This is a genomic window from Streptomyces sp. cf386, assembly GCF_900103585.1.
In the GTDB taxonomy this organism is placed as follows: domain Bacteria; phylum Actinomycetota; class Actinomycetes; order Streptomycetales; family Streptomycetaceae; genus Streptomyces.
The window spans coordinates 1-57,671 of sequence record NZ_FNHV01000036.1; the positions used below are offsets into that span (position 1 = coordinate 1).

The 57,671-nt window shown below is 71.4% G+C and carries 47 protein-coding genes (1 of these 47 running past the window's edge); 28 read left to right on the forward strand and 19 right to left on the reverse strand.

Annotated features, from left to right (window positions below):
• Nucleotides 1–351 precede the first annotated feature (351 nt).
• The 9 genes from BLU79_RS45115 to BLU79_RS45155 are packed head-to-tail and all read left to right on the forward strand — an operon-like array spanning nt 352 to nt 9,226.
• Nucleotides 352–1,212 (forward strand): class I SAM-dependent methyltransferase, encoded by an 861-nt coding sequence (locus BLU79_RS45115; protein ID WP_093911876.1) that lies wholly within the window; start codon nt 352–354, stop codon nt 1,210–1,212.
• Nucleotides 1,209–2,762 carry an FAD-dependent oxidoreductase gene (locus tag BLU79_RS45120; protein ID WP_093911877.1) on the forward strand — a complete coding sequence of 518 codons (1,554 nt, stop codon included), beginning with the start codon at nt 1,209–1,211 and terminating at the stop codon, nt 2,760–2,762. Before BLU79_RS45115 ends, BLU79_RS45120 begins: the two co-directional genes overlap by 4 nt.
• The gene (locus BLU79_RS45125; RefSeq protein WP_093911878.1) at nt 2,759–3,958 is read left to right on the forward strand and encodes a hypothetical protein; all 1,200 of its coding nucleotides are present in this window, start codon (nt 2,759–2,761) and stop codon (nt 3,956–3,958) included. The genes BLU79_RS45120 and BLU79_RS45125 overlap by 4 nt, the downstream gene beginning before the upstream one ends.
• Nucleotides 3,955–4,731, forward strand: coding sequence for a DUF6182 family protein (locus tag BLU79_RS45130; protein ID WP_256333739.1), 777 nt, complete (start codon nt 3,955–3,957; stop codon nt 4,729–4,731). Before BLU79_RS45125 ends, BLU79_RS45130 begins: the two co-directional genes overlap by 4 nt.
• Before the next feature lies 1 nt (nt 4,732).
• A complete protein-coding gene (locus tag BLU79_RS45135; RefSeq protein ID WP_093911879.1) occupies nt 4,733–5,425 on the forward strand; it encodes a LysR family transcriptional regulator substrate-binding protein in 693 nt (230 codons plus the stop codon).
• Complete coding sequence (locus BLU79_RS45140) at nt 5,422–6,207, forward strand: alpha/beta fold hydrolase (protein ID WP_093911880.1); 786 nt, start codon at nt 5,422–5,424, stop codon at nt 6,205–6,207. Before BLU79_RS45135 ends, BLU79_RS45140 begins: the two co-directional genes overlap by 4 nt.
• Nucleotides 6,201–7,040, forward strand: coding sequence for a class I SAM-dependent methyltransferase (locus tag BLU79_RS45145; protein ID WP_093911881.1), 840 nt, complete (start codon nt 6,201–6,203; stop codon nt 7,038–7,040). The genes BLU79_RS45140 and BLU79_RS45145 overlap by 7 nt, the downstream gene beginning before the upstream one ends.
• Nucleotides 7,041–7,088: 48 nt before the next feature.
• Nucleotides 7,089–7,997 carry a carboxymuconolactone decarboxylase family protein gene (locus tag BLU79_RS45150; protein WP_093911882.1) on the forward strand — a complete coding sequence of 303 codons (909 nt, stop codon included), beginning with the start codon at nt 7,089–7,091 and terminating at the stop codon, nt 7,995–7,997.
• Between the two features lie 2 nt (nt 7,998–7,999).
• Entirely contained in the window at nt 8,000–9,226 is a 1,227-nt protein-coding gene (locus BLU79_RS45155; protein WP_177001445.1) for a cytochrome P450 family protein, read from the forward strand.
• A 33-nt stretch (nt 9,227–9,259) separates the two neighbouring features.
• Here the strand turns inward: BLU79_RS45155 and BLU79_RS45160 are convergent, their stop codons facing one another.
• The 8 genes from BLU79_RS45160 to BLU79_RS45195 all read right to left on the reverse strand — a co-directional run bounded on the left by BLU79_RS45160 (nt 9,260) and on the right by BLU79_RS45195 (nt 23,455).
• Complete coding sequence (locus tag BLU79_RS45160; protein ID WP_093911883.1) at nt 9,260–9,775, reverse strand: DUF1990 domain-containing protein; 516 nt, start codon at nt 9,773–9,775, stop codon at nt 9,260–9,262.
• A gap of 82 nt (nt 9,776–9,857) precedes the next feature.
• On the reverse strand, nt 9,858–11,525 hold the full coding sequence (locus BLU79_RS45165) for a M4 family metallopeptidase (RefSeq protein WP_093911884.1): 1,668 nt from the start codon (nt 11,523–11,525) through the stop codon (nt 9,858–9,860).
• Between the two features lie 210 nt (nt 11,526–11,735).
• On the reverse strand, nt 11,736–13,799 hold the full coding sequence (locus BLU79_RS45170) for a M4 family metallopeptidase (protein ID WP_093911885.1): 2,064 nt from the start codon (nt 13,797–13,799) through the stop codon (nt 11,736–11,738).
• Between the two features lie 273 nt (nt 13,800–14,072).
• Nucleotides 14,073–16,103, reverse strand: coding sequence for an NAD(+) synthase (locus BLU79_RS45175; RefSeq protein ID WP_093911886.1), 2,031 nt, complete (start codon nt 16,101–16,103; stop codon nt 14,073–14,075).
• 88 nt (nt 16,104–16,191) lie between these two features.
• Complete coding sequence (locus BLU79_RS45180) at nt 16,192–17,946, reverse strand: ABC transporter ATP-binding protein (protein ID WP_093911887.1); 1,755 nt, start codon at nt 17,944–17,946, stop codon at nt 16,192–16,194.
• A 110-nt stretch (nt 17,947–18,056) separates the two neighbouring features.
• Nucleotides 18,057–19,769, reverse strand: coding sequence for an ABC transporter transmembrane domain-containing protein (locus tag BLU79_RS45185; protein ID WP_093911888.1), 1,713 nt, complete (start codon nt 19,767–19,769; stop codon nt 18,057–18,059).
• A 30-nt stretch (nt 19,770–19,799) separates the two neighbouring features.
• Entirely contained in the window at nt 19,800–21,656 is a 1,857-nt protein-coding gene (locus tag BLU79_RS45190; RefSeq protein ID WP_093911889.1) for an ABC transporter ATP-binding protein, read from the reverse strand.
• Nucleotides 21,653–23,455 carry an ABC transporter ATP-binding protein gene (locus tag BLU79_RS45195; RefSeq protein WP_093911890.1) on the reverse strand — a complete coding sequence of 601 codons (1,803 nt, stop codon included), beginning with the start codon at nt 23,453–23,455 and terminating at the stop codon, nt 21,653–21,655. The genes BLU79_RS45190 and BLU79_RS45195 overlap by 4 nt, the downstream gene beginning before the upstream one ends.
• A 183-nt stretch (nt 23,456–23,638) precedes the next feature.
• On the opposite strand from BLU79_RS45195, the gene BLU79_RS45200 reads away from it, so the two are divergent.
• The 4 genes from BLU79_RS45200 to BLU79_RS45215 are packed head-to-tail and all read left to right on the forward strand — an operon-like array spanning nt 23,639 to nt 27,191.
• Nucleotides 23,639–24,544: an ABC transporter ATP-binding protein gene (locus BLU79_RS45200; RefSeq protein ID WP_093911891.1), complete on the forward strand. Its 906-nt coding sequence runs from the start codon at nt 23,639–23,641 to the stop codon at nt 24,542–24,544.
• Complete coding sequence (locus tag BLU79_RS45205) at nt 24,541–25,275, forward strand: ABC transporter permease (RefSeq protein ID WP_093911892.1); 735 nt, start codon at nt 24,541–24,543, stop codon at nt 25,273–25,275. The genes BLU79_RS45200 and BLU79_RS45205 overlap by 4 nt, the downstream gene beginning before the upstream one ends.
• A gap of 25 nt (nt 25,276–25,300) precedes the next feature.
• On the forward strand, nt 25,301–26,554 hold the full coding sequence (locus tag BLU79_RS45210; protein ID WP_093911893.1) for a sensor histidine kinase: 1,254 nt from the start codon (nt 25,301–25,303) through the stop codon (nt 26,552–26,554).
• Nucleotides 26,547–27,191, forward strand: a complete 645-nt coding sequence (locus tag BLU79_RS45215) for a response regulator (protein ID WP_093911894.1) — start codon at nt 26,547–26,549, stop codon at nt 27,189–27,191. Before BLU79_RS45210 ends, BLU79_RS45215 begins: the two co-directional genes overlap by 8 nt.
• 70 nt (nt 27,192–27,261) lie before the next feature.
• Here BLU79_RS45215 and glgX read toward each other — a convergent pair whose 3' ends face one another.
• The gene (glgX, locus tag BLU79_RS45220) at nt 27,262–29,517 is read right to left on the reverse strand and encodes a glycogen debranching protein GlgX (protein ID WP_093911895.1); all 2,256 of its coding nucleotides are present in this window, start codon (nt 29,515–29,517) and stop codon (nt 27,262–27,264) included.
• Between the two features lie 235 nt (nt 29,518–29,752).
• Between glgX and BLU79_RS45225 the strand changes: the two genes are divergently transcribed.
• The 4 genes from BLU79_RS45225 to BLU79_RS45240 all read left to right on the forward strand — a co-directional run bounded on the left by BLU79_RS45225 (nt 29,753) and on the right by BLU79_RS45240 (nt 34,070).
• The gene (locus tag BLU79_RS45225; protein WP_093911896.1) at nt 29,753–30,985 is read left to right on the forward strand and encodes a L,D-transpeptidase; all 1,233 of its coding nucleotides are present in this window, start codon (nt 29,753–29,755) and stop codon (nt 30,983–30,985) included.
• A gap of 184 nt (nt 30,986–31,169) precedes the next feature.
• Nucleotides 31,170–32,417, forward strand: a complete 1,248-nt coding sequence (locus BLU79_RS45230; RefSeq protein WP_177001447.1) for a L,D-transpeptidase — start codon at nt 31,170–31,172, stop codon at nt 32,415–32,417.
• 93 nt (nt 32,418–32,510) lie between these two features.
• A complete protein-coding gene (locus BLU79_RS45235) occupies nt 32,511–33,278 on the forward strand; it encodes an enoyl-CoA hydratase/isomerase family protein (protein WP_093911898.1) in 768 nt (255 codons plus the stop codon).
• Nucleotides 33,279–33,566: 288 nt separating this feature from the next.
• Complete coding sequence (locus BLU79_RS45240; protein WP_093911899.1) at nt 33,567–34,070, forward strand: ATP-binding protein; 504 nt, start codon at nt 33,567–33,569, stop codon at nt 34,068–34,070.
• 22 nt (nt 34,071–34,092) lie between these two features.
• Here BLU79_RS45240 and BLU79_RS45245 read toward each other — a convergent pair whose 3' ends face one another.
• The gene (locus BLU79_RS45245) at nt 34,093–34,506 is read right to left on the reverse strand and encodes a cytidine deaminase family protein (RefSeq protein WP_093911900.1); all 414 of its coding nucleotides are present in this window, start codon (nt 34,504–34,506) and stop codon (nt 34,093–34,095) included.
• 368 nt (nt 34,507–34,874) lie between these two features.
• On the opposite strand from BLU79_RS45245, the gene BLU79_RS45250 reads away from it, so the two are divergent.
• Together BLU79_RS45250 and BLU79_RS45255 are read left to right on the forward strand one after the other, a co-directional pair.
• A complete protein-coding gene (locus BLU79_RS45250) occupies nt 34,875–36,056 on the forward strand; it encodes a YncE family protein (RefSeq protein ID WP_093911901.1) in 1,182 nt (393 codons plus the stop codon).
• Nucleotides 36,057–36,146: 90 nt separating this feature from the next.
• A complete protein-coding gene (locus BLU79_RS45255) occupies nt 36,147–36,821 on the forward strand; it encodes an ADP-ribosyltransferase (RefSeq protein WP_093911902.1) in 675 nt (224 codons plus the stop codon).
• Nucleotides 36,822–36,852: 31 nt separating this feature from the next.
• Here the strand turns inward: BLU79_RS45255 and BLU79_RS45260 are convergent, their stop codons facing one another.
• Nucleotides 36,853–37,488: a GNAT family N-acetyltransferase gene (locus BLU79_RS45260; RefSeq protein ID WP_093911922.1), complete on the reverse strand. Its 636-nt coding sequence runs from the start codon at nt 37,486–37,488 to the stop codon at nt 36,853–36,855.
• A gap of 139 nt (nt 37,489–37,627) precedes the next feature.
• Between BLU79_RS45260 and BLU79_RS45265 the strand changes: the two genes are divergently transcribed.
• On the forward strand, nt 37,628–37,846 hold the full coding sequence (locus tag BLU79_RS45265) for an EF-hand domain-containing protein (protein ID WP_093911903.1): 219 nt from the start codon (nt 37,628–37,630) through the stop codon (nt 37,844–37,846).
• 89 nt (nt 37,847–37,935) lie between these two features.
• Here BLU79_RS45265 and BLU79_RS45270 read toward each other — a convergent pair whose 3' ends face one another.
• Nucleotides 37,936–38,859: an AraC family transcriptional regulator gene (locus tag BLU79_RS45270; RefSeq protein WP_093911923.1), complete on the reverse strand. Its 924-nt coding sequence runs from the start codon at nt 38,857–38,859 to the stop codon at nt 37,936–37,938.
• 101 nt (nt 38,860–38,960) lie between these two features.
• On the opposite strand from BLU79_RS45270, the gene BLU79_RS45275 reads away from it, so the two are divergent.
• A complete protein-coding gene (locus BLU79_RS45275) occupies nt 38,961–39,971 on the forward strand; it encodes a zinc-dependent alcohol dehydrogenase family protein (RefSeq protein WP_093911904.1) in 1,011 nt (336 codons plus the stop codon).
• A gap of 19 nt (nt 39,972–39,990) precedes the next feature.
• Here the strand turns inward: BLU79_RS45275 and BLU79_RS45280 are convergent, their stop codons facing one another.
• Nucleotides 39,991–40,548: a glycoside hydrolase family 25 protein gene (locus BLU79_RS45280; protein ID WP_093911905.1), complete on the reverse strand. Its 558-nt coding sequence runs from the start codon at nt 40,546–40,548 to the stop codon at nt 39,991–39,993.
• Nucleotides 40,549–40,688: 140 nt separating this feature from the next.
• On the opposite strand from BLU79_RS45280, the gene BLU79_RS45285 reads away from it, so the two are divergent.
• A complete protein-coding gene (locus BLU79_RS45285; protein WP_093911924.1) occupies nt 40,689–41,771 on the forward strand; it encodes a serine hydrolase domain-containing protein in 1,083 nt (360 codons plus the stop codon).
• A 3-nt stretch (nt 41,772–41,774) separates the two neighbouring features.
• Here the strand turns inward: BLU79_RS45285 and BLU79_RS45290 are convergent, their stop codons facing one another.
• Nucleotides 41,775–42,245, reverse strand: coding sequence for a hypothetical protein (locus BLU79_RS45290; protein ID WP_093911906.1), 471 nt, complete (start codon nt 42,243–42,245; stop codon nt 41,775–41,777).
• Complete coding sequence (locus tag BLU79_RS45295; RefSeq protein ID WP_177001448.1) at nt 42,238–44,340, reverse strand: CHAT domain-containing WD40 repeat protein; 2,103 nt, start codon at nt 44,338–44,340, stop codon at nt 42,238–42,240. Before BLU79_RS45295 ends, BLU79_RS45290 begins: the two co-directional genes overlap by 8 nt.
• A gap of 102 nt (nt 44,341–44,442) precedes the next feature.
• On the opposite strand from BLU79_RS45295, the gene BLU79_RS45300 reads away from it, so the two are divergent.
• From BLU79_RS45300 to BLU79_RS45320, 6 genes are all read left to right on the forward strand, one after another.
• Entirely contained in the window at nt 44,443–45,717 is a 1,275-nt protein-coding gene (locus BLU79_RS45300) for a TRAFAC clade GTPase domain-containing protein (protein WP_177001449.1), read from the forward strand.
• A 47-nt stretch (nt 45,718–45,764) separates the two neighbouring features.
• Nucleotides 45,765–46,643 carry a hypothetical protein gene (locus BLU79_RS45305; RefSeq protein WP_093911909.1) on the forward strand — a complete coding sequence of 293 codons (879 nt, stop codon included), beginning with the start codon at nt 45,765–45,767 and terminating at the stop codon, nt 46,641–46,643.
• A 107-nt stretch (nt 46,644–46,750) separates the two neighbouring features.
• Nucleotides 46,751–47,242 carry a hypothetical protein gene (locus BLU79_RS48535; protein ID WP_177001450.1) on the forward strand — a complete coding sequence of 164 codons (492 nt, stop codon included), beginning with the start codon at nt 46,751–46,753 and terminating at the stop codon, nt 47,240–47,242.
• On the forward strand, nt 47,239–48,243 hold the full coding sequence (locus BLU79_RS45310; protein ID WP_177001451.1) for a M48 family metallopeptidase: 1,005 nt from the start codon (nt 47,239–47,241) through the stop codon (nt 48,241–48,243). Before BLU79_RS48535 ends, BLU79_RS45310 begins: the two co-directional genes overlap by 4 nt.
• Nucleotides 48,244–48,292: 49 nt before the next feature.
• Nucleotides 48,293–49,132 carry a vWA domain-containing protein gene (locus BLU79_RS45315; RefSeq protein WP_093911911.1) on the forward strand — a complete coding sequence of 280 codons (840 nt, stop codon included), beginning with the start codon at nt 48,293–48,295 and terminating at the stop codon, nt 49,130–49,132.
• Nucleotides 49,129–49,998, forward strand: coding sequence for a hypothetical protein (locus tag BLU79_RS45320; RefSeq protein ID WP_143052595.1), 870 nt, complete (start codon nt 49,129–49,131; stop codon nt 49,996–49,998). The genes BLU79_RS45315 and BLU79_RS45320 overlap by 4 nt, the downstream gene beginning before the upstream one ends.
• Here BLU79_RS45320 and BLU79_RS45325 read toward each other — a convergent pair.
• From BLU79_RS45325 to BLU79_RS45340, 4 genes are all read right to left on the reverse strand, one after another.
• A complete protein-coding gene (locus tag BLU79_RS45325) occupies nt 49,993–50,946 on the reverse strand; it encodes a protein kinase family protein (RefSeq protein ID WP_093911913.1) in 954 nt (317 codons plus the stop codon). The two genes, BLU79_RS45320 and BLU79_RS45325, sit on opposite strands and share 6 nt — an antisense overlap.
• Nucleotides 50,943–51,635, reverse strand: a complete 693-nt coding sequence (locus BLU79_RS45330; protein WP_143052596.1) for a hypothetical protein — start codon at nt 51,633–51,635, stop codon at nt 50,943–50,945. The genes BLU79_RS45325 and BLU79_RS45330 overlap by 4 nt, the downstream gene beginning before the upstream one ends.
• A gap of 1,004 nt (nt 51,636–52,639) precedes the next feature.
• Nucleotides 52,640–56,071: an acetate and sugar kinases/Hsc70/actin family protein gene (locus BLU79_RS45335; RefSeq protein WP_093911915.1), complete on the reverse strand. Its 3,432-nt coding sequence runs from the start codon at nt 56,069–56,071 to the stop codon at nt 52,640–52,642.
• Nucleotides 56,068–57,671: the 3' portion of a dynamin family protein gene (locus tag BLU79_RS45340; RefSeq protein WP_143052597.1), read on the reverse strand. It continues 994 nt past the right edge of the window; only the last 1,604 of its 2,598 coding nucleotides appear in the window; its start codon lies beyond the right edge, outside the window — the gene reads right to left on this strand; the stop codon is at nt 56,068–56,070. The genes BLU79_RS45335 and BLU79_RS45340 overlap by 4 nt, the downstream gene beginning before the upstream one ends.

Below are 57,671 nucleotides of genomic sequence, written 5' to 3' on the forward strand. Positions count from 1 at the left end.
CCCCCGCCGCCTACTGGCTGGCCGCCCCGGCTTGCCGCCTCTTGGCCGTCCCTGACTTTCCCCCCGCCGCCTACCGGCTTGGCTGCCCCTGGCTTCCCCTGCCGCCTACTGGCTGACCGCTCCTGGCCCCCGCCTACCGGCTTGACCGCCGCTGACTTCCCCCGCCGCCTACTGGCTGGCCGCCCCGGCTTGCCGCCTCTTGGCCGTCCCTGACTCTCCCCCCGCCGCCTACTGGTGCTGACCGCCCCTGGCCTCGCCGCCCACCGGCTGGCCACCCCCGGCTCCCCCGCCGCCGGGCCACCCCACCCCCTTGACCGTCCCAAATAACCCCCCGCGTCGAGGAGTTCCGCCATGCCCGTTCTCAACCCCGTAGAACGCACCGCCCTGCTCACCGCCGCCCTGCGCGCCGCCGAGACCCGCCGCGCGGACCGGCTGTACGAGGATCCGTACGCCGCCGGGCTGGTCGGGGACGCCGGAGCCGAGCTGCTCGCCGAGGTCCGCGCCGCGACCTTTCCGCCCGACCGGCCGCGGACCCTGCCCAGCACCCCCGACTACAACGCCATCCGCACCCGGTTCTTCGACGACCTGCTCCAGGAGGCGGCCCGGGAGCCGGAGACCACCCAGATCGTGCTGGCCCCGGCGGGCATGGACTCACGTGCCTACCGGCTCCCCTGGCCCGCGCACCTCCGCTACTTCGAGGTGGACCGGCCCGCGGTGCTGGAGTTCAAGGCCGAGCGGCTGCGCGGTGTCGAGCCGCGTGCCGACCACCGTACGGTCGCCGTCGATCTCACCGCCGACGACTGGGAGGACCGGCTCGTCGAGGCCGGCTACGACCCCACGGTCCCCTCGACCTGGCTGCTGGAAGGGCTGCTGTACTACATCCCCGAGGCCGACGCGCACCGGATGCTCCAACGGGTCGCCGCCCTCTGCGCCCCCGGCAGCCGGATCGCCGCCGACATCGTCAACCGGGCCGCTCTGACCCTCCCTCACATGCGCGGCCTGCTCGATGTCTTCGCGGGCTGGGGGTGCCCCTGGGTGTTCGGCACCGACGAGCCGGAGGACCTGTTCACGCGGTACGGCTTCGACGTCCGCGCCGTCCAGCCCGGCGAACCGGGCGCCGACTACGGGCGCTGGCCCGACCCGGTGCCGCCGCGCGAGGTGACGGACGTACGGCGGGTGTTCTTCGTCCACGGCACGCGGCGCCCGCGATGACGACCGCAGTGATCGCCGGAGGCGGCATCGCCGGCCTCGCGCTCGCCCTGGCGCTCGGCACGCGCGGCCACCGGGTGCGGGTCCTGGAGCGCAGCGAGCCGCCGCCGGACGGGCCGGTCGTCAAGAGCGCGGAACTGTGGCACCGGCCGATGGTTCCCCAGGCCGGCCACGACCACGTCCTGAACTCGCTCGGCGTACGGCTGCTGCGCCGCCACGCCCCGGCCGTCCTCGACGCGGCGCTGGAGGAGGGCGCCCGGCTCTTCGACCTCACCTCCGTGGCGCCGCCCGGACCCGGGGCCACCGGCACCGCCCGCCGACCGGGTGACGACGACCTGGTCACGCTGGCCGTCCGGCGCTCCGTACTGGAGGTCGTCCTGCACCGGGCCGTCCAGGAGCTGCCCACGGTGACCGTCCGCCACGGCACCAGGGCCACCGGACTTCTGACGGCCGCCGGGTCCGCCCGGCACCGGGCGACGGGAGTCGTCACCGAGGACGGCGAGCGCGTCACCGCCGACTTGGTCGTGGATGCCTCCGGCCGCCGGTCCGCCTCCCGGTCCTGGCTCACCGCGGCGGGCGTCCCCGTCGCGGACGACGTGACCAGCCCGACCGGGCTGCGCGCCTTCTGCCGCTTCTACCGGCTGCGGGACCCTGACGGCCCACCGCCGGGCCCGCTCAACCGAGGTAACGCGGCCGGCGGTCTGTGGGGCCACTACGCCGCCGTACTGCACCCCGCCGACAACGACGTCTTCGCCGTCGGCCTCGCCACCCTGTCCGACGACCGTGCCCTGACGGCCCTGCGGGAACCCGGCGCCTTCACCGCCGCCTCCCGCCTCTCGCCGTACCTGGAGCGCTGGGTCGACGAGGACGTCGCCCGCCCGTTCGGCCCCCTGCACGTCATGGGTCTGCCGCCGAACATCCTGCGCGGCACCGCGACCGACCGGCAGCCCCCGGTCCTCGGACTCCTCCAGGTCGGCGACGCCGCCTGCGTCACCGACCCGATGCTCGGCCGCGGCATGTCCCTGGCCCTCGCGCACGCCTTCGGGCTCGCGGACCTGATCGAGGAGCACGGTCCGGGCCTTCGCGCGGCGGCGGACGAACGCCTGGCCGAGGCGGCCGCGGCCCTCGCTGAGACGATGCTGCGCCCCTGGTACGAGCAGGCGGCGTACGACTCCTGGCTGCGCGTCGAACGGTGGCGGACCGAGGTCGGACCGCCGACGGACCTCACCGTGGACCGGCCCGCACCACCCGTGTCCGCACCGCCCATGCCCGCACCGCCCGTGCCCCCGGGCCTCTGGGCCGCCACGGCGCGGGCGGCGGCCGGCGACCCCACCGTGTGGCGGGCGTTCACCCGCGTGCAGATGAGCTTGAGCACACCCGCCGAGGCCTTCGGCGACGCGGACTTCCGGGCTCGCGTACGGGCCGCGGCCGACGCGCCTGGGCCGCCACCCGTCCCCTCCGCACTGTCCGCCCCGCCCGCCCCCCGGCCCCCGACCCACGCCGAACTGCGGCACGCCGTCCGACACTCCGCCGCCGTCCAGGAAGGAGGATGAAGGTGCCGCCCCGCAAGAACGTCCTGCTGGCGCCGGTCACGGTCACCCCCACCAAACCGCTGACCCCCAGCCACCTCAAGGGCCTGCTGTGGACCGACGTGATGTTCCGGGCCACCGCGCCGCTCGCCGAGGTGACCTACCGCTACAGCCACACCACGTACCACGTCACCGAACAGACGGTCGGCTTCTGGGAGTACCTCGACCGCACGCACGGCGAGACCGACTACACCCGGCTCTCCGAGGAGGACATCGGCGAACTCTACGTCCGCTACCGCGGCGCGGAGCGGAGCCAGGACGCCGACGTCCTGCGGCCCTACCGGGACGCCGTCGAGCACAGCGACTGGGTCCATCCCGCCAGCGAGCGGCTGCTGCGGCTGTGGGCCGGGCACTACGAACGGCTGGGCATGCACGACCCCGGCCTGCGGGAGCACCAGCCGCCCGGCCTCGGCCTGGAGGAGATGATCGAGCGGCTCGGCACCGCGCACCTGGTCCTCGACCAGCGGCACTGCGGAGGCCCCGTCTACCTCGACCTCACCCGGTACGGAATGCCGCTGCGCCGCATCGTCACGTCCGACGGCCGCCCCAACTACCTCGCCTGCGCCCTGCGCGAACTGCTGCCGCTGGTCCCCTGGTACGACGAGGTCGTCCTGCTGTACGACCGTGAACTCGACGCGGACTACCGGCTGTTGGGCCGTGTGCTGACCGGTCTGGGGCCGACCGTGCGCCGGGTGCCGATCGGCCGGGTTCCCATCGACGGCAGGATCGCCTCGGCCCGGCACGGCGGCTGGCACGGCCACACGGCGGGCGCGTTGCTCAAGGCCGCGAGCGAGGCCGTGACCGAGGCCTCGACCATGGCCGGGGCAGGCTCCGGGAGCGACGACCGCGCGCTCCGGCTCGGTATGCGCCTGTACTTCGTCGCGACCCTCGGCCCCGGGCAGCGCGAGTCCTTCCGCCACGACCTGCTGCGGCACTGCATGACCGTGGCCGCCAAGCTCCTGGACCGCTCCCGGGCCGCCGCCGCGACCGGCGCGGGCGATCTGCGCGACACCGGTCTGCGCGACACCGATCTGCTCGACACCCTCGACCGGCACCGGCGGGGCCACACCTATGTCGACCCCTACCGACTGACCTGCTCCCTGCTGGGCAGGGGCAGACCCGCTCCCGATCCCGGACTCCTGTCGGCGGTGTTCCTGTGACCAGTTCCCTCGACCCCGGCGTGGCCGCGACCACGCCCTTCCCCTTGTCCTCGGCGGCCCTGCTGCGTTCGGCCGTGGACCGGGTACGCACCGCCCGCCCCGAACTGGCGGACCGGTTCGACCTGTCCAGCCCGCAGTCCCTGCGCGCCGCACGGGCCGGAATCCACGGCACGGGCGCGGTCGGCACCGACGAGACCCTGGCCGTGGTGGTCGTCGGCCGGCTCGATCTGCCCCGGTGGGTGCGCGAGACCTGCGCCTTCGCCCTCACCGCGGCACCGGAGAAACGGCACGCCTGGCGGCGCTCCTTCACCCGCACCGTGTATCTCGCCGGCAGCCCGGTCAATCTCCGCGAGCGGTTCACCTTCGACCACGTCGCCGCCGACGGCTCGATGGCGTGGGCCGGTCCGGCGCCCGGCGTGGCCACCGCCACCTTGCGCCGCCTGCTGAAGGCCTTCGAGGCCTCGCACGAGCTGACCGCCCGGCCGTCGGCCACCGTCACCGTGCCCGGACGCCCGCGCTCCGGCCCCCCGGCCCACCGCGACCTGTACATCGCCACCGCGAAGGTGACCCTCACGGACGCGCTCGTGCACATCAACCACCTGCTCGCCGAGGCCGTCATGGACGGGCTGATCGGTCCCGGGGACCGTCTGACGCTGCGGTTCGTGCCACGCCTGACCGGCCTGGACGCGCGGTTCGTCAGGTTGCGCGTCGACACCGACGTCCACCGCCCGGACGAACTCCAGGCGTACGCCGGACTCACCACGGAGGTCTGAATTGCCCGCCCACCCGCCCTCGCCCACGGCCCGCACGGGTGTCGCCGCCGCCCGGCCGCGCCCCGTCCGCTTCGGCTTCCACGGCTCCACACGGCTCGCGGTCCGCATCGCGACCGCCGTCGGCCACCCGTCGTCGTCCGTGCAGTACGTCCCCTACGAGGTCACCGATCCGTTCGGCCCGCTGCGGGCCGGAGCCATGGACGTCATGATCGCCAAGTACGACCCGATGGAGCCGGACATAGAACTGAGCGAACCCGTCTTCTTCGACGGCCGGGCCCTGCTCGTCGGAGACGGGCACCCCCTGGCCGGCCGGGACGAGGTGTCGATCGAGGAGGTCGCCGAGTACGAGGGTTTCCGCTGCCCCGGTGACTTCCCGCCGCACGTCTGGGACCTGGTCGTGCCACCCCGGACCCCTAAGGGCCGTACGATCCGCCGGGTCCACGCCATGACGACCATGGCCGCGCTGGCGGACCGGCTCAGGAGCGGCTCCGCGGTCCATGTGTCGTTCCAGTCCCTGGAAGGGATCATGCCGCTGGACATCCGGGTGGTCCCGATCCACGACCTGCCGCCTTCCCCGGTCACCCTGGCCTGGCTACGGGGTGCCGAACTGCCGGACCACGTACGGCGATTCGTCGCCGACGCGGAGGATGCGGGACGGGCCGTCACCGACGCGGAACCGGCGGTGGCGCGGTGAGCGCGGTCACCGGGCGCCTCCCGGTCGTCCTGCTGCACGCCCTGCCCCTCGACTCGTCCATGTGGGACGCGGTGGCACCGCGCCTGCGCGACCGTGGCCACCAGGTCATCGCCTTCGATCAGTGCGGTTTCGGCGCCGCGCCGCTTGCGGACAGCCCGCCCTCGCTCGATCTCGTCGCCGACGACCTGGCCCGCACACTCGACCGGCGCGGCATCGGCGAACTCGCCCTCGTGGGCTGCTCGATGGGCGGCTACGTCGCGATGTCCTTCCTGCGCCGCCATCCGCACCGGGTACGCGCCCTGGCCCTGCTGGCCACCCGGGACACGGCGGACAGCCCGCAGACGGCCGCACGGCGCCTGCGGTTCGCCGACCTGGTCCTGGACGACTCCGCGCGCGGCCCGCTCGTCACCGAGACCGCCGCGTCCCTGCTGGGCGCCACCACCCGCGCACGACAGCCCCGCCTCACGGAGCAGGTCACGGCCCTGGCACGGGCGGCCGGGCCGCGAGCCGTCGCCTGGGCGCAGCGGGCCGTCGCGGCACGAGCGGACTCCACGGCCCTCCTGCGGGCCGCCGACCTGCCCGCCGTCGTCGTCATCGGCGACGAGGACGAACTCGTCTCCCTCGACGAGGCCCGCGAGACGGCCGGGCACCTGCCACGGGGACGCCTCGTCACCCTCCCCGGAGTCGGCCATCTCGCACCCCTGGAAGCACCCGAGGCGACCCTGGAAACCCTCACGGAACTACTGGCCCAGGCGAAGACGGTGGAGGCGACGGCATGCTGACGACGCATCACGATGCCTGGGGATACGAGACGTCCACCGGACTGGCGTTCACCCACGAGGACATCGTGGACCCGCACTTCCAGGCCTGCGCCCCGTACTACCTGGAGGCCCTCGACCGCGTCGGTATCCGGCCCGGCTGGCACGTGCTGGACGCCGGCTGCGGCAGCGGCGCGTTCCTGCCCCGGATCGCGGACCTCGTCGGAGCCTGGGGCCAGGTCTCGGCCGTCGACCTGGCCGAGGAGAACGTGGCACTCGCCGCCGAGCGGATGCGGGCCCACCCCGCCGGGGCCCGGCTCTCGGTGCGGCGGGGCAGCCTCCTCGAACTGCCCTACCCGGACGACACGTTCGACGCGGTCTGGTGTGCGAACACGACGCAGTACCTCGACGACGAGCAACTGATCGGCGCGCTCGCGGAGTTGCGCCGGGTCACCCGGCCCGGCGGGGTCGTCGCCGTCAAGGACGTGGACGGCACCCTGAGCACCGTGCGCCCGGCGGATCCCTTCCTGATCACCGACTTCTTCCGCACGTCCGCCGAGACCCCCGGCTACGCCCGCCGGCTACTGCGTGGCCGCGACCTGTACCGCTGGCTGCGGGCGGCCGGTCTGACCTCCGTACGGCAGCACACGATGCTCATGGAGTTCCACGCCCCGCTGTCCCCGGCCGCCCTGCGGTTCTACGGCAACGCGTGCGCGCGCTTCGCCCGACAGGCGATACGGGCCGGTACCGAGGGGGACTGGACCCCCTTCCTGGACCCCGACGATCCGTTCAGCCCGCTGCGCAGCCCGGACGGATACATCAGCGAGGGAAACGTCATCGCGATCGGCACGGCGTGAATCCAGTAATTGCTTCGTGTGTACTCCAACCAAGTAAATTGAGGCGGCATGACCGAATCACCGAAAAACCCGGAAACGACCCGTCGCGCCACGCTCGCCGGAGGCGCCCTCGCCGGAATCGGAATCTCCGAAGCCTTATTCACCTCGAAACCGGCCGCCGCGGCCTCCGCGACCCCCGCGACGGAGAGTGACCGCTATCGGCGCGGCTGGGCCCTGCTGCGAGAGGTGTCGGGGGAGAGCGGGGCGGCCATCGTCGAGTCGCTCCATGACATCGCCCCCGACCTCGGCCGATTCGTCGTCGAGTTCGCCTACGGCGACGTGCTGTCCCGGGCCCGACTCGACCTGCGCGAGAGGGAGTTGGTGACCATCGCCGCACTGACCGCCCAGGGCGACACCGCCGGGCAGGTCGGCTTCCACATCGACGCGGCGCTCAACGTCGGCGTACGCCCCGCGGAGATCATCGAGGCCCTGATCCACATCGTCCCGTTCATGGGATTCCCCCGCGCGCTGAACGCGGTCTCCGTCGCCAGGACGGTCTTCGAGGACCGCGGCATCACCTTCGAGCCGCCGGTCATGGACGACCCGCGCGACCGCTACCAGCGCGGCAAGGAGAAGCTGGTCGAGATCGACGGCCAACACGGCCTGGATGTCATCGAGTCCCTCAACGACATCGCCCCCGACCTGGGCCGTTACATCGTCGAGTTCACCTTCGGCGACGTCTACCACCGCCCGTGGCTGACCCCGCGCCGACGTCAGCTCGTCACCGTGGGCGCGCTCACGGCCTTCGGCGACACGGCCCCCCAGCTGCGCGTGCACATCGGCGCCGCGCTCAACGTCGGCCTCAGCCCGGCGCAGGTCGTGGAAACCCTGATCCAGGTCGTTCCGTACGCCGGATTTCCCAGGGTGCTCAATGCCGTCAAGGTGGCCAGGACCGTATTCGAGGAACGGAAGAAATAGGCATGGGGACGAATTCCGTGACAGCGGATGTCACGGTGGACTTCGGGGCGCTCGGCGAGGAATTCCTCAGGAATCCCCACCCGGTCTACGCCGCACTCCGCGCCCGGGGCCCGGTGCACCGCGTCCGGGTGCCCGAGGGAGCCGAAGCCTGGCTCGTGGTCGGCCATGAGGCATGCCGGTCCGCGCTCACCGACCCCACCCTGTCCAAGTCCTGGAAGGACGCCTCCCCCGAGCTGCCGCTGGCCCGGCTCTCCGCCGGCGACAACCTGCTCAGCTCGAACCCGCCGGACCACACCCGGCTGCGCAGGCTCGTGGCGAAGGAGTTCACGCCCCGTCGTATCGAAGCCCTGGCACCCAGGGTGCGGGCCCTGACCGGTGAACTCCTCGACGCCATGCTCGCCCGGCCCGGGGGACGGGCGGACCTCGTCGAGGCCCTCTCCTTCCCTCTGGCCATGGGCATCATCTGTGAACTCCTCGGTGTGCCCTCGCTGGACCGCGCCGCCTTCCGCGACTGGGCCGAGCAGGCCCTGAGCAGCCCGGACCGGGACACCAGGACGGCCGCCACGGCCGCGATGACGCGGTACCTCGTCGGCATGGTGGACGAGATGCGTGCCCGGCCCGGCGACGACCTGATGAGCGCCCTCATCCGCACCACCGACGAGGACGGCGACCGGCTCTCGCCGGACGAACTCATCGGCATGGCCTGGCTGCTGCTCGTCACCGGCTTCGAGACCACCGTCAACCTCATCGCCGGCGGCGTCCTCGCACTGCTCCGGCACCCCGGCCAGCTCGCCGCCCTGCGTGCCGACCCCTCGCTCATCGACAACGCCGTCGAGGAGATGCTGCGCTACGAGGGCCCGGTGGAGACCACCACGTACCGCTTCACCACCGCGCCCCTCGACATCGCCGGCAGCTCCGTCCCCGGAGGCGGTGAACTCGTCCTCATCGCGCTCGCCGACGCCGATCGCGACCCGGCCCGCTTCCCCGACCCCGACCGCTTCGACATCCGCCGCCCGACCGGCGGCCACCTCGCCTTCGGCCACGGCATCCACTACTGCCTGGGCGCACCCCTGGCCCGCCTGCAGGCCCGTACCGCGATCAACGCCCTGCTGGACCGCTGCCCGGCCCTCTTCCTCGACACCCACCCCGCGGACCTGACCTGGCGCACGGGCCTGCTCATCCGCGGCCCTCGCCGTCTCCCGATCCGCTGGCTGCCCGGACCCGCCTGATCACCGCGGGCCGCAGGCCTCGCCCGCGACCGCCTACTCGTCCTCGTCCCCGCACAACTTCCGCAGCACCACACCGCACCGGCGTGCATAGGCATGCTGCAAGCCGCGCGTGGCCGCCCCGCCGGCCCGCGCGTACCACTTCGCCCCCCGGCTGAAGGCACGCACGGTCAGCCACACCGTGCCGTCCCCCGTGCGCTCCACCATGAACACCTCCTCGCCGCACTCCGGATGGCCGGAAAGCGTGCCGTACGCCCAGCCGATGCGCCGGTACTCCTCCACCGTCCACACCACCCGGCACGGCGCCTTTATGACGCCGGCGAGGGTGACCGTGACGTCGACGTCGGTGGCCGCTCGGTCGGCCGACGCCTCGATGCCGACGCCCATCGCGCGGTGCATCTCCCAGGTCATGACGGCTTCCGCGGCTCGGCGGAAGACCTCCTCGCCCTCGCCGATGCGGGTGCGCACATGCAGGGGGTGGAAGCCGGGCGGGCAGAAGCCGCTCTCCCGGGTCGCGCCTACGTCGTCGTACGTGAAAGGCCCCAAAGACATGGGTCCCAAGCGTACGGCGGCACCCGGGGATGCCTTCGTCCCGGGTGCCGCCTGGGTCAAGCTGCCGTCAACCGGCCTGTGGTCAGCTGACGTTGACCGCCGACCACGCGGCCGCGACCGCCTTGTACTCCGTGCTGCTGGTGCCGCCGTACAGGGCGGACGCCGCGCTCAGGGTCGCCGTACGGGCGGCCTTGTAGTTCGTCGTCGACGTCATGTACTCGGTCAGCGCCTTGTACCAGATGGCGGCGGCCTTGGCGCGGCCGATGCCGGTGACCGTCGAGCCGTTGGACGTCGGGGAGTTGTAGCTCACCCCGTTGATCGTCTTCGAACCGCTGCCCTCGGAGAGGATGTAGAAGAAGTGGTTCGCCGGGCCGGAGGAGTAGTGCACGTCCAGGCCGCCCAGGCTCGACGACCAGTAGTCGGCCGACGAGCCGTCCTTGCTCGGCTTGTCCATGTAGCGCAGCGGGCTGCCGTCGCCGTTGATGTCGATCTCCTCGCCGATGAGGTAGTCACCGACGTCGGAGGAGTTCGCCGCGTAGAACTCCACGGCCGTGCCGAAGATGTCGGAGGTCGCCTCGTTGAGACCGCCCGACTCGCCCGAGTAGTTCAGGCCCGCCGTGTTCGACGTGACGCCGTGGGTCATCTCGTGGCCCGCCACGTCCAGCGAGGTGAGCGGCTTGACGTTGCCCTCGCCGTCGCCGTACGTCATGCAGAAGCAGCTGTCGTCCCAGAAGGCGTTGACGTAGGCGTTGCCGTAGTGGACGCGGGAGTAGGCGGCCTTGCCGTCGTTCTTGATGCCGCTGCGGCCGAAGGTGTTCTTGTAGTAGTCCCAGGTCGTCTGGGCGCCGTAGGCCGCGTCGACGGCCGCGCTCTGGTCGCTGGAGGAGCTGGATGCCGCGCCGGTGCCCCAGGTGTCGTCCGCGTCGGTGAACAGCGTGCCCGCCGAACTGCTGCTGCTGCGCGCCTTGTTGTACGTCTTGTGGCCGCCGCGCGAGGTGTCGTACAGCTGGTACGTCGACCCGGAGAGGGTCGTGCCGAGGGTCACCGTGCCGGAGTACACGCTCTTACCGGTGCCGGTCTCGATGCCCTGGTACTCGTAGAGCTTCTTGCCGGTGGCCGCGTCGGTGATGACGTGCAGCTCGTTCGGGGTGCCGTCCTCCTGGAGGCCGCCGACGATCGTCTCGTAGGCGAGGGTCGGCTTGCCGTTCGCGGCCCAGATCACCTTGCGGGGCGCGTTGTCCGCCTCGGTCTTCTCCGAGCCGGCCGCCTTCGCCAGCTTCACGGCCTGGCCCTCGGCCTTGGCCGCGGTGATGGCCGGCTTGAGCGTGGCGACCTTGATGGTGGCCTTCGTCGCCTTGGTGACGCCCTGGGTCTTGCCGGCCGCCGACTCGTGGACGACCAGGTCGCCGCCGAGGACGGGCAGGCCCGCGTAGGTGCGCTCATAGCGGGTGTGGACGGTGCCGTCGGCGTCCTTGACGACGTCCTTGACGACCAGCTTCTCCTGGGCGCCGAGGCCTATCGCGTCGGCGGTCTCGGCGGCCTCGGCCTGCTGGTCCTTGATGAGCGCGGTGCGCGCGGCGGGGGCCAGCGCGACCGGGACGGCGAGCGGGGCGGCCGTTCTGCCGCTCTGCGCCTGGTCCTCGGCGGCGGAACTTCCGGCGGTCAGGCCGGTGGTGAGGAGGGCTCCGGCCGCCACGGCGGTGGCGATGGCCAGAGTGGTGCGCTTGCGACGCGCGTAGAGGGGGGTCACACGAGCTCCTTTGTGGGGGAAAAGCGTTGGTGCTGGTGCGGCGGGTGAGGGAAGCGTGACACCTGGGGCGCGTACATGTCAGGAGTGGGCGGTGATGTTGGCCAAAATTTGACTGTTGGGTGAACGTTTCAGAAATGTAAACGGGCGCCGTCCCGGCGGGAGTTGAACCCACCGAGACGACGCCCTGTCCTGGTCGGACCGTCAACGGGCCTACGGGAAGGTGAGCTTCCAGCTGTTGATGTAGCCGGTGTCGATGGCCGCGTTGTCCTGGACCCGCAGCTGCCAGACGCCGTTGGCGACCTCGGAGGACGCGTTCACCGTGTAGGTGGTGTTGAGGTTGTCCGAACTGCCGCCGGTGCCGTACGCCTTCAGCGTGTACGCCGTGCCGTCGGGAGCGACCAACTGCACCTGGAGGTCACCGACGTAGGTGTGGACGATGTCCACGGCGACCTGGAGGTTGGACGGCGCGTTGCCGGTCCGGCCGGAGACCGTGATCGGAGACGTCACCGCCGCCCCGTTGTCCGGGATCGACACGTCGGTTCCGCTCTCGAAGGACGTGCCGCCACCGCCGCCCCCGTCGGAGCGCGTGCCCACGTTGACGCCCGCCCAGGCGTCCTGCACCGCCTTGTACTCGGTGCTCGTGGTGCCGTACAGCTCGCCGGCCGCCGCGAGGGTGCCGGTGCGGGCGCCCGAGTAGTTGGTGGTGGAGGTGAACTTGGTGGTCAGCGCGCGGAACCAGATCTTCTCCGCCTTGTCCCGGCCGATGCCGGTGACCGGAAGGCCGTCCGAGGTGGGCGAGTTGTAGGTGACACCATTGATGGTCTTGGTGCCGCTGCCCTCGCTCAGCAGGTAGAAGAAGTGGTTCGCGGGGCCCGACGAGTAGTGCACGTCGATCGAGCCGATGCCCGAGTACCAGGCGTCCTTCGAGGCGCCGTCCTGGCTCGGCCGGTCCATGTAGCGCAACGGCGTGCCGTCGCCGTTGATGTTGATCTCCTCGCCGATGAGGTAGTCACCGACGTCGGAGGAGTTGTTCGCGAAGAACTCGACGGTCGAGCCGAAGATGTCGGAGGTGGCTTCGTTCAGACCGCCGGACTCGCCGGAGTAGTTGAGGCCCGCGGTGTTGGAGGTGAGCCCGTGGGTCATCTCGTGCGCGGCCACGTCGATCGACGTCAGCGGGTTGGCGTTGCCCGAGCCGTCGCCGTACGTCATGCAGAAGCAGCTGTCGGACCAGAACGCGTTGACGTACGCGTTGCCGTAGTGGACCCGGGAGTAGGCACCGACGCCGTCACCGCGGATACCCGAACGCCCGTGCACGTTCTTGTAGTAGTCCCAGGTCAGCGCGGCACCGTAGTGCGCGTCCGCACCCGCGGACTCCAGGTTGGACGGGCTGCCGTTGCCCCAGACGTCGTCCGAGCCGGAGAAGAGGGTGCCGGTGCCGGAGGTGCCGCGGTTGAGGTTGTACGTCTTGTGCCCGCCGCGCGCGCCGTCGGTGAGGTTGTACGTCGAACCCGACTGCGTGGTGGTGAGGTTGACCGTGCCGGAGTACACCGTGTTGCCGGTACCGGTCTCGATCGCCTCCCACTCGTACAGCTTCTCGCCGGTGGTGGCGTCGGTGATGACGTGCAGCTCCTGCGGGGTGCCGTCGTGCTGGAAGCCGCCGACGACCGTCTCGTACGCCACGGTCGGCTTGCCGTTCGCGGCCCAGATCACCTTGCGGGGCGCCTTGTTGACGTCCGGGCTCTTGGCCTTCTCCGCCTTCGCGGCGGCCAGCGCCTGCTTTTCCGCCTTGGCGGTGGACACGGCGGCCTTCGTCGTCGCCGGCTTGATGGCGGTGCGGGTCGCCTTGACGACGGCCTCGGTCGCACCGGCCTTCGTGGTCTCGACGACCAGATCGCCGCCGAGGACGGGCAGACCGTCGTAGGTCCGCTCGTAGCGGGTGTGGACCGTGCCGTCGCCGTCCTTGAGGACGTCACGGACGACCAGCTTCTCCTTGGCGCCGAGGCCCAGGTCCTTCGCGGTGTCCGCCTTGGTGGCGTTGGCCTCGCGTATCAGCGCGGCGCGCTGGGCGGGGGACAGCTTGACGGACTCGGCGCCCGGTATGACCTTGCCCGCGGCCGACGGTGCCTTCTCCGGGGCTGCGGTGGCGGCGCCCGACTGGACGGCCGCGGCGATCAGGGCGGAGACACCGACGAGGGCCACGGCGGCGGCCCGGCGGTGCGTGGTGTGACGGCGCGTGGTGTGGGGGGTGCGTCTGTGGGAGGAACTGTCTCTCAACACTGACTCCTTCTGCGCGGCCGCGGATCACGCGGCCAGGGGAGACCGGCCGGCGGGTGGGCCGTCCGGGCGACACGGGGTGGTACGCAGAACGACGTGCGCGTGCGGGAGCTCGGCCGCGGGCACCGCCATGTGACGGTGTTGTGGGGTTGCTGTGACGCGGCCGTGGGAAGAGTGGCAGGTGACTGCGGTTTCTGTCAGGACCGCGTCAGGAAGTTGGCCGGAAATCGTTCGTTGTCCGGGAGTTCACGTTCGATAAACGGACCAGTCGCCTCAAACGTCGATACGGCCGAGATCGCGCAGCCACGCGGTCGCGTTGCCGTCGGACGGCGCCCGCCAGTCACCGCGCGGAGAGAGCGAACCGCCCGCCGAGACCTTCGGACCGTTCGGCATCGCCGAGCGCTTGAACTGTGCGAACGCGAAGAAGCGACGGCAGAAGACCTCCAGCCAGCGCCGGATCTCGGCCAGGTCGTACGCCACCCGCTTGGCCTCCGGAAAGCCCGGCGGCCAGGCGCCGGCGTGCGGGTCGTGCCAGGCGTGCCAGGCCAGGAAGGCGATCTTCGACGGCCGGAAGCCGTACCGCAGGACATGGAAGAGCGTGAAGTCGTGCAGCGCGTACGGCCCGATCTTCGACTCGGTCGACTGCATCTCCTCGCCCGGCACCAGCTCCGGGCTGATCTCCGTGTCGAGGATCGCGGCCAGCGTCCGGCCGGTCTCCTTGTCGAACTGCTCGCTGCCGATGACCCAGCGGATCAGATGCTGGATCAGCGTCTTCGGCACCCCGCCGTTGACGTTGTAGTGGCTCATCTGGTCGCCCACGCCGTACGTGGACCAGCCGAGCGCCAGCTCCGACAGGTCGCCGGTGCCGAGCACGATGCCGCCGCGTTGGTTGGCGAGGCGGAACAGGTAGTCGGTGCGCAGGCCCGCCTGGACGTTCTCGAAGGTGACGTCGTAGACCGGCTCACCGGACGCGAACGGGTGGCCCATCTCCTGGAGCATCAGCCGCGCGGTCGGCGTGATGTCCAGCTCGGCCGCCGTGACGCCGAGCGAGTTCATCAGCTTGTGGGCGTTGTCCTTGGTGTGGTCGCTGGTCGCGAAGCCGGGCAGGGTGAAGGCCAGGATGTCGCTGCGCGGACGCCCGGCGCGGTCCATCGCCCGGGCCGCGACGATCAGCGCGTGCGTGGAGTCCAGCCCGCCGGACACCCCGATGACCACCTTCGGGCCGCCGATCGAGGCCAGCCGCTGCTGAAGGCCCGCGACCTGGATGTTGTACGCCTCGTAGCAGTCCAGGGCCAGACGCTCGGCGTCGGCCGGCACGAACGGGAAGCGCTCGACCCGGCGCTTGAGGCCGAGGTCGGTGACGGGCGGGTCGAGCTCGAACCCGATTCTCCGGAAGTCCCCGGTCCGCCCGGCGTGCGCGCGCCGGTTGTCGTCGAACGTGCCCGTCCGGGCCCGCTCCTGCCGCAGCAGGTCGAGGTCGACATCGGCCACCGCGTACTGGTCGCCGAGCGGGAAGCGCTCCGACTCGGCGAGCAGGGCGCCGTTCTCGTAGATCATGGTCTGCCCGTCCCAGGACAGGTCGGTGGTCGACTCGCCCAGACCGGCCGCCGAGTAGACGTACGCCGCGAGGCAGCGCGAGGACGCCGCCCGGCACAGCAGCCGACGGTCCTCGGCCCGGCCGACCGTGATGGGGCTGCCCGAGAGGTTGGCGAGCACGGTCGCACCGGCCAGCGCCGCCTCCGCGCTCGGGGGCACCGGCACCCACATGTCCTCGCAGATCTCCGCGTGCAGCACGAGACCTGGGACGTCCGCCGCCTCGAACAGCAGGTCGACGCCGAACGGCACCTCCGCGCCGCCGACGCGGATCGTCCCGCCCCGCTCGTCCTCGCCGGAGGCGATCTGACGCCGCTCGTAGAACTCCCGGTAGTTCGGCGGGTACGACTTCGGGGCCACGCCCAGGATCCGGCCCCGGTGCACGATCACCGCGCAGTTGTAGATGCGGTGGCGGTGCCGCAGCGGAGCACCGACGACCAGCGCCGGAAGCAGGTCCGCCGACCCGGCCACCACCGCCCTCAGCGCCTCCTCGACGTCGTCGAGCACCGCGTCCTGGAGCAGCAGGTCCTCGATGGAGTACCCGGTCAGGCCCAGCTCGGGGAAGACGGCGACGGCGACGCCCTCCTGCGCACACGCGCGCGCCTGCCGCAGGACCGCCTCGGCGTTGGCGTGCGGGTCGGCGATGACGGTGTGGCCGGTGCACGCGGCGACGCGCGCGAAGCCGTGCTGGTAGATCGACCAGAAGTTCAACGGACTTCCCCAGGAGAAGCGGACAGTGCTGGGACCGAGCATAGATCGCCTGATCAGGCCCACGCCGTTCCGGACCGGGCGCCAGGGCCTAGACGGGCCGCTCCCCGTGCCAGGACCGCCACAGCGCCGCGTACGCCCCGTCCGCCGCGACCAGCTCGTCGTGGGTGCCCAGCTCGGTGAGGAGGCCGTTCTCCATCACGGCCACGCGGTCGGCGTCGTGCGCGGTGTGCAGGCGGTGGGCGATGGCGATGACCGTACGGCCCTGAAGTACGGCGGCCAGGGCGCGCTCGGTGTGGCGGGCGGTCGTCGGGTCGAGCAGCGCCGTCGCCTCGTCGAGGATCAGGGTGTGCGGGTCGGCCAGCACGACCCGGGCGAGGGCGAGCTGCTGGGCCTGGGAGCCGTCCGTGGCGTGGCCGCCGTCGCCCAGCGCCGTGTCGAGGCCGTCGGGCAGCCGTCGTACCCAGGTGTCGGCGCCCACCGCGGTGAGCGCGGCCCACAACGCCTCGTCCGTGGCGGACGGTTCGGCGATCCGGAGGTTGTCGCGGACCGTGCCGAGGAAGACGTGGTGCTCCTGCGTGACCAGGACGACCTGACGGCGCAGCTCCTCCGGGCCGAGGGCGACCACCGGCACCCCGCCGACCGTCACCGACCCGGCACTCGGCGCGTCCATGCCCGCCAGCAGCCTGCTCAGCGTCGTCTTGCCGGCGCCGGACGGGCCGACCACCGCGAGCCGTTCCCCCGGCCGCACGGTCAGGTCGACGCCGCCCAGGACCTCGCCGCCGCGGTCGTAGGCGTAGCGCACGCCGGTCACGTCGATCCGGTCGTCGGCGGGGGTCGGCGAGTCGGAGTCCGTCGCCTGCGGGGCTCGGGCCAGCCCTTCCACGCGGGCGAACGAGGCGCCGCTGCTCTGGAGTTGCTCGACGCGCATCAGGATCTCGTCGAGCGGACCGACCATCTGCTGCAGATACAGCGCCGCCGCGACCACGGTGCCCAGGCTGATCGTGCCCCGTGCGTGCAGGGCGCCGCCGACGAGCAGGACCGTCGCCACGGGGACGAGATAGGCGATCTCCACCGACGGGAAGAACACCGAGCGCAGGAAGAGGGTGTGCAGCCGGGTCCGGCGGGACTCCTCCAGCGCGTCCCGGCTCGCCGTCACCTGCCGCCGCTCCAGCCGCAGCGCCTCGACCGTGCGGGCGCCCGACGCCGTCGCCGCGAGGATCTCCGCGACGTCCGAGGTGGCCGCACCCTCGGCGAGGTAGCCGGCCCGGGCGCGGCGCAGATACCAGCGCAGCACCGGCCAGAGCCCGGCCAGGCCGAGCAGACCGCAGGCGCCGAGCAGGGGGTCCAGCGCGACGACCGCGACCAGCAGGAACAGGACCTGGACGGCATTGATGAGCAGCTCGGGCCCGGCGTCGCGCAGGGTGGTGCCGACGGCGGCCACGTCGGCGGTGCCGCGCGCCGTCAGGTCACCGGTGCCGGCCCGTTCCACGACCGACGAGGGCAGGGCGAGCGTGCGGTTCACGAACTCCTCGCGGACGCGGGCGAGGGTGCGTTCGCCGAAGCGGTGGCCTACGTAGCGGGCCCAGCGGGCCAGCAACAGCTGGGCTGTAGCCGCTATCAGGATGGTGAGGGCGAGTTTGTCCACGGACGTTACGCCGTGCCCGGCGCGGACCTCGTCGATGATGCGGCCTACCAGCCAGGGGCTGGCCAAGCCGGCGATTGCGGCGAGGGAGTTCAGGGCGAGTACGGCGGTGAAGGATTTGGCGTCGGCCCGGATCAGGCGGAAGGTGGCTCGGCGGACGTCTTGGGGCTCGGCGACGGGGAGGGCTGTGCGGCTACTCACTCGGGACTCGCGGTTGTTTGCCGGGTGTGGGTGCTTAGTGGCTTGTCGCGCCCCGCGGCGGAGCCGCTTATTGACACTGCCCCGCGCCCCTGAGGTGGGCTGAGCATCCGTCACCTGACGATCTCCTCGGCGTCTTCGTCCCGTGCCACCAGGGCTCGGTATCCCGGCTCCCCGTCCAGCAGCTCTCGGTGGGTGCCGGTGGCTGCCACCTTGCCGTCCAGCAGGTAGTGCACGAGGTCCGCCTGGTCCAGGACCAACGGGGACGTCGTCGTCACCAGCGTCGTCCGGCCCTGTCTCGTCGTGTGCAGGCGTTCCGCGACCCTTGCCTCCGTGTGGGCGTCCAGGGCCGACGTGGGCTCCACGGCCAAGAGCACCTCCGGGTCCGCCAGCAGTGCGCGGGTCAGGCGGACGCGTTGGCGTTGGCCGCCGGAGAGGTTGCGGCCCTGGGCGTCGATCGGGGTGTCGAGGGCGTCGGGGAGGCCGCGGACGATGTCCTCGGCGACCGCCGTGTGCACCGCTTGGGTGATCGCTGACTCGTCCCGGTCCGCGTGGCCGGCCACCAGGTCGCGCAGTGTGCCCGCGAAGAGGTCGGCCTCGTGGTCGGCGACCAGGATGCGTGCCCGGACCTGCGTCAACGCGATCTCGCTCAGGGGGACTTCGCCCCACGTGGCCCCGGACGGGACGTAGCGGCCGAGGCGGTCGACGACGGTCGTGGCGTCGGCCGGCAGTGCGGCGGCCAGTGCGGTGAGCCGGCCCGGCGGCACCCGCACCCCGGACTCGGGGTCGTGCAGTGCCGCAGGCTCCGCGGGCGCGTCCCGGGTGCCGGTGTCCGCCATCGGCTCCAGCCGGAGGAACCGTACGACCCGTCGCGCCGCCACCACCCCACGGCTGACCTGGTAGCCGCACTCGATGAAGAACGCCACCGGCCCCACCAGCACCGCGACATAGCCGTACACCGACACCAACTCGCCCACGGTGATGGCCCCCTGGGCGGCGAGCCGCGCCGCCAGCCAGGTCACCACGGCCAGGAACAGCGTGGGCAGTCCCACGCCGAGCGCCTGCACCCAGCTGGTCACCGCCCCGACCCGGTATCCCTGCGCCCGCAGCCGCTGCGAGTCGCGCTGGAAGGCGTCGGCGACCAGACCCTTGCCGCCGAGGCCGTTGAGGACGCGCAGGCCGCCCGCGAGGTCGGCGATCCGTGCGGTCAGGACGCCCTGCCGCTCGCGGTACTCCGTCTCCGTGCCCTGCAACCGACCCAGCAGCGGGCCGACGAGCACCCCGACCAGCGGCATTCCGAGCAGCACCACGACGGCGATCGGGACCGACACCGACACCAGCAGACCGGCGACCACCAGATAGGCGACGACGGCACCGACGCCCGGGCCGACGACCGTCAGGGACTGGCTGATGGTCTGGACGTCGCCCACGCCGATCGTGACGACCTCCCCGGCCCCGATCCGGCGTGGCAGCGTGGCACCCAGGCGTACCGCGTGCCCGATCAGCACCTTGACCGTGCGGAAGTTGCTGTCCATCCGCACCCGCGTCATCGTGCGGTGCCGCATGATGCTCAGCCAGGCGTTGAACGCCCCCACCGCGAACAGCGCGGCCGTCCACCCCGCCAACGCGCCGTAGTCACCGGCCGCCAGCCCGTCGTCGACGGCACGGGACATCAGGTACGGGGTCGCCGCCAGCAGCACCATCCACACGCTGGAGATCAGCGCTCCCATGACGGACCGCGTGCGCTGACGCATGACGAGCCACCACAGATACCTCCATCCGCCACGACGGTCGGGCTCGCCCGGATCCTCGTACGCGTCGATCATCGTTCCCCGTTCCGCCGCTCTCCCGTGCCGCTACGCCAGACTGTCCCGCCACGCCCGGTGCAGATCCGCGAACCTGCCCGTCCCGGCGATGAGTTCGGCCGGTGTGCCGTCCTCGACGATCCGGCCGTGCTCCATGACCAGTACCCGGTCCGCGATCTCCACCGTGGAGAGGCGATGGGCGATCACGACGGCCGTACGACCGTGCAGGACCGTCGACATCGCGCGCTGCACCGCCCGTTCGCCGGGGATGTCGAGGGAACTGGTCGCCTCGTCGAGGATCAGCACCGCCGGGTCGGCGAGCAACGCCCGGGCGAACGCGACCAGTTGGCGCTGACCGGCGGAGATGCGGCCGCCGCGCTTGCGTACGTCGGTGTCGTAGCCGTCGGGCAGTGAGCCGATGAAGTCGTGCGCGCCGATGGCCTTCGCCGCCTGCTCGATCTCCTCGCGGGTGGCGTCCGGCCGGCCGATGGCGATGTTCTCGGCGACCGTGCCGGAGAACAGGAACGCCTCCTGCGTCACCATCACCACCCCGCGCCGCAGTTCGGGCACGGGCAGTTCGCGCAGGTCGACGCCGTCGAGGAGGACCCGGCCGTCGGAGGCGTCGTAGAAGCGGGCGAGCAGCTTGGCCAGCGTCGACTTGCCCGCGCCGGTCGACCCGACGACCGCGACGGTCTGGCCGGCCGGGATCGTCAGGTCGAAGCGGGGCAGCACCTCGCCGCCGGTGCGGTAGCCGAACCGGACGCCGTCGAAGACGACCTCGCGGCCGGGGTGCTCCGACTCCGGTTCGGGGAGCTGCCGGGGCGTCTGCGGCTCGGGTACGGTCGGCGTCTGGGCCAGCAGCCCGGCGATCTTCTCCAGGGAGGCCGCCGCCGACTGGTACGAGTTGAGGAACATGCCGAGCCGGTCGATCGGGTCGTACAGGCGGCGCAGGTAGAGCACGGCGGCCGCCAGCACACCGAGGGCCAGCGTCCCGCCCGCGACCCGGTAGGCGCCCCACAGCACGATCCCCGCCACGGCCGTGTTGGCGACGAGCCGCGAACCGACGACGTAACGGGCCATCTCCAGCAGCGCGTCGCCGTTCGTCCGCTCGTGCCGGGTGTTGAGGACCCGGAAGTCGGCGTCGTTGGCGGCCTCACGACGGAAGGCGCGCACCGGGCGGATGCCGTTCATCGTCTCGACGAACTTGACGATCACGGCGGCGATCGCGGTGGAGCGCACGGTGTACACCCGTCCCGCGCGCCGCCGGTACAGCCGCACGAGGAGATACAGCGGCACGAGCGAGGCCACGGCGACCGCACCGAGCCCGAGGTCCAGCCACAGCAGCATCGCCGAGATGTAGACGAAGGACAGGATGACGGTGACGAGTTCCTGCAGGCCCTCGTCGAGCAGTTCGCGCAGGGACTCCACGTCCGTGGTGGAGCGGGAGATGAGCCGTCCCGAGGTGTAGCGCTCGTGGAAGTCGACGCTCAGGGCCTGGGCATGGCGGAAGATACGGCCGCGCAGGTCGAGCAGCACGTCCTGGTTGACGCGGGCGGAGACCAGGATGAACGCGTACTGCAGCGTGCCGGAGACGAGCGCGCACAGCAGATAGCCGACGGCGACGGCGACCAGCGGCCCGAGGTCGTCGCGCCGGAACGCCGGTACGGCCGTGTCGATGGCGTACGCCACCAGCAGCGGTCCCGCCTGCACGGCCGCCTGCTGGAGCAGCAGCAGGAGGGTGGTGAGGGCCACGCGGGCCTTCATCGGGGTGAGCAGCGAGCGCAGGAGGGCGGCGGTGGCGCCCGGGGGAGTGGGCAGGACGTCGCTGTCGAAGGGGTCGTCCGGCCTGGCGGATTCGGGTTCCTCCGCCGGTTGTTCCTTGCCCGGTGCGGTGGTGGTCGCCGTCATCGGTCGGCCTCCTCGGTCCCGGCCATCAGGTGGGCGTACTCGGCGTTCGTGCGCAGCAGTTCGTGATGCGTGCCGACCGCGGTGATACGGCCGCCGGAGAGCAGGGCGACACGGTCCGCGAGCAGCACGGTGGACGGGCGGTGGGCGACGATCAGGGCGGTGGTCTCCGCCAGCACGTCCCGCAGGGCGGCCTCGACCGCGGCCTCGGTGTGCACGTCGAGGGCGGACAGGGGGTCGTCCAGCACGAGGAACCGGGGCCGGCCGACCACGGCGCGCGCGAGCGCCAGCCGCTGTCGCTGCCCGCCGGAGAGGCTGAGGCCCTGCTCGCCGACCTGTGTCCCGGTGCCGTGGGGCAGGGCGTGCGCGAAGTCCGCCTGCGCGACGCCGAGCGCCCGCTCCAACTCCAGCTCTCCGGCGCCGTCTTCGGCCCCCATGAGAACGTTGTCCGCGACGCTGGCCGAGAAGAGGGTGGGCTCCTCGAAGGCGACCGAGACCAGGGAGCGCAGCTGTTCCCGGGACATGGCGGTGATGTCGTCGCCGTCCAGCGTTATCCGGCCGGACGTCACCTCGTGGAGACGGGGGACCAGGGCGGTGAGGGTCGTCTTGCCGCTGCCCGTCGCGCCGACGAGGGCCATCGATTCGCCGGGTTGTATGTGGAGGTCTATGCGGTCGAGGACGGGAGAGGAGTCGGCGGGGGCGTCGGGATAGCGGAACCGCACGTCGTGGAACCGGAGTCCGAGATCCGTACGATCCTCCTTCGCCGTCGAGATCTCCTGCCTTTCCGACTCGGCGTCCATGACCTCGAAGTACCGCTCCGTGGCCGTCGCCGCCTCCTGGCTCATCGCCAGCAGGAAGCCGATCGAGTCCACGGGCCAGCGCAGCGCCAGCGCCGTCGACAGGAACGCCACCAGCGTGCCCGCCGACAGCTCCCCGTCCGCCACCTGCACCGCACCCAGCACCAGTGCCGCCCCGATGGCCAGCTCCGGCAGCGTCACGATGACGCCCCAGATCGTCGCCAGCAGGCGGGCCTTGCGCAGTTCCGTGCCACGCAGTGTCCCGGACAGCTCCTTGAACGCCCGGGCCTGGCTGCGGTGCCGTCCGAACCCCTTGATGATCCGGATCCCGAGCACGCTCTCCTCGACGACCGTCGTCAGGTCGCCCACCTGGTCCTGCGCCCGGCGCGCCACGGCGGCGTACCGCTTCTCGAAGATCACGCAGGTGACCAGCACGGGCACGGCCGGGATGAGGATCACCAGCCCCAGCGTCCAGTCCTGGAGCAGCATGATGATCACGCCGACGAGGATGGTCACGCCGTTGACCAGCAGAAACGTCAGCGGAAAGGCGAGGAACATACGTAGCAGCATCAGATCGGTCGTGCCCCGCGACAGCAACTGCCCCGACGCCCACCGGTCGTGGAACGCCACCGGCAGCCGCTGCAGATGCCGGTACAGATCCGCCCGCATCGCCGCCTCGACCCCCGCCAGCGGGCGTGCCACCAGCCACCGCCGCAGCCCGAACAGCAACGCCTCCGCGAAGCCGAGCAGCAGCAGATACAGCGCCCCGAGCCACACCCCGGCCGGATCCCGGTCGGCGACGGGCCCGTCCACCATCCATTTCAGGACGAGCGGGATGACCAGCGACAGACAGGAGGCGACGATCGCCACGCACGCGGCGCTGAACAACCGCACGCGCACGGGCCGCACATACGGCCACAGCCGCAGCAGCGCACGTACGGCGGAGCGGTCGCGTCGGTCGGTTCGGTCGGGACTGTCCTCGGCGGTTGCACGTGTCGTCACCATCAGCAGCGAGCCTACGGATTGCCACTGACACTGCCCACCGAGTTTTGGCCGGTCCGCGATCGGCCGCTGGTCCTACGACCTGCGTGTTCGAGGGGTCGTACGGTGCCATCAACCGATCGGTCGATGTGCCTTCGAGCGCGACGGCCGATGTGCCGGACCCGGCCCCGCCGCGACCCTGATGCCATGTCCGTCATAGAAGTCACCGACCTGTGCAAGTCCTACGGCGGCCGGACCGTCGTCGACGGCGTCTCCTTCACCGTCGCGGAGGGCGAGATCTTCGGCATCCTCGGCCCGAACGGCGCCGGCAAGACCACCACCGTCGAGTGCGTCGAGGGCCTGCGCGTCCCCGACGCGGGCCGCGTCCGTGTCACCGGCCTCGATCCCGTCACCGACCACGCGCGCGTGGCCCGCGTCCTCGGCGCCCAGCTCCAGGAGAGCGAGCTCCAGGACAAGCTCACCGTCCGCGAGGCCCTGGAGCTGTACGCCGCCTTCTACGAGAAGCCCGCCGACTGGCGGCCCCTGGCCGAGCGCCTCGGCCTGACCGCCAAGCTGACCACCCGGTTCGGCAAGCTGTCCGGCGGCCAGAAGCAGCGCCTGTTCATCGCGCTCGCCCTGATCGGCAACCCCAGGATCGTGGTCCTGGACGAGCTGACCACCGGCCTGGACCCGCGCGCCCGCCGCGACACCTGGGAACTGGTGGAGGACGTCCGGGCGAACGGCGTCACCGTCCTGCTCGTCACGCACTTCATGGAGGAGGCGCAGCGCCTGTGCGACCGGATCGCAGTGATCGACAAGGGGCGGATGGCCGCCCTGGACACCCCGGCCGGGCTGATCCGCCGATCGGCGGGCGGCACCGTCATCAGCTTCACACCGTCCGCCCCGCTGGACGACCGTGACCTGAACGCGCTGCCCGCGCTCGCCTCCGTGGAGCACAGGGACGGCCGTATCACCCTGTCCGGCACCGACGAGACGGTCAACGCGGTCATCACCCTCCTCGCCCGCAGCCACGTCACCGCCCACCAGCTCCGCGTCAGCGACGCCACCCTCGACGACGCGTTCCTCGACCTGACCAAGGAGGAGGCGGCATGAACACCGCCGTACTGAGGACCGAGACCCGCCTGTTCGGCCGCGAACCCGGCAGTCTCTTCTGGATCCTGCTGTTCCCGACCCTGCTGCTGGTGATCCTCGGCTCGATCCCGGCCTTCCACGAGCACGAGAGCGGCCTCGGCGGGCTGCGGACGATCGACGTGTACGTCCCGGTGGCGGTGCTGCTCGGTCTGATCGTCAGCGGCCTCCAGGCGATGCCGCAGACCCTCACCGGCTACCGCGAACGCGGCATCCTGCGCCGGATGTCCACCACTCCGGTCCGCCCGTCCGCCCTGCTGACCGCCCAGATGACGGTCTACGGTGCCGCCGCCCTGACGTCCGCGCTGCTCGCCCTCGCGGTGGGCCGGCTCGCCTTCGACGTACGGCTGCCCGAGCAGCCCTTCGGCTACCTTCTCGCCCTCCTCCTGACCGTCCTGGCCGCGCTCTCGCTCGGCGCGCTGGTCTCCGCGCTGTCCCGCACCACGAAGATCGCCGGTGCCATCGGGTCCGCGGTGTTCTTCCCGGCGATGTTCTGCGCGGGCGTGTGGATGCCGGTGCAGACCATGCCGGACGTGCTGGCCGAGGCCGTCGGCTACACGCCTTTTGGGGCGGCCTCGGAGGCGCTGAACCAGGCCGCCGTCGGCGACTGGCCGGGCTGGGCCCACCTGGGCGTCGTCGCCGCCTGGGTCGTGCTGCTGACGGCCGGTGCCGCGCGCTGGTTCCGCTGGGAGTAGGCGGCCGGCCATGCAGACTGGTGGCATGACCGCGGTGGACACCGACATCGAGCGGCGCTGGCAGCTGATCCGCAGCAAGGGGCCGTACGGACTGCTCGCGGTCGCCACGCTGCTGGCGGTCGCCACCGCCGAACTGACGCCGGGTACGGCGGAGCGGAACGCGGTCGCGGCGCTGGTCGTCGCGGGGTTCGGACTCCAGCTGTGGTGGGGCCGGACGAGCCGCACCCGCCCGGGCCCGTCCACCGCGGGCACGGTGTACTACGGCGGGCGCTGGGCGCTCGGCTTCGCGCTGACCTGGCTGAACCCGTTCTTCGCGTTCTACGTGGCGGCCGGGTACTTCGACGCCGAGGAGCTGATGCCCCGCCGGAGCCTTCGGTGGATCGGTCCCTTCGCCTGCGCGATCGCCGTCTCGGGTGCGCAGGCCGGGGGACTGCCGTTCCACGCGCCGGTGCAGTGGGCGGTGTTCGCCGGGCTTGTGGTGGTGAACAGCGTCATGCTGACGGTCGTCGGCCACCTCACCTCGCAGCAGGAGGAACGCTCCCGCGCCCGCGCCGAGACCATCGCCGAACTCGAAAGCACCAACACCGCGCTGCAGCAGGCGCTCGACGAGAACGCCGCCCTCCACGCCCAACTCCTCGTCCAGGCCCGGGAAGCGGGCGTCGCCGACGAGCGGCGCCGCCTCGCCGCCGAGATCCACGACACCCTCGCCCAGGGCCTGACCGGCATCATCGCCCAGCTCCAGGTCGTCGCGAACGCACCCGACCTGCCCACCGCCCGCATCCACCTCGACCGCGCGGCGTCCCTGGCCCGGCACAGCCTCGGCGAGGCCCGCCGCTCGGTGCACAACCTCGCTCCCGTGGCCCTGGAGCACGACGGGCTGCCCCAAGCCCTGAAGAGCACGGTCGCCGAGTGGGCCGAACGGACCGGCGTACGCGCCGAGTTCACGGTCACCGGCACCGCGGAGCACCTCCACGACGAGGTCTCGGCGACGCTGCTGAGGATCGCCCAGGAGGCCCTCTCCAACGCCTCCCGCCACGCCCGCGCGACCCGGGTGGGCGTCACCCTCTCCTTCCTCGGCGACGAGGTGATCCTCGACATCCGCGACGACGGCCGGGGCTTCGACCCGCTCACCTTCCCCGAGCGCACCCACTCCGGCGGCTTCGGCCTGGCCGGCATGCGCGCCCGTGCCGAGCGCATCGCCGGCTGCCTCACCGTCGAGTCCGAACCGGGGCGCGGCACCGCCCTGTCGGCTCGCGTACCGTTGGTACGCCATGGGTGACGAGGGGTCCATCTCGCTGTTGATCGTCGACGACCATCCCGTCGTACGGGACGGTCTGCGCGGCATGTTCGAGTCCGCGCCCGGCTTCGTCGTGCTCGGCGAGGCGGCGAACGGCGAGGAGGCCCTGGAGCGGGCCGCCGCTCTCGACCCCGACGTGATCCTGATGGACCTGCGCATGCCGGGCGGCGGTGGGGTCGCGGCCATCGCCCACCTCACCCGCACCGGCGCCCGCGCCAAGGTCCTCGTGCTGACCACGTACGACACCGACTCCGACACCCTCCCCGCCATCGAGGCGGGAGCGACGGGCTACCTCCTGAAGGACGCACCGCGCGACGAGCTGTTCACCGCGGTCCGGGCCGCCGCCGAGGGCCGTACGGTCCTCTCCCCGGCCGTCGCCTCCCGCCTGGTCTCCGCCGTCCGCACCCCGAAGGCCCCCGGCAACGAGCCCCTCTCCGCCCGCGAGCGCGAGGTCCTGGCCCTGGTCGCCAAGGGCACGTCCAACCGCGAGATCGCCCGCGAGCTCTTCATCAGCGAGGCCACCGTGAAGACCCACCTCACCCACCTGTACGCCAAGTTGGGCGTGAACGACCGGGCGGCGGCGGTCGCGAAGGCGTACGAGCGGGGGATCCTCGGCTGAGCGTGCGGCCCGGGCGCCGGGTCGGTCGTTCACCTTCGGTGCGAGCTCACCGTGTCCTCTCGGCAGCGGCTCAACCGTCCACCCTCAGCAACAGCACCGCCCGCGCCGGCACCGTGATCGCCGCCCCCGCCCGGTGCTCCACCCCCGGCGCCTCCCCCTGCTCCTCCCGCGACGTGTCGACGACCACCTCGTACCGCTCCGCCCACGGCGGCCCCGGCAGCACGAAGCTCACCGGCCGGTCCCCGGCGTGCAGTACGGCCAGGAAGCTGTCGTCGAGGATCGGCGCCCCGCGCTCGTCCCGGCCCGGTATGTCCCGCCCCGACAGATACATGCCCAGCGTGGCGGCGGGCGCGTACCAGTCCCGTTCCGTCATCTCCGTGCCCCGCGCGGTGAACCAGGCCAGGTCCCGCAGCCCGTCCGCCGAGTGCGCCCGCCCCGAGAAGAACGCCCGCCGGCGCAGCACGGGATGCCGGTGCCGCAGCTCGATCAGCCGGGACGTCAGGTCGAACAGCGCCTTCCAGCCCGGCTCCTCCAGCAGCCCCCAGTCCAGCCAGCTGATCTCGTTGTCCTGGCAGTACGCGTTGTTGTTGCCGCGCTGGGTGCGCCCCAGCTCGTCGCCCGCGACCAGCATCGGCACACCCGTCGACAGCAGCAGGGTCGTCAGCAGGTTCCGCAACTGGCGTCGCCGCAGCGCCCGTACGCGCTCGTCGTCCGTCTCGCCCTCGGCGCCGCAGTTCCAGGCCCGGTTGTCGCCGGAGCCGTCCCGGTTGCCCTCGCCGTTCGCCTCGTTGTGCTTGCGCTCGTAGGACACCAGGTCCCGCAGCGTGAAACCGTCGTGCGCGGTCACGAAGTTCACCGACGCGTACGGCCGCCGCCCGCCCCACGCGTACAGGTCGCTCGACCCCGACAGCCGGTACCCCAGATCCCGTACGTCCGGCAGCGCGCCGCGCCAGAAGTCCCGTACGGCATTGCGGTACCGGTCGTTCCACTCCGTCCACAGCGGTGGAAAGGCGCCCACCTGATACCCGCCGGAGCCCACGTCCCACGGCTCGGCGATCAGCTTCACCCGCCGCAGCACCGGATCCTGCGCGATGACGGCGAGGAACGGCGAGAGCATGTCGACGTCGTGCATGGAGCGGGCCAGCGCCGCCGCCAGGTCGAACCGGAAGCCGTCCACCCCCATCTCCGTCACCCAGTACCGCAGCGAGTCGGTGATGAGCCGCAGCACATGCGGCTGGACGACGTGCAGGGTGTTCCCGCAGCCCGTGTAGTCGGCGTACCTCCGCGCATCCGACTGCAACCGGTAGTACCCCCGGTTGTCGATGCCCTTCAGCGACAGCGTCGGGCCCAGCTCGCCCGCCTCCGCCGTGTGGTTGTAGACGACGTCGAGGATGACCTCGATCCCGGCCGCGTGCAGCGCGTGCACCATCCGCTTGAACTCGCCGACCTGCTGACCGGTCGTACCCGAGGCGGCGTAGGCGGCGTGCGGGGCGAAGTAGCCGATGGAGTTGTAGCCCCAGTAGTTGCGCAGGCCCTTGCGCAGCAGATGGTCCTCGTGCGCGAACTGGTGCACCGGCAGCAGCTCCACCGCCGTCACGCCCAGCTTCACCAGATGCTCGATCGCCGCCGGATGCGCGAGACCCGCGTACGTCCCCCGCAGCTCCTCCGGAATCCCCGGGTGCAGCTTCGTGAAACCCCGTACATGCACCTCGTAGATCACCGAGTCGGCCCACGGCGTCTTCGGCCGCCGGTCGTCCATCCACTCGTCCTCGGGGGCGTCGTCGTGGACGACCACGCCCTTCGGGACGTACGGCGCCGAGTCCCGGTCGTCGCGCACCGTGTCGGCGACATGCTGCTGCGGCCAGTCGCGGACGTGCCCGTACACCTCCGGCGGCAGGCTGAAGTCGCCGTCCACCGCGCGCGCGTACGGGTCGAGCAGCAGCTTCGCCGGGTTCCACCGGCCGCCGGTCCACGGGTCCCAGCGGCCGTGCACCCGATAGCCGTAGCGCTGACCCGGCATGACCCCCGGCACGAAACCGTGCCAGATCTCGTGCGTCAGTTCGGTGAGCCGGGCGCGGGTCTCCTTCCCCTGCTCATCGAACAGACACAGCTCCACCGCCTCCGCCCCGCCCGCCCACAGCGCGAAGTTGGTGCCCGCCACCCCGTCCGGGCCGACCCGGAAGCGGGCGCCGAGCGGCACGGGCGTGCCCGGCCACACGGGCACCGCGGGGGCCTTGTGCCGCGCGCCGTTCACGACGGCGGCCGGGCGCCCCTCCTCAGCGGCGACCGCGGCGGCCACCGCCTCCTGCTCGGCTGCGCTCGACACCTGACGGCCTCCCACGGCTCAGGGACCACACGATATGGAAAGAGAGCCCACGGTCGTCCCCAGGCCCTGTCGTCAGATTCCCGCCTGCCCGGCGGCCCCGCCCTCCGGGCGGACGACGGGAATCTGACGACAGGGCCTAGCCGCGGCTCCCTGTCGCGTCGTCCTCCCACATGTTCTGCCCACCCCATGGCTCGCACTCACGTTTCCCCAGGACCCCCCGGTCGTTGGGTTCTTCGTGAGGCACGTACAAGGGCGCGCGCGGCGCGCGGGAGCCGTGTTGGCCGTCGTACTGACATGGGCCGGCCTGCTGGCCGGGGTGGCCGGCTGTACTTCGGAGGGCGACCGGACGCTCGGCAAGCCGCCGGCCCCCGAGGACGTCATCCGGGTGCAGCCGGACGACCGCACCAAGGGCGTACGCCCCGACGACAAGCTGCTGGTCGGCGTGGACAGCGGGCAGCTGGAGTCGGTGAAGGTCGTCAAGTCCCAGGACGCGCAGGAGACCCGGGTGCCCGGGCGCATCGCCGAGGACGGCCGGCGCTGGGAGCCCGACGACCCCGGGCTCGCGCTGGCCGCCCGGTACACGATCGACGCGGTGGCCGTCGACGACCACGGGCGCCGCAGCGCACGGCACACGACCTTCACCACGTACGTCCCCGACGAGCGGTTCATCGGATACGTCACCCCGGAGAACCGCTCCACCGTCGGCACCGGAATGATCGTCTCCCTGGAGTTCAACCGGGAGATCGAGCACCGAGCCGCCGTCGAACGCGGCGTCCAGGTCACCGCCGAGCCGGCCGTGGAGATCAGCCCGCACTGGTTCAGCGGAACCCGCCTCGACTTCCGCCCCCAACACCACTGGAAACCCGGCACCCAGGTCACCGTCGCGCTGCGCCTGCGCGACGTCGAGGGAGCGCCTGGGGTGTACGGCCTCCAGCACAAGACGTTCTCGTTCACCGTCGGCCGCCACCAGGTCTCCGTCGTCGACGCGGCCAGACACACCATGGAGGTACGGCGCGACGGCGAACTCCTCGCGACCGTGCCGATCACGGCCGGCGCCCCGAAGACGACCACCTACAACGGCAAGATGGTCGTCACCGAGATGCTCGAACTCACCCGGATGAACGGCGCCACGGTCGGCTTCAAGAAGAAGAACGGCAAGGGCGAGTACGACATCCCGGACGTCCCGCACGCCATGCGCCTCACCGCCTCCGGCACCTTCCTGCACGGCAACTACTGGGCGGACGACGCCATCTTCGGACGGACCAATGTCAGCCACGGATGCGTCGGGCTCAGGGACGTGAAGGGCGGCAGCTCCGAGACGCCCGCGGGCTGGTTCTTCGACCGCAGCCTGATCGGGGACGTCGTCGAGGTCGTCCACAGCAACGACAAAAAGGTCGCTCCCGACAATGGCCTCGGAGGATGGAATATGGGTTGGAAGGAGTGGAAGGCAGGGAGTGCGGTGAAGTAACAGGACAGGGGGGTGAGTTGCTCGACCAACCGGCTATCTGGCGATGTTGGAACGGAACGGTGACAAACGCACGGCGCCGACGCCCGTGACCTTGTGGTTAATATGCGCCGGTGCGCGGTGGACGCGCAGGGGAGCGGGCGGACCAGGCCCGCGAGGGCCTTGGGCCCGGGGAGGGGAGAAGGACTTGAACGTGCGGCCGATATCGGGGGCGTCGGTTGACGCGCGCGGGGGGCGTGGACCCAGGCGCAAGGGGATGGCGGCACTGGCCGGGGTACTGCTGCTCGCCGTCACCGCGTGCGGCGGGGGCGGCGGTTCGGACTCGGGGGCCGGGGACGGGAAGGGCAAGGACTCCAGTACCGCGGAGGCCGAGAAGTCCCGGGCCGTCGTGACCATAGCGCCGGGCGACGGGGCGAAGTTCGTCGAGACCAGCGGCGCGCTGAAGGTCACCGCGGCCAAGGGCAAGCTGACGGACGTCGAGGTGAAGGACGCCAAGGGCGAGGCGATAGCCGGGAAGATATCCGGCGACGGTGCCACCTGGACCCCGTCCACGCACCTCGCCGCCGCCACGAAGTACACGGTGCACGCGGTCGCCAAGGACTCCGAGGGCCTGGAGGCGACCAAGGAGGCCGACTTCACCACCCTGACCCCCAAGAACACCTTCCTCGGCAATTTCACCCCCGAGGACGGCTCCGAGGTCGGCGTCGGAATGCCGTTCTCCGTCCGCTTCACCCGGGGCATCACCAACCCCGAGGACGTCGAGAAGGCGATCAGCATCAAGACCGAGCCGGCCATCGAGGTCGCGGGCCACTGGTTCGGCAACGACCGCCTCGACTTCCGGCCCGAGAAGTACTGGAAGGAAGGCACCAAGGTCACCGTCGACCTCAACCTCGACGGCGTCGAGGGCCGCCCCGGCGTCTACGGCGAGCAGACCAAGACCGTCTCCTTCACCATCGGCCGCGACCAGGTCTCCGTCGTCGACGTGAAGACCAAGAAGATGAAGATCACGCAGGACGGCAAGGTCGTGAAGACCATCCCCGTCACGACCGGCGCGCCCGGGTACGAGACCTGGAACGGCCAGATGGTCATGACCGAGAAGTTCGTCCAGACCCGCATGAACGGCGACACGGTCGGCTACGAGGGCGAGTACGACATCAAGGACGTCCCGCACGCCATCCGCCTGACCGACTCCGGCACCTTCATCCACGGCAACTACTGGGCCGGCGGCGTCTTCGGCAACTCCAACGTCAGCCACGGCTGCGTCGGCCTGCGCGACGTCAAGGGCGCCTACGACGGGGGGACGCCGGCCGCGTGGTTCTACAACCACTCGATGATCGGTGACGTGGTGGTCGTGAAGAACTCCAACGACGCGACGGTGGCTCCGGGCAACGGGCTGAACGGCTGGAACATGTCGTGGGAGAAGTGGAAGGCGTAGCGCGGCTCTGACGGGCGTACGGCCCCGGTGGTCGGCCTCTGTGTGAGGTACGGCACCGGGGCCGTCGCCGTTAGTCCCCGTTAACCTGCTCGCATGACCGTGAATCTCGAAGTCGCCGAAGGTGTCGGTACCCTCCGCCTCGACCGCCCGCCCATGAACGCGCTGGACGTCGCCACCCAGGACAGGCTCAAGGAACTCGCCGAGGAGGCGGGCCGGCGTGACGACGTACGGGCCGTGGTGATCTACGGCGGGGAGAAGGTGTTCGCGGCCGGCGCGGACATCAAGGAGATGCAGGCCATGGACCACACCGCGATGGTCCTGCGCGCGCGGGCCCTGCAGGAGTCGTTCACGGCGGTGGCCCGGATCCCGAAGCCGGTGGTGGCGGCGGTGACGGGCTACGCGCTCGGCGGCGGCTGCGAGTTGGCCCTGTGCGCGGACTACCGGATCGCCGGGGAGAACGCCAAGCTGGGCCAGCCGGAGATCCTGCTCGGTCTGATCCCGGGCGCGGGCGGCACCCAGCGCCTGTCCCGCCTGATCGGCCCGTCGAAGGCGAAGGACCTCATCTTCACCGGCCGTATGGTGAAGGCGGACGAGGCGCGGGAGTTGGGCCTGGTGGACCGCGTCGTGGCGGCGGACCAGGTCTACGCCGAGGCGCACGCGTGGGCGGCGAAGCTGGCGCAGGGCCCGGCGATCGCGCTGCGGGCGGCGAAGGAATCGATCGACACGGGCCTGGAGACGGACATCGAGACGGGCCTCGCGGTGGAACGCGGTTGGTTCGCGGGCCTGTTCGCGACGGAGGACCGGGAGCGGGGGATGCGGAGCTTCGTGGAGGAGGGCCCGGGCAAGGCGAAGTTCCTGTAGGCATCCCGGTCTGAAACTCCGCCGAATCACTTGCAATTGACGGGATGTCTGATTCGGGGTCCCTCGATGGGGCGGTTTATGGCAGCCTTAAGGCAACCTTAAGCCTGTCTTGTCGAGGGAGTCCGTCGATTGCCTTCAGGGGACCCGTCGTCGCAGGTCGGACGGGCTGCAGACACCTCCGAACTGCCACCGTCATATGCCGATGGAGCCGTTCGGAATGATGAATTCCGGGGAGCCTATTCCGCGGGAACGGCCACGGAGGCCGCTGTCGGCGGCCATGATGGGGGCATGGCGGGGCTGGAGGGTATCGAACAGCCGCGGGGACACGGCCGTGCGACTGCGGCGCGCTGGTCGCCGGGGGTCGAGGACGAAGCTGCCTCGAAGGCGTTGGAACTGTTCGGCAATCCCACGGAGGCGGAGGTTCCGCTCCCGTCCCGCCCGGAGTCCGCGGCCACGGCGCGGCGGCTGGCGCAGGTGGTGGTCCTACGCCAGTGGGGCCTGACTCCGAAAATGACGGAGGACGCGGTCTTACTCGTCTCGGAACTGGTCGGCAACGCCGTCCGCCACACCGGCGCCCGCGTCTTCGGCCTCCGCATGCGCCGCCGCCGAGGCTGGATCCGCATCGAGGTCCGCGATCCCTCGCGCGGCCTGCCGTGTCTGATGCCGGTCCAGGAGATGGACGTCAGCGGCCGGGGCCTGTTCCTGGTGGACAAACTCTCCGACCGCTGGGGCGTGGACCTGCTGCCGCGCGGCAAGACGACGTGGTTCGAAATGCGGGTGGCCGACCGCTGAGGCAGTCGTGCTGCAGGGCGCCCTACTCGGCGTCCAGCTGGTGGTCCGCCCAGACGTAGCTTGCGGGCAGCAAGTCGGTGATGGGGACGGTTCGGACGCGGTCGTCGTCGCCGACGATGACCTTGAGTGCGGGAAAGTAGTCGAGAAGTACCTGACGGCACCGTCCGCACGGGGGAACAACCCCCCGGTCGCGGTCGCCCACGGCGACGATCGTGTCCAACTCGTAGACACCCTGGGCGGCTGCCGCGCCAACAAGGACCAGCTCTGCGCAGGGTCCTCCGGTGAAGTGGTAGGCATTCACCGCCGTGACGATCCGTCCGTCCCGGGCACGGCCCGCGGCCGCCATGGTGTGGTTGTCCCCCCGGCATCGAGTGCGCGCGACGTGCGCCGCGGCCTGGATGAGTTCCTCGTCGACGGGGTGGGTCTGCGTGGTCATCTTCTCCGCTTTCATCAGCTGTCAGGCGACGTTGACCCGAGTGGCGACGGAGTGCAAGCGAATATCGGCGGTGCGCTGGCTCCGCCAGATGATGCGGGGGCGGAGTGTGCTGACCGGTCCCGGTCCCGGCCTTTCAGGCCGTCGAGCGCTTGCGGACGAGGTCCAGGCAATGTCAGCCCGTCCGGCGTTTGAGGACGAGGCCCCTTCCGGGCCGAGGGCGAAGTCCGCTGGTGGGTGGCGACCCGAGGCGAACCGCTTATCGGGTGAATCATGCGCTTTTCGACACATTACTCATTAAATAGTCCAGTGATCTGGACCGACTCCCCGCCCGGACACCCAACCGCCCCCGCCGCAAGGAAGAACCGCCGATGAACCTCATCCACCGCACCCTCCTCGCCGGCCTCGGCCTCCTCGCCCTCGCCGCCTGCGGCACAGACTCCGCCAAGGACAGAACCCGCGCCGCCGCCGAATCACGCGATACCCAGGCCGCCATCCCCGCCCCGCAGAAGAAGCCCGTCGACGGCCTCCCCGGCATGCCCCCCGTCCTCGACCCGAAGGACGTCTACGCCGCCGACCGCCCGAACAAGCTCTCCCCGGTCGTCAAGGACTTCCCGTCCCGCGTGTACGTCCCCAACAGTGAGTCGGACACCGTCTCCGTCATCGACCCGAAGACGTACAAGATCATTGAGACCATCCGCGTCGGCCGCCAGCCCCAGCACGTCGTCCCGTCCTGGGACATGAAGACCCTCTGGGTCAACAACAACCGCGGCCACACCCTCACCCCCATCGATCCGAAGACCGGCAAGGCGGGCAAGGCGGTCGAGGTCCACGACCCCTACAACCTCTACTTCACCCCCAACGGCAAGCACGCCGTCGTCATGGCCTCCCTCGACCGCGAACTCGTCTTCCGCGACCCCCACACCATGAAGCGGATCAATACCGAGCCGGTCACCTGCTACGGCGTCAACCACGCCGACTTCTCCCTCGACGGCCGGTACTTCATCGTCTCCTGCGAGTTCAGCGGCGAACTGCTCAAGGTCGACACCCAGCGGATGAAGGTCGTCGGCCGGCAGAAGCTCCCCTTCGACGGCGCGATGCCCCAGGACGTGAAGATCTCCCCGGACGGCAGGAGGTTCTACATCGCCGACATGATGGCCGACGGCGTGTGGGTCCTGGACGGCGACAAGTTCACCGAGCCCACCCTCCTGCGCACCGGCAAGGGCTGCCACGGCCTCTACATCAGCCGCGACTCACGCGAGATGTACATCTCCAACCGCGGCGAAGGCAGCATCTCCGTCTTCGACTTCAAGAAGAACGCGCTCACCAAGAAGTGGCACCTTCCGGACGGCGGCAGCCCCGACATGGGCGGCATCTCCGCCGACGGCAAGGTCCTGTGGCTCTCCGGCCGCTACGACGCCGAGGTGTACGCCATCGACACCCGCACCGGCAAGCAGCTCGCGCGCATCCCGGTCGGCAGCGGCCCGCACGGCCTCGCCGTCTACCCGCAGCCCGGCCGCTACTCCCTGGGCCACACCGGCATCTTCCGCTAGCTGCCCGGCAGTTGACCGGCGGTCAGCGGACACGCCGCCGTACGAGTGACGCTCCACGCCCCACCGCCGGAGGCCCGGGATGGTACTCCCATGATCACAACTCGCCTGCGGCGGCGGGCCGCTGCCGCCGTCCTGTCCCTCTCGGCCGTCCTCGCGACGACGGCCGCCACGGCTCCCGAGACCACCCGCACCTCGGCCGCCGACCTCCCCGCCACGGTGGCCGCCACCGTGGCCAAGGCCGCCCCCGCCCTCGCCCCGGCTGCCGCCCCCGCCCCGGCCGCCTGCCCCGTCCAGTACGACGACAAGGTCAAGGCCGCCGTCGACCGCCGCGTCGACGTCGACCGCATCAGCCCCGACCCGGCGTGGCGCACCACCTGCGGCACGCTCTACCGGGCCGACGGACGCGGCCCGGAGATCGTCTTCCAGGAGGGCTTCAAGCCCAAGGACGTGGTGAACGGCCAGTACGACCTGGAGCAGTACGTCCTGGTCAACCAGCCCTCCCCGTACGTGTCCACGACGTACGACCACGACCTGTACAAGAAGTGGTGGAAGTCGGGCTGGAACTACTACATCGACGCCCCCGGCGGCATCGACGTCAACCAGACCATCGGCGACACCCACAAGTGGGCCGACCAGGTCGAGGTCGCCTTCCCCGGCGGTGTCGACCGGAAGTACATCGTCGGCGTCTGCCCGGTGAACAAGACGACCAAGGTCGAGATCATGAGCGACTGCCAGAGCAACCCGTACTTCGAGGCCTGGCACTGAGCACCCGGCGCCGAGTGCCCCGCACCGACGCCTACCGGGCGTGCAGCAGCAGCTCCGCGCCCACCTGCCGGTAACCGGCCGCCTGGAACGCCCGCACACTGCGGGCGTTCCCCGGCGCGACCTGCGCCCACAGCGGCTCCGTGACGAGATGCCGGGCGGCGGTCACCAGCAGCCGCCCCAGCCCCCGGTGTCGTACGTTCTCGTCCACCTCGACCGAGACCTCCGGCCGCCCGGCGATCCCGCGCCCCATCACCAGCACCCCACCCTCCGCCGCCCACGCACGCACGTCGTCGCGCCGCCCGCGGGCGTAGACGATCCGGGGGTGGTCGGCGTCCTCGATCTCCTTCAGCACCAGCGGCGGCTCACCCGGCAGCGGGGCACCGACCAGCATCGCGTCGACGGTCTCGGTCCAACGACCCGTACGCTCCGCGAAGGCCGCCAGGAACCGCGGGTTCATCGTCGCGGTGAGCGCGTCGCAGTCGACGTCGCGCAGGGTGTCGTGGACCCAGTCGGGGTCCTCGTCCGTGAAGACGACGGAGTGCGCGGTGAAGGAGAGGACGCCCGCGTGCCGGGGAGAGGGCTGCGGCACGACGGTCGTACGGCCGTCCGCGGGCGGGAAGACTCCCCGCGCCGCCGCGCCCAGGATCTCCGACAAGCTCTCCGCCATGGCCGCCACCCTCGCACTCGTCGAGTCTCCACCCGCCGGAAGGCCTCGCCCGGGTGGTCGCCGCGCTGTGCGTTCGTACAGCCGGTTAATCTGACCTCCGTCAGTAAGACATCAAGGTACGACGAAGAGGGGCGGATCGGTGGCGCACATCGACATCGAGGAAGCACGCAGGCAGTTCGAGCGCATCGATGCGGACGGTGACGGCACCATCACCGCCGCCGAGTTCAAGGCCGCCCTGGCCCAGGGCGGCGACTGGAACGTCACCGAGGCGGTCGCCGAGGCGATCATCAAGAGCCGCGACCTGAACGGCGACAAGCTCCTGTCGTTCGACGAGTTCTGGGCCTTCCTGAGCAAGTGACGCAGCGGGGAAGGGGCGCCCGGCCCGCCGAACGGCGGACGGGCGCCCCTTCGTCATGTCCGGGACCCGGTCCGTACGCCGTCCAGGGTTCAGGAGGCCTGCCTGCGGTACCGCCCCGGCGCCATCCCGTACTCCCGCTTGAAGGCCTTGGCGAAGGCGAACTCCGAGGTGTAGCCGGTGCGCTGGGCGATCGTGCGCAAGGGAGTGTCGTCGGCACGCAGCAGGCGGCCCGCCGTGGTCATGCGCCACCAGGTCAGATACGTCAGCGGAGGCTCACCCACCAGCGCCGCGAAACGGCGGGCGAAGGCCGCGCGGGACAGGCCCGCACGGGCGCCGAGTTCCTCGACGGTCCAGGGATGGGCCGGGTCGCCGTGGATGCAGCGCAGCGCCGCCGCGACGGCCGGGTCGGCCAGGGCGGCGGCCCACCCCGTGGGGTGCCCGGAGTCCTGCCGCTCGCCCAGCCACCAGGCCCGCAGGATGTACAGCAGCAGGGTGTCCAGGAGCGAGGTGACGATCGTGTCCGAGCCCGGTTGCGGCTCCTCCAGCTCCGCGCCCAGCAGTTCCACCGCCGTCCGCAGGGAGCGGTGGGCGCCGACGCGGGTGGGGAGATGGACGACGTCCGGGAGCTCGGAGAGGAGCGGGTGCGCGCGGGAGCGGTCCAGCATGTACGCGCCGCACAGCAGCACCGTCCGCGGGCCCGACCGCTCGGGCGTGGCGGACGTCGTCCCGGGCCAGGTGCCGTCGGGCAGCGGCCGTATCTCCTCCAGCGGTCCGTCGAGAGCGCCGGCCAGCCCGTACTCACGGCCCTGCGCCAGGAACACCACGTCGCCGGGCCCCATCGCCACCGGCTCGCCCGCCGCGGGGATCAGCCATGCCGACCCCTGGAGCACCACATGGAACCCCGTCCCGTCCGAGGCGGGGAAGCGCATCCCCCAGGGCGCGTAGTGGTCCTGGCGCCCGGAGTGCGGGCGGCCGGTGCGCATGGCGGCGATGGCGTCGCTGAGTACGTCCATGTCCGCACGGTAGCGGGTGGGGCGACGGGAGAGACGGATGGACAGGAAACCGAGACCGGCAGACATGGATCGTCTCGGGAGACGCCCATAGCGTCATCCCCATGTCACCCACCACCGCACGCACAGTGCTCTTTCACGAAACCGGCGGACCCGAGGTACTGACGATCGAGAACGTGCCCGTCCCCGAACCGGGCCCCGGTCAAGTCACCGTCCGGGTCGAGGCGTTTGGCCTCAACCGCGCCGAAGCCCTCTTCCGCGCCGGGACCTACTACTACCAGCCCGCCCTTCCCGCCTCCCGCCTCGGCTACGAAGCCTCAGGAGTCGTCGAGGCCATCGGCGACGGCGTCACCGCACTCGCCGTCGGTGACCCGGTGCTGACCGGGCCGGGCATCGAGATGAGTGCGCAGGGCGTGTACGCCGAGCGGGTCGTGCTGCCCGAGACCGCCGTGCTGCGGCGCCCCGCCTCGGTGGACGCGGTGACGGGGGCGGCGGCCTGGCTGACGTACACGACGGCTTACGGCGCCCTGCTGGAAACCGCCGGACTCAAGCCCGGCGACCACGTCCTGATCACCGGCGCGTCCAGCGGCGTCGGCACGGCGGCGATCCAGGTCGCCCGCCGCATCGGCGCGATCCCCCTCGCGACCACGCGCACGGAGGCGAAACGGCAGCTCCTGCTGGACGGGGGAGCGGCCGAGGTCATCGTGTCGGGAGAGACGAGCGACGGCATGCAGACGGTCGCCAAGGAGACCAGACGCCTCACCGACGGTCGCGGCGCCCAGGTCGTCTTCGACGCGATCGGCGGCCCGGCCTTCCAACACCTCGGCGACGCGCTCGCGGAGGGCGGAACCCTCGTCGTCTACGGCTGGCTGGACCCCCGCCCCGCCGAGATCCCCCGGACCTGGCCCTTCACCATCCACACCTACGCCAACCTCAGCCTCACCACCACACCCGACGGCCGCCGCCGCTCCACGGCCTTCCTCAACGCCGGCCTGACCGACGGTGGTTTCCGCCCGGTGATCGCCGAGGTCTTCGAGGGCCTGGACACGATCCGCGAGGCACACCGCCTGATGGAGTCCAACATGCACACGGGCAAGATCGTCGTACGGCTCTGAGGCGCAGCGGCGTGCGAACCTACGCGTCCGCGGCCCACTCCCGCAGCGCGGCCTTGCTGGCGAAATCGGCGACGTTCTTGTCCAGCGGGTCGTCCGTGTACTGGTGGAAGCGCCACTTCGCCTGGATGCGGGGCTTGCCCGCCGTGACGTAGTCGGCGATCCAGAGGCCGTCGCCGGCGTAGGACGTGGTGTCCACATTGAGCCAGTAGTTTCGGTTGCAGTACAGAATGACCGGATTGTTCGGCCGCTTCTCCTTCACCTTCCGGATGAAGAGATCCTTCTCCGCGTTGCTCGCATGCGTCCCCTCGCTCGTCGTCTCCCAGTCGACCGCGAGGATGTCGCCCGCCTTCTCGGGGGCCTTGCTGACGAAGTACTCGGCCTGGGCGGACAGGTTGCCGGGCCACAGGAAGTGGTAGAAGCCGACGACCAGTCCGGCGTCGCGGGCCCGTTTGGTCTGGGCGGTGAGTTTGGGGTTGATGTAGGAGCGGCCCTCCGTCGCCTTGATGAAGACGAAGGAGAGGCCGTCCGTGTCGTAGGACGTGGACTGGTACGCGCTGACATCGATGCCGCGGATCATGCGGGGGGACTCCCTCAAGTGTCAGTGGGGTGAGAGGAGTTGGAGTTGTTGTTGTATGCCCCACCATGTTCGACGGAAACTGCCGTCGACGCTCGGCGATCGGTGCCGATGACCGGTGGAGGTTTGGCGTGGAACCCGTGATGTCGCGGAACGACGGGGAGGTCATGGAGGGCGGGGATCGGACCGTCGGCCCCTGGGAGGGGGTGGACGAGGCGGCACTCGTGCGGGCCGTGCGGGCGCAGGCGGGGCGGCCGGTGGCGGGTGTCGACGACATGGCGTCGTATCTCGCCGACCAGGTGTCGGACGCCTCGCACCGCGAGGTCATCGGCCCGCTCCTCGACGGGCAGGGGGCCGGCGGCGTCGTGGTGCGGCGCGGTGCGGTGCTCGCCTCGTGGGGTGATCCGGCGCGCGCGGAGATGGCGTACAGCGCCACGAAGAGCGTGCTGTCGCTGGTGGCCGGTGTCGCGTTCGATGACGGTCGGCTGCGTCCGGACGAGCCGGTGTCGGCGTCCGTGGACCTGCCCGAGTTCCGCACCTCCCGGTGGCGGCGCGCCATCACGTGGCGCCACTTGCTGGACCAGACCAGCCAGTGGGAGGGCGAGTTGTGGTCCAAGCCGACCTGGGTGGACGCCCAGAGCACCCGTGAGGGCACGGAGTCGGCCGGGGGACCGCCCGGTGCCGGCTGGGCCTACAACGACGTGCGGGTGAACCTGACGGCGCTGGCGCTCACGGTGCTGTTCGGCCGCCCTCTGCCGGACGTGCTGCGCGAGCGCGTCATGACACCGATCGGCGCCTCCGACGGCTGGTCCTGGCACGGCTACGACAACTCGGTGGTCGAGATCGACGGCGCCGCGGTGCCGGTGGTCTCCGGAGGCGCGCACTGGGGCGGCGGCCTGTGGATCAGCGCCCTGGATCTGGCCCGGCTGGGCCGGCTGTGTCTGCGGGGCGGTCGGTGGGGCGGTCGTCAGGTCGTGTCCCGGCGCTGGATCGAGGAGTTGTGGACGCCCTGCCGGGTCAAGCCCGAGTACGGCCTGTCCTGGTGGCTCAACGACGACGGCGCCGTATGGCCGCACGCCCCGCGCACGGGCCGCTGCGCCCGCGGCAACGGCGGCAACCATCTGCTGTGGGTGGATCCGGCGCGCGACCTGGTGATCGCCTCGCGATGGGGCGCGCAGGTCGAGCGCCTTCTGGTCGACGTGTCCGGGGCGGTGGCCCCGAACTGATAGCTACTCCCAGCGGTTGCGTCCCGCGACGAAACGCAGCGTTCGGCCCGTGGAGGATGAGAGGTCGAGGTCGAAGAGCTGTCGGTAGGCGGTGTCCGGCAGGTCCGGTGTGAAGGCGAACCGTACGGCCGATTCGGTGTCTTCCAGCATCAGCACCGGTTCCTGGACCTCGGGCTCCGGCTCCGCGGTCGCCTCCTCGCCTCGGTGCAGTGCTCCGCCGATGAGGCCCTTGACCGCACGGTAGGCGTCCTGGGCGAGGTTCTTGCCGCATTCCTGGAGAAAGCCACTGAGTGGCAGCACGACGAGCACCATCCAGGTCAGGGCGTCGCTGCGGTGGCCGCCGACCACCGCACCTTCCGCCCGTACGCCCAGTCCGGCCAGTCCTTCGTACAGCGCCGCCTGCTGCTCCGCGGCTGTCCCGGGGGCGAAGTAGACATGGGCGGTGGCCGACGTGTCGGTGCTCGGTTCAGTCATCCTGCTGCTCCTCTTCAAGGCGCCAGATCTTCACGTGTCCGTCGGCCGCCGCCGCGGCCAGCAGCCGTCCGTCGTCACTGAAGGCGACCTCGGTGACGGCGTCGCGGTGGTGCCCGACTCGGGGCCGCCCGTTGACCCTCTTGCTCCGCAGCGACCACAGGCAGACCTTGTCGTCGTCGCCTCCGGTGGCCAGCAACCGGCCGTCCGGACTGACGGCGACCGTGTTCAGCGCGCTGCGGTGCGGGATGCGGCGGACCGGAGTGCCGTGCGGCAGCTCCCACAGACAGGCGACCTGGTCGGTTCCCGCGGTGACCAGGTGCCGTCCGTCGGGGCGGCTGAACGTCACGGCCCTGGGCACCTCGGCGTGGGTGAAGGTGCGGTCGGGGGTGTACCGGCCGTGGGTGTCCCACAGCAGCAGCCGGCCCTCCGTGTCGGCCGTCACCAGGTGTGTGTCGTCCGGGCTGAAGGCGAGGTCGGTCACGGTGTGGTGGACCGGCAGCCGGTGCAGGATCCGTCCGTCCGCGGCCCGCCAGATGGCGGCTCCCGTCCAACCGGCCGTGGCGATGCGGGCACTGTCGGAGCTGAAGCACAGTCGGCGCGGGCCGGTCACGAGCTCACGTCCGAAGCCGACGGCAGCGACCTTCCTCCCGGTCGCGGTCTGCCAGATGAGCATGCGGTGTTTGGTGGCCGCGGCGAAGAGCGTGCCGTCGGGGCTGAAACGGACGGTGCGGGGGCCGTGGTTGAGCAGGCCGAGGTGCAGGGTGTGTACCGTTCGGCCCTTCTCGACGTCGACGATCTGGACGCTGTCGCCCTCCGGCCCGACGGCGCAGAACTCACCGCCGGGACTGAAGCTGATCGAGTGCACCGCGGAGCGGTACTCCAGCTCCTGGACGAGACACAGCCGGGGCACGCTCGGCCGCTCCAGGCACACTCCGGGGCAGTCGCCAGGGCTCCGACGAGGCTGCACCGTCGGCTTCGTGGACACGGTGGCCAAGGGTGTGTGCACATCGAAGATCCGCTCGATGCCGGACCCCAGATACAGCACCGGCGTTCCCCACTCCAGCGACCCCTTGAGCTCGGTGCGCATGGCCAGCCGGGCCTTCTGGACGCCCACGTGGACCGCGTCGTTCTGCGCCAGACAGGTGTAGAACTCCCGGCTGAACTCAAGGGCGGCCCGGTCGCTGATCGGGAACTGCATGGCGGCCACCGCCGGCACGCCCTTGCGCAGGATCGAGGCGGCGGGGCTGGAGAAGGGATCCGTCACGGGCGCGTAGTCGGTTCCGCACGCGTTGAGGACGACCAGTCGGAGGGTGCCGCCGCTCATCAGCGGGGAGATGTCGGGCGCCGACATCTCGTGGCGCTCGCCGGTTCCCGGGTCGGTGAAGGCCAGCGTGGCGTTGCCGGTCAGCGGATCGAGTCCGCCGTGTCCGATGAAGTGCAGCACATGGGGCCGCACCCGCTGCAGGGCCTCGCGCAGATCGCGCCAGCTCTGGCCCGGCACCCACGCGAGCTCGACGACGCCGCCGCGCATCAGGTCCCGCAGGGACCGGTGCAGTTCCGAGCGTTCCTGCTCGACCGAGAGGCTTTCGAGGTCGGAGGGCCGGGCGACCATGCCGAGCACCCGCAGCGGTGTTTCGACGGGCAACGGGCCCTGGGTGGTGGGCAGATCGAGTTCGCGTACGAGGGCGTGGTCCACCGCGAGGTGTTCGCCGGCCACGGGGTCGTAGAGGAACTCCCAGGGCAGCCGGTCGAGACCGCCGGAGTGGGCGTTGAGGCTGATCCGCAGGGTACGGCGGTCGTGCTGGGCCTGTGAACGGCAGCGCAGCAGCAGGGCGCGGGCCGTCTCGTCGAAGACGGAGTGGAACATCAGCGTGCCGAGCTCCCGGACCAGTGCCGTCGCGGGGCCCGGCAGGTCTGTCGACAGTGTGACGCGCTCGGCGACCCGCTCCAGCAGCGCGTTCGCTCGGGGCTGTGCCGTGAGGAGCGGCTTTTCCACGCGGCAGCTGCCGATCGTGGTCTTCATGTGGGCCATCTGCGCTTTTCCCACGGCGTGGAGAGCGATGTTGAAATCGAGCGCCTCGCGTACCTCTCCCATGTGCGCTTCCCCCGAACCGATTTGCCGTCGCCACCCCACCGGGAGCGAATGTGTGCTTGATGGTACGGCCGGGCGTCGGGCACGAGCAGGGGTTTGACGAGCATGCCGACCGTAATTTCGGAAAGGGCATGTTCGCGCGCCGCGCATCGTGCCATGCTGACTTCCTGCCGTTTCCGGGCCGTCGAATCATGGATCGCCGGCCGGACGCTGTCGGGGGAGATCATGGCAACGGGTGGATTTCAGCAGCAGTCACAGGAACAACTCTGGTTCGGAATAGGTGTGGTAGGCCCCAGCCGGGTCGGAAAGACCTCCTTGATCGTGTCGTTGATCGAGGACGCGCCGCGCATCCTGGCCGGCCGGACGGCGGTGCTGCGCGTCCATGACCAGCACACGGCCGGTGCCGTCGACCGCAGGCTCAACGAGCTGCGCGGGGCGGTCCGGGCCGGGTCGTTCCGCAGGCAGGCGCTGCGCAGCACCGAGCGGATGACGTACTACAAACTGGCTCTGGAAACCGGGATTGCCGGCATCGCGGTGTATCTGAACGTGCTGGACTTTCCCGGTGGATGGCTGAGTCCGGAGCAGAACGCACCGCGCCCCGAGGAAAAGTGGCAGGAGTGCCGGGAGTTCATCGGACGAAGCACGGTTCTGCTGGTTCCGGTGGATTCCACCGTCGTGATGTCGGCTACCGAGCCGGAACATGAACGGATGGTTCCGGAACTGCTGAAAATCGCCCAGGTGGAACAAGTGGCCGAATCTTGGGCGACGGTGCGCGGAGCGGAACCGGAAAACCGCGCTCTTCTTCTGCTGGTGCCCATGAAGTGCGAGAGCTATTTCAACGACAACGGCGGTTCGAGGGACGAATCCGGGCACCTGTTCAAGAAGGTGGAGAAGATCTACGGCCGTGCCCTGGACGTCGTCAGGGCGAACGCGCCGCACGCCCAGATCCTCTACTGCCCGCTCGACACCCTCGGTTGTGTCGAGTTGACGGGCGCGGAGTCCTGGGTGCCGGACGGAGAGGGGTTCCAGCTCAGCGCCGAGTTCGCGGTGCGTCCCCCGGGCGAGATCTCGGTGAAGGGCGCCGAGGACATCCTGATCGCCGTCTGTCAGCACCTCGCCGCGGCCCGGCACGCCGGACAGCAGGAGAAGACCCGGCAGTGGGAGCGGCTCCACGCGGAGATCGAGGAGGAGCGGCGCCGCCCGCTCACGCTGCGCCAGCGGTGGCGCAGCGTGATCAGCGGCGAGCGGTCGGAGATCCGGGGGAGAGCGCAGTTCGCCGCCGCTCAGGCCGGGCGCGCCGCCCGCCAGGAGGAACACTTCGAACAGCTGCTCGCCGACCTGGCGTTGCGCCCCATGGGCCCCCGGATTCGCGAGCTGTGAACCCGCCCCCACCGATCATCATCCGCCGGGCGTGAGAGGAAACGACGGTGCGCGCACATGTACTGACACGGGGGTGGCGGCGGCAGGACGACTACACCTACTTCCCCCGGCTTCCGGAAGACCGCTGGTGGGAGGGGTACGGCGAGTACGCCGACTTCGACTATCCGCTGCTGTTCGTGGAGGCCGACGGGGTGTCCTGGCGCGCGTACCTCGGCGGTATGGCCACCTCGCGCGAGGACGTCACCGGTACCCCGATCCGGCTCTCCCTTGCCCTGGACGGCGACTGCGGCCCGGGGCGGGAGACGGACTGGGTGACCAGGCTCGTCGCGGAGCACGTCCAGGGTCAGGGCCGGAGCGGTGAGACCGCCGCGCCCGCCGAGAAGGGCGTCCTGGGCGCGCTCGATCAGGCCTTCGACCAGTCCGCGGTGGCCGCACTGTTCGCCGGAACGGCCGGTCCGGGGACGGAGGTCGAAGACCTCGTCGACACCGCCGTCGGCCGCCATGCGGACACCGCCGAGAGCCCGCCGCGTCCCGCCCGCTCGCGCACGCCGTCACCGTCCGCGCCCACCGGCTCGTGGGTGGCGGGGCTCGGCGCGGCGGAGGCGCGGGACGCGTTCGTCGCCCACACGGATGCCCTGCTGGCCGGGACGGTCACCGGACGTGCGCTGGTCCTCAACAGCCTGGACGATCCGGAGGCGTTGCCGAAACCCGCCCCTGACGAACACCTCGTGGTGCTCGCCGACGCTTCCGAGGAGAGGTTCGGCAGTACGCCGGTGGCCATCCGGGGAAAAGCCTCAGGGCGGTCACCGGCCGCCCGGGTGGACAGTCGGCTGGTGTGGGCAGCCCTGGGGGTGGGGGCGGTGGTCGTCCTGCTCCGGTGCGGCCGGCGCCGGCGCGAGCGCGGACCCACGCTCCGCGACAGGTGAACCAGCGGTCGACACCGTCCGCGGGACGGCGCACGGATGTCCCCGGGCCGACGTCCGCCGGGCGGCGAACCGACGTTCCGCGGCCGACGTCCGCGTCCTCACTGGTCATGTTCTCGCCCGTCTGCTCCACGGCAACGGACGCCGACGCAGACGCCCGGCCTCCCGACGCCTTCCGCCACCTCGACCTGCACGTGACCTGGAGCGCCCCGGACGCCGACGGCACCCGCGAGGCGCTGCTCACCCGGCACGGCCGGGCGGCCGGAAGCCTGTGGGTCGAACCGGCGAGGCACCGGCTCACCGGACGCCTGTGGCGCGGTGTGCTGCGGGCCACGAGTGGCGGGCTTCTGGGACGTGGACCGGGCCTGGACCGGACCCCGCGGCTCGCCCTGCTGAACCTGGACGCCGTCCCGGCTCCGTCGTCCGACGACCGGTCGGTGCCGGTCGGTGAATGGAACCTCATGCTGACGCCTGTCTGGCGTACGGCAGCGGGCACCACCATGGCGGTCGCGCAACTGCCGGTGCCCTGTCCCGAATGCGATCAACCGCACAGCGGCGGGCTCTGCGTACTGCTGCCGCTGTCAGGAAGCCAGGAACCGTGACCACATCCCCGCGCCGGGTGCGCTTCCCGGGAATCTCCTCCGAAGCCTACGAACACCCCTTCGCCCAGGCGGCGTTGTCCACGGTGCGCAAGGCCAAGGGCTTCGACCTCGTGCTCAGGAAGGTGATGGGCGCCCCGGGCGAGGCCGCGATGCGGATGCACCACCTCGCGTGCGCGGTGAAGGTCGGCGACACCCAGTTCCGCCGGCTGAACCAGGTGATGGGCGAGGCCGCGCACATCCTGGACGTCGTCGAACCGCCGAGCCTCTACGTCAACCGGAGCATCGGCTTCAACGCCGTGACCATCGGCTTCGACAAGCCGTTCATCGTGCTCGGCTCCGATCTGATCGACTCGATGAACGACGACGAGATCCGCTTCGTCGTCGGGCACGAGCTGGGCCATGCGATCTCCGGGCACGCCCTCTACGAGAGCGTGGCCTGGTTCCTGGCCGCGATCGGCGCGGGGGGCCTGCACGGTGTGCCCGGCGGACCCCTGGTGCTGAAGGGGATCGAGCTGGGTCTGCAGGACTGGGGACGCAAGTCCGAGCTGTCCGGGGACCGGGCCGGCCTGCTGGTGGGACAGGACCTGGAGGTCGCCATCCGTACGCTGATGAAGCTCGCGGGCGGCCGGCAGACCGAGGAGATGAACCCCAGCGCCTTCCTGGAACAGGCCGCCGAGTTCCAGGACGCCACAGGGCTGCGCAACCGCATCGTCAAGTGGATGATGCCCTCCTCCGATCACCCCTTGCTGGTGGTCCGGGCCGCCGAACTCGACCGCTGGGTGCGCGACGGCGCCTACGGCCGGATCGTCCACGAGGGCGACTACCCGCTGCGTGGTGAGTCGGCGTCCGTGAAGGCCCATCTCGCCGAGGGCATCGGCGGGGTCGGGCGCGGACGGGCGTCCCGCGACTCGGCCGAGGGAACCGCCGGCACTCTGCTGGGGCGCCTGGGCGGTGCCGCGGGTGGCAGCACCCGCGGCTTCTTCGGGCGCCCGCCGCAGTGACGAGGAACAGAGCGACAGCCGACGTCCGTCACCGCAGGGGGAGGCCACGGTGTACGAACAAGAGATCAGCAGGAGCAGCCCGGGCTGCTTCCTGTTCCTTCTCGACCAGTCCTATTCGATGGGCGCCCCGATATCCGGCAGCCCCGCGCCGAAGGCCGCGGCCCTGGCCGCGATGATCAACGAACTGCTCTACGCCGTCGTACTGGAGTGCACCAAGGACTTCCAGGAACTGCCGCGGCACTACTTCGACGTCGGGGTGATCGGCTACTCCGGCAACGGAGTTCGGCCCCTGCTGCCCGGCACCTCGCGCCGCCGCGCCCTCGTCCCCGTCCACGCCTACGCCGGCACCGGACGTCCCGTCGAGCACTCCCGGACGATGCGCCGCGCTGACGGCAGTGTGGAGCACGAGCAGACCACGGTCCCGGAGTGGATCCAGCCCCTCAACCTCGGCTGGACTCCGATGTGCGAGGCGCTGGGCATGGCGTACAAGGTGCTGCGCGGCTGGGTGAAGGAGCACCGCTCCTCCTTCCCGCCGATCGTCCTCAACATCACGGACGGCCAGGCCACGGACGGGGACCCGCGCGGTCCGGCGCGGCGCGTCACCCGGCTGGAGACCGGAGACGGCCGCACCCTTCTGTTCAATCTGCACCTGTCGGAGGCGCAGGGAACGCCCATGTCCTTCCCGGTGCTCGCGCCGACGGGCGTGCCTCAGGCGGAACTTCTCTTCGAGATGTCGAGCGCCCTGCCCGGCACGCTCGTCCAGGCATCGGGGTACGAGGGCCGGATCGCGCCCGGAGCGCGGGGGTTCGTGTTCAACGGCGGTGCGACCGCGCTGATGGACTTCCTGCGCATCGGGACCAGCACCACCTCTCTGATCGGCGAGCATTGAGTGAGATCGGCCCGTCTCCGGGGCGTGCCGTGCTGCGCTGCGAGGCCCTCGTCGTGCCCAAGGGGAGCGCCGCGGAGTGCGAGGACGCCCACGCGTGGAACGCGCACCGGGCCGTGGTCTGCGACGGAGCGTCCCGAGCCTTCGCCTCGGGGCGCTGGGCGGCGCTGCTGGCCCGCGCCTTCCTCGTCACCGCGTTCGACGCGCCGCAAGGGAGCGGGCTGCAGGGGAGCGCGCCGCAGGAGAGCGGGCCACAGCGGTGCGCGCCGCAGCTGCTCGACGGCTGGCTGCGGGAATCGCGCGGGCTGTGGGCGGAACAGACCGCGCAGGCCGCCGAGGTCCCCGTCTATATCCGCGGGGCCCTGGCGCGCGGCTCGGCGGCGACCTTCGTCGGCGTGGACACCCGGGACGTGAGCTCGCCCCATGCGGGAGCCGGACCTCTGCTGGAGTACCGGGCGTTCGCCGTGGGGGACTCGTGTCTGTTCCACCTGCGTGACGGGCGCCCGACCGAACTGTTCCCGCTGGACCGGCCCGACCAGTTCGACACCCATCCGGATCTCGTGCCGACCCGGGCCGAGGCGCTGGAGTCCCTGGCCCCGGTGCTGCGGTGCACCGAGGGCGCCTGCGGACCGGACGACGTGCTGCTGCTGATGACCGACGCGCTCGCCCAGTGGGCGCTGGAGGCCGCCGCCGAACACGGCACCACGGTCTGGACGTTCCTCGAACACGCGCCGCGGGACGAATTCGGCGTCAGGGTGCAGGAGTTGCGCAGCTCACGGGCGATGAAGGAGGACGACGTCTCCCTCGTCCGGTGCCGTGCGGTCGCCACCGCCCGGGCCGTCGCCGGTGCCCCGGCCACGGTGTCATGACGTGGCGTACGTCGGGTGCGGAGGGCCGCCCGCCGCGCACGCACGTAGCACGTCCTCCAGCGGCGGCACCGCTTGCGGCGGACCGGCGCAGAACCCGGCGAGCCGCTCGGCCAGCCCCCGCACCGCCGTGTCGGGCGAACGCGCCAGGCTCTTCCAGATCTTCGTGCGCCCGGGTGCGAGCAGGTCGTCGCGGCTGAACAGCAGATGCTCCCCGTCCGGCCGGGCCTCCCACAACGAGGGATCCGCGGCGACGGCCCGCAGCGACAGCAGGATGACGAGGGCCGGAAAGGCGTCGGCGCCGGGACCCCAGTGACTGATGTCCCGGTGCGGGTGCTGGTAGTTGCGGTGCCCGAACTCGCCGGGGGTGAGCTGCGCGGCGAACGGCACCCAGACGGCGTCCAGGTCGACCAGGACCAGGCGCAGATCGTCGCCGACGATGATGTTGCCGTGCTGCAGATCGCCGTGACAGATCCGGGACGAGGCCAACTGGCCCATGACCACCCGCCAGTTGCCGATGAGATGGTGCAGTGCCGTGCGATCGCCGCACAGGTCCGACACCGCCTCGTCCAGCAACTTGCCCTCGATCCAGGGCATCAGGACCAGCGGCCACCACCGCCCCGACAGCCTGATCCCCTGCTCGATCCACTCGGCCTCGACCAGGGGGGTGCCGTGATCGACGGGCTGGGCGTGCCGATGGGCGGTCAGCGCGCGGTACCGCTCGCCGCCCGAGGCCGGTTCACGGGACATGCACCGGATGGCCACGCGCTCGTCCTGTCGGGTCCGGGCCGCGAAGACGATGGCGTTGCGCCCGGTCGACGCGAGCGGCATTCCGGTGGCCCCGAACAGGATCTCGCAGCCGGACAGCCGCGGGTCGCTGAAAACCTCGGTGGGCCTGCGCACCGCCGACGCGTACTGGGGCTTGGCCGGCCACGGGGCGGGGGACGTCATTCCTGGCCCCGGTGGACGACCCGACCCGGGAACTCCTGGTCGTCGACGCGCAGCCAGAGACGCAGACAGGCGAGCGTGTCGCCCGGGCGTCCGCCGACGCCGAGCCGTATGTCGTCGGTGGCCCGGGTGTGGTGGCGGGCCTGGCGGTAGGGCCGGGCCGGTAACACGACCTCCACGTTCCGGCCCGCCGCGAGCAGTTGACGGCACAGATCGAGCGCCGCCGCGTGCGATTCCTCGGCCAACCGGTTCCACCAGCTGCCCGGTGCGCCCGGTGGCAGATGGGTGACCGAGCAGAGCGCCTCGTCCACGGCGACCGACGCCCGCAGGCGCTCGGTGCTGCCTCGTGGGCTGCGCTCCAGCGACTCCAGGCGCTTGGTCAACTCGGTCCGGTAGGCCAGCGACACCTGAGGGTCCGTCAACCGTGTGGAACCGCCGGTCCATACACGGTCGAGGAGAAGGCACAGGGCCTCGTCGTACTCGTGCAGCGCGAGGACGAGGCCGGCCAGGTCGGACGGCTCGGTCACCTTGTCGCGTACGGTACGCAGCCCGGGCCGCCCGTCTCCGGACGGGGGCAGCAGCACCTCGTCGGCCCATCCGCGCCGGGTCTCCCACGCCCCCTGCGCCGCCGGGTCGGCTTCCGCGGCGCGGGCGCGCCAGACGCCGACGTGCCGGTCGGGCAGCCTGAGCAACGTGAGGTGGTACCAGCGCCGGACCCCATCCGTGCCGCCCGGCCCGTCCGACGCGGGCGGCACCGCACCGGCCGCGAAGTCGCCGACCTCAGGAGAGCCGGCCAGCTCGGCGGCCAGCGTCAGGATCGCAGGGGCCGAGGTCCGCGGGGGAGCGGCAGGGCGGGGCGGAACGCGCGGGGCGGTCGGGTCGTTCGGGTGGCCGCCGGTCTGTGGGGACCCGGCGTGTTGGGACCCGGTCTGCGGGGTCCCGGTGTGAAGGGCTCCGGTGTGCGGGGTCCCGGTCTGTGGGGACCTGGTCTGTGGTGACTCGGCTTGTGGTGATCCGGCCGGTGGGCAGTCGGCTGGAGGGGAGCCGGTTTGTGGGATGCCTGCCTGTGGCGCCCCGTAGGGCGGGACCTCCGCGCGCCGGGACTCGTATGGCGGGTTCTCTGCCTGTGGGGATCCGTATCGCGGTGTCCCGGCGTGTGATGTGCCGGCAGGGGGCTCGGCATGTGGGATTCCCGTCTGCGGGAGCCCGTATGACGGGGCCTCAGCGTGCGGTCCCCCGCCCTCCGGTCCCGCGACCCCCGGCCTTCCGCCCTGCGGTCCCGCGACTCCCGGTCCCGCGACCCTCGGTTCCGCGACCCCCGGCCCTTCGACCCCCGGCCCCGCGACCCTCGGTTCCCCGACGCCCGGCCCCGCGCCCCAAGGCGCTCCGACTCCAGGCCTCCCACCCCCCGGCGTCCCATACCGAGCACCCCCGACCCCCAACACCCCACCCTGCGGGAACCCCGCATGCACGGACGCGGTGTGTCCGGTCTCCGCGAGCAGGCGGTCCAGTGCGTCCAGGAGTGTCGTGCAGGCGTCCGCACCCCGGTCCGTCGGCGCGGCGGCGAGTGCGGCGCGCAGGGTGCCGCGCAGGCCGTCGAGTCCTGCGGTCGCGACGGAGGCGAGCAAGGAGCCCTCGGTGCACAGCAGGTCCTCCCACGGGACCCGTTCCTCGGACTCCGGTCGCGGTCGCGCTGTCACTGCAGGCCTCCGAAGGGATCGTCCTGATCGGCCCGGCCCTTGTCCGGGACGGTCATCAGATACCGCAGCACCCGCCCGGGTTCGTTCTCCACGTGCTCCTGGTCCCGCGCCTTCCAGAACGGCACGCCGCCCAGGTGCACCCGGAGGGCTCCGTGTTCGTCCAGCGAGGCGACGAACAGCGCGCGGGACTTGGCCTCGGTCTCGGGCCGGGGCAGCCGCCCGAGGGTCATCGTGCGTACGGTGTCCCTCTCCTGGATCGTGACCCCGAACTCCCACTCCCCGGAGGCCGGGGACTCGGGCAGCGGCCCCACTCCCAGCAGCCCCCGCCGGGCGGGCGCGGCCGGCGCGTCGGAGTCGTGGAACACCTCCGTGAACGCGCTGTCGGCGGCGAAGACCGGCTGCCCTCGGCCCGCCTGGGCGGAACCGGCGATCGTGTAGTTCACGCTGATCGTCATCGGCACCGTCTCCGACCGGTCCCCGCGTTTCAACAGCCCGGCCTTGGCCAGCCTCTTCCACACGTCGATCGACGGCACCCGGGGGTCGACCGTGTAGTGCGGGGCACCCTGGGAGAAGTACGCGTACACATCCAGGTCGACGGTGATCTCGTACCGCGCCATGATCTTGTCCGGCCAGATCCGCACCGGGAACCCACCGGCCGGGTCACCGGCCCTCGACCGGTCGGGTTCGGGGCACTTGAACTGCCCCCAGGTGATGTCGTCCGCGCCCTGGCGCACCCGGACGACCCGGATGACGTCCTGGATGGGCTGGGCCTTCGCGCTGCGCACCGCCAGCACCGGAGGCTCACCCACGCTGTGGACACGGTGGTGCAGCATCGTGTTGGCCCCGAACAGGGTGCGGTCCCCGACCCCTTCCAGCAGGGACAGCTCGAAGCGGCACGGGAGCGAGAAGTGCAGGTTGTCGACGTCGATCTGGACGATGGTGCGTCCGTCCTCCAGGGCGTCCACGGCCCCCTGGGAGGTGAACGAGGTCTGCCGCACCTGCTCGGCCCAGGCGGCACCGATCGAGGTCGCCGTCTTGGCGTACTCCCGCTCCACCTCGATGTTCGCCGGATCCCAGTCCAGCTCGCGGCCCTTCCCGAGGCGCCGTATCAGCACTTCGCGCACCACCGGCATGGCACTGGACTTGCCGGTCAGGATCACGCGGTCGAGCGGCTCGTCCTTGAGCAGTCGCTCGCCGAGCAGGCCGTCGGCGAGGGCGGCGACGCCTTCCAGATGCCCCTCGACGAGGCGCCGGAACCCGGCGGCGTCCAGTTCGAACTCGACGCCGGTGCGCGGGTCGCCGCCCCGGCCGAGACTGTCCAGCAGACCCGAGAGCTCCTGTTCGCCGAAGCGGTACGGCGACGGATCGCTCGCCGAGGCGGAAGCGGAGCCGCCCAGGTGGATCTTCGCCTGTTCCGCCAGGTTCCACAGCTGCTCGAAGGCCCAGCGCATCCGGGCGAGTTCGCTGGTGGGCGCCGTCCGCCAGCAGGTCGGCACCACGGCTTCGGCGAGCCTGCGGGCCTGGGCACGCCGTTCGGCCTGTGCCGAATGGGTGTCCCGGGCCAGGCTCCCCGGCAGATAGTGACCGGTCTTGTCGAGATAGACGGACTTGGCCTCCTGGAGGTCCGAGCGGAACCGCTCCGGGTGCGCGGCGATCAGCCGGTCCGCCAGCTCCGACTTGAGCCAGTGGAACACCGAGAGGGTCAGCAACTCGCCGCCGAGCCGGGTGTGGCCGCTCGACCCCTGCACGGTCGGCGTCAGCGTGTAGTGCCGGCCGAGCCGGTCCGCGTCGGGGTGCCTCAGCACCTCGACGGGCGTCGTGTCCCGCAGGGTGAGCGTCAGCAGGGCTATGTCCAGGGTCCCGCCGCCGATGTCTATGGCGAGAATGTTCTGTGTCCAGGCGCTCCCCGACCCCAGCCGGCGGGAGCGGGCCCGGAACGCCTCCACACCGAGGCCCGGATCACCGCCGAAGTTCTTCATCACGAAGAACATGACGGCGGCCACGGCCTCGTCGAAGTGCATCGACACCCGGCTGACCCCGAGCCCCTCCGACACCAGCGACTTCAGGGCGCGCCGCACGTCCGGGGTCGCGACCGTCGGATAGGTCACGACCAGGTCGTTGAGCCGGCCCGAGCCGAGGAGGCCGGGATCCTGCCGGGATATGTAGCGGTCGGCGCGGTCGACCAGGTATCCCAGGGCGGACTGGATGAGCATGTCCGAGGTGGGCGGCGGACGCCCGGGAACGTCGTCCCGGACGCGTTCCCTGCCGAGCTCAAGCTTGAGCCCGCGCAGGGAGGCCAGGGGCTTCTGTGCGACGCCGCCCGCCGGCGTCATCGCAGCGGCGGGCAGCCGCTCGGGCTCCCCGAGGCGCACGGTGAGCGGGTCGACGGACAGCACCTCCAGCCGGCTGGACACCTCCGCCGTACCGTCGCCGAGCTCCACCGGGAACAGCCGCATCTGTTCCAGTGGCGGTACGTCGAACGCGGCGTCGTAACACCGGTGCAGGCGTGTCGCGAGCTCGGCGCGCAGCAGTTGGGAGCAGTCCGGGAGCCGCTGCTCCAGGAGCAGGCACAGCCGGAACAGCCCTCCGGTGCCGGCCTCCGCCCCGACGAGCTCGGCCGGGGACCGCGGGCCGGCCGTCCCGCCGTCGCTCATGCCCGCCTGGGCCAGGGCCAGCACGGACTCCCACTCGTCCCTGACGAGGTCCGGGTACGGCTCGCCCAGCACATGCTTCAGGACTCCCTCGCGCAGCCGCGCCACCCGGGCCGGGGAGAACGGCTCGCGCACCTTGTACTGACCGTCGTACAAGGTCACCGTGGAGTTGCAGGTGCCGTAGTCGATCGCCGCGTGCCCCAGGTACTCGTCGTCCCGGTCGGGGACGCGGCTTCGCGACCGCCCGGCTGCGGCGGCCGGCCCGGCGGCGGGGAGCGGAGCCTCGGGGACGGCCGTGGCAAGGGTCGGCGTCGGCTGCGCGGCCGGCGGCACGTCGGGTGGCGGCGCGGCGGGGGAGAGGAAGGCCACGGCGCAGTAGGCGCCGCTGCGGAAGGGGATGCCGCGTACCTCGCGGCCGGTCAGCGGATCGATGTGGAAGTACTCCACGTCGACCACCAGCCGCAGCGTCGTGTTCCCGTGTGCGTCCACGAAGCCCGGATGCGGGACCGGGGCCGGCCGTATGTCGTACATCCCCTCGATACGGCGGCCGCGTGGATCGGCGCCCTGCCAGGCGTCGGCCATGTGCGCCGCCCAGTCCCGCGTGGACGGCGGCAGCCCCTCGGCCCGGCAGGTGAAGTACTCCACCCACACGGGGCCGCTGCTCGCATCCGTCGGCACCAGCCGGACCGTGGGCAGCGTGTACCGGCCCTGCGCGTCGGGACGCAGCTCGACGGTGCCGGCTCGGTCCGTACCCAGAAGCAGGGTCTCCAGGGTCATGGCGTGGTTCCCCCGTCATAGGGCCCTTGGTCGAAGGGCTGTCCACCGAACGGTCCGCCCGGCTCCCAGGGGTTGGCCGCCGCATCCCAGTCGGCGGGCTTCCAGGAGTAGGCAGAGTTCTCGGCGCGCAGGCTCAGTTGCTCGGCGAGACCCGCGAGTCCGCGTTCGCTCTCCTTGCCCCCGGCGACAGCGGTGACCAGCGCACCGGTCAGCGCCGGCGCGCGCAGGTCGTCGATGAAGGCGTCGGCCTGGCTCCACAGATGGGCCGCCACCAGCCGCTGTCGACGGGCGAGCCCGGCCAGGGCCTGATGGAGAACCATCGCCGTCATCTCCCGCCGGTGCCGGGCGATGGTGGTCTGGTGTCCCGACGAGGCGTCCGCGGCGGAACCGACGAGGTTGTCCGGGTGCCAGGGCAGGATGTGCCCGGTACGCAGCGGGAAGCGCTGGCGCACCTGCTCGTCGTCCACCTGCGGCTCTGCCGGGTCCGTGTCGCGCAGCGCCTTCTCCGCCTCGTCGCGCAGCCACTGCAGGGACGCGGCGCGGGGCAGACGGGCGGCGAGCCGCTCACCCTCGGTCGAGGAGCGCAGCAGCTCGTAGGCGTCGGGCGTGACCACCGTCGCCAGTTCGCGGGCGGCGGCCACGACCCGCTGCTGATGCCCGAGCAGCCAGGTCTCCACCGCGGCCAGCAACCGTGCCGAACCGGCTGCCTCGATCTCGCGGCACGCGTCCCGGAACTCCGGGAAGAACTCGTCCGTCCGCACGGGCACCCGGTGGTCGCCCCGCAGCCGGCGCGCGTCCACCCGCTCCTCATGGACCGTGTCGAGCAGGCGGTTCCAGGACGGCCAGGTGTAGACCCGCTCGGCGGTGTCCCGTTCCAGCTCCGTGAAGAGACTCGGACCGGGAGCGCCCCTGGTCCGCCGTGAGGACAACCGGTGGGCGTCGAGGAGTTCGACGGCGGAGCGGTCGCGCACGTCCATCCATACGGCCGACAGCACGGTGAGGCGCTGGCTCACCGCCGTGTCGGAGCGGTGGTCCACCCGACTTCGGCCGCCCGACGCCTCCAGGGCCGTCTGCAGTTCACGCAGCGCCTCGACGACGTCCTCGCGGCGTTCGGCGAACTGGTCCAGGCGGAGTGCGGCACCGTGCCGGGTCACATGGTCGCGCAGCCGCCGGCGCAGCCGGGCCAGGCCCCCGTCGTCCGCGAAGTCCGTGAGCATCCGGTCCAGGCCGCCGCTCAGGGCGTCGGTGCTGAGCCGCCGCCCGATCTCGCCCCAGGTCTCCGCATGCTTGTCCGCTTTCGGCAGCTTGACGTCGAGATCGCACTTGTCGCGGAACTCCCTGCCCACCTGCTCGTGCCGGCCGCTGACGCTCAGCGCCCGCATGGCCGAGGTGAGCAGGACACGGTCCGCCGGCCCCATGGAAGTCGGGGTCGGGTGGGCCGGGGTGACCAGGCGCTCGGCGCTCGCGAGCAGGTCCTTCAGGACCGGGATGCCGCGCAGGAGCTGCTCCCTGGTGAGCGGTTGGGTGTCGGCTGCGTAGGACTTGAGTACCGGTTCGGCCACGCGCAGGTCGTGGAACCGGCTGATCAGCGCGATGATGG

Bases quoted from the DNA above. Each gene is read 5' to 3' on its own strand.
- BLU79_RS45250 (WP_093911901.1), top strand. From the start codon at position 34,875: ATGAACCTCATCCACCGCACCCTCCTCGCCGGCCTCGGCCTCCTCGCC.
- BLU79_RS48535 (WP_177001450.1), top strand. From the start codon at position 46,751: ATGTTCTCGCCCGTCTGCTCCACGGCAACGGACGCCGACGCAGACGCC.
- BLU79_RS45195 (WP_093911890.1), bottom strand. From the start codon at position 23,455: ATGGTGACGACACGTGCAACCGCCGAGGACAGTCCCGACCGAACCGAC.
- BLU79_RS45295 (WP_177001448.1), bottom strand. From the start codon at position 44,340: ATGGGAGAGGTACGCGAGGCGCTCGATTTCAACATCGCTCTCCACGCC.
- BLU79_RS45260 (WP_093911922.1), bottom strand. From the start codon at position 37,488: ATGGCGGAGAGCTTGTCGGAGATCCTGGGCGCGGCGGCGCGGGGAGTC.
- BLU79_RS45245 (WP_093911900.1), bottom strand. From the start codon at position 34,506: ATGACCACGCAGACCCACCCCGTCGACGAGGAACTCATCCAGGCCGCG.
- BLU79_RS45160 (WP_093911883.1), bottom strand. From the start codon at position 9,775: ATGTCTTTGGGGCCTTTCACGTACGACGACGTAGGCGCGACCCGGGAG.
- BLU79_RS45335 (WP_093911915.1), bottom strand. From the start codon at position 56,071: ATGACCCTGGAGACCCTGCTTCTGGGTACGGACCGAGCCGGCACCGTC.
- BLU79_RS45190 (WP_093911889.1), bottom strand. From the start codon at position 21,656: ATGACGGCGACCACCACCGCACCGGGCAAGGAACAACCGGCGGAGGAA.
- BLU79_RS45270 (WP_093911923.1), bottom strand. From the start codon at position 38,859: ATGGACGTACTCAGCGACGCCATCGCCGCCATGCGCACCGGCCGCCCG.
- BLU79_RS45255 (WP_093911902.1), top strand. From the start codon at position 36,147: ATGATCACAACTCGCCTGCGGCGGCGGGCCGCTGCCGCCGTCCTGTCC.
- BLU79_RS45185 (WP_093911888.1), bottom strand. From the start codon at position 19,769: ATGATCGACGCGTACGAGGATCCGGGCGAGCCCGACCGTCGTGGCGGA.
- BLU79_RS45290 (WP_093911906.1), bottom strand. From the start codon at position 42,245: ATGACTGAACCGAGCACCGACACGTCGGCCACCGCCCATGTCTACTTC.
- BLU79_RS45285 (WP_093911924.1), top strand. From the start codon at position 40,689: ATGTCGCGGAACGACGGGGAGGTCATGGAGGGCGGGGATCGGACCGTC.
- BLU79_RS45235 (WP_093911898.1), top strand. From the start codon at position 32,511: ATGACCGTGAATCTCGAAGTCGCCGAAGGTGTCGGTACCCTCCGCCTC.
- BLU79_RS45155 (WP_177001445.1), top strand. From the start codon at position 8,000: ATGGGGACGAATTCCGTGACAGCGGATGTCACGGTGGACTTCGGGGCG.
- BLU79_RS45240 (WP_093911899.1), top strand. From the start codon at position 33,567: ATGGCGGGGCTGGAGGGTATCGAACAGCCGCGGGGACACGGCCGTGCG.
- BLU79_RS45145 (WP_093911881.1), top strand. From the start codon at position 6,201: ATGCTGACGACGCATCACGATGCCTGGGGATACGAGACGTCCACCGGA.
- BLU79_RS45125 (WP_093911878.1), top strand. From the start codon at position 2,759: ATGAAGGTGCCGCCCCGCAAGAACGTCCTGCTGGCGCCGGTCACGGTC.
- BLU79_RS45275 (WP_093911904.1), top strand. From the start codon at position 38,961: ATGTCACCCACCACCGCACGCACAGTGCTCTTTCACGAAACCGGCGGA.
- BLU79_RS45200 (WP_093911891.1), top strand. From the start codon at position 23,639: ATGTCCGTCATAGAAGTCACCGACCTGTGCAAGTCCTACGGCGGCCGG.
- BLU79_RS45205 (WP_093911892.1), top strand. From the start codon at position 24,541: ATGAACACCGCCGTACTGAGGACCGAGACCCGCCTGTTCGGCCGCGAA.
- BLU79_RS45120 (WP_093911877.1), top strand. From the start codon at position 1,209: ATGACGACCGCAGTGATCGCCGGAGGCGGCATCGCCGGCCTCGCGCTC.
- BLU79_RS45215 (WP_093911894.1), top strand. From the start codon at position 26,547: ATGGGTGACGAGGGGTCCATCTCGCTGTTGATCGTCGACGACCATCCC.
- BLU79_RS45325 (WP_093911913.1), bottom strand. From the start codon at position 50,946: ATGACGTCCCCCGCCCCGTGGCCGGCCAAGCCCCAGTACGCGTCGGCG.
- BLU79_RS45300 (WP_177001449.1), top strand. From the start codon at position 44,443: ATGCCGACCGTAATTTCGGAAAGGGCATGTTCGCGCGCCGCGCATCGT.
- BLU79_RS45210 (WP_093911893.1), top strand. From the start codon at position 25,301: ATGACCGCGGTGGACACCGACATCGAGCGGCGCTGGCAGCTGATCCGC.
- BLU79_RS45280 (WP_093911905.1), bottom strand. From the start codon at position 40,548: ATGATCCGCGGCATCGATGTCAGCGCGTACCAGTCCACGTCCTACGAC.
- BLU79_RS45115 (WP_093911876.1), top strand. From the start codon at position 352: ATGCCCGTTCTCAACCCCGTAGAACGCACCGCCCTGCTCACCGCCGCC.
- BLU79_RS45150 (WP_093911882.1), top strand. From the start codon at position 7,089: ATGACCGAATCACCGAAAAACCCGGAAACGACCCGTCGCGCCACGCTC.